Source organism: Streptomyces sp. RKAG337, assembly GCF_023701715.1.
Taxonomy (GTDB): domain Bacteria; phylum Actinomycetota; class Actinomycetes; order Streptomycetales; family Streptomycetaceae; genus Actinacidiphila.
Map to the genome: position 1 here is coordinate 2,062,325 of NZ_JAJOZA010000001.1, position 57,671 is coordinate 2,119,995.

Here is a 57,671-nt window from a genome sequence, read left to right on the forward strand (position 1 = left end):
CGCTCGCGGTCCATGCGCGGCATGGAGCCCAGCAGGCCCCAGGTGTACGGGTGCTGCGGTTCGGTGAAGACCTTCTCGGCCGTACCGCGCTCGACGCACCGGCCGGCGTACATCACCAGCAGGTCGTCGGCGAGCTCCGCCACCACGCCCAGGTCGTGCGTGATCATGATGACGGCGGAGCCGAACTCCTTCTGCAGATCCCGGATCAGGTCCAGGATCTGCGCCTGGACGGTGACGTCCAGGGCGGTCGTCGGCTCGTCGGCGATCAGCAGTTCCGGGTTGTTGACCAGCGCCATCGCGATCATCGCGCGCTGGCGCATACCGCCGGAGAACTGGTGCGGATAGTCGGCGATCCGCTGGTGCGGTTCGGGGATGCCGACCCGGTCCAGCATCTCGATCGCCCGTTTGCGGGCGACCTGCTTGCTGACGTCCTGGTGCACCCGGCAGGCCTCGACGATCTGCGCGCCCACCGTGTAGTAGGGGTGCATCGCCGACAGCGGGTCCTGGAAGATCATCGCCATCTTCATGCCGCGCAGCCGCCGGACCCGGTCGGGGTCGGCGCCGATCAGCTCCTCGCCGTCCAGCCACACCTCGCCGGAGATCCTGGCCTTGGCGGTGCGGTGCAGGCCCATGATGCCCAGCGAGGTCACGGACTTGCCGGAGCCGGACTCCCCGACGATGCCGAGCGTCCGGCCGCGCTGGAGATCGAAGCTGATCCCGTCGACCGACCGGACGAGACCGTCGTCGGTATCGAAGTGGATCTTCAGATCGCGTACCGCCAGGAAGGCCTCCGCCGTGTCCGGCCGGGCGGTGAGCACCGGCTCGCCGACCGTGGCCCCCGGGCCGGAGGCCGGCCCGTCCTCCTTGCGCAACGGGTCGCGGTCGCTGTCCTTCCGCAGCGGATCGCTGCCGGCGGTGCTCACGAGTACCTCACCCTGGGGTCGATAGCGGCGTACAGCAGGTCCACCAGGAGACTGCACATGATGATGAAGAAGGCCGCGACCATGGTCACGCCGAGCACGATGGGCAGGTCGTTGTCCCTGATCCCGTCGACGGCGTAGGCGCCGATCCCCTTGAAGGAGAAGACGTTCTCGGTGATGACGGCGCCGCCGATCAGCAGGCCGAAGTCCATGCCGAAGATCGTGACGATCGGGGTGAGCGCGGCCCGCAGCCCGTGTTTGGCGACGACCCTGCTCTCCCGCAGCCCCTTGGCCCGCGCGGTGCGGATGTAGTCCTCGCCCATCGTCTCCAGCATCCCGGCGCGGGTGAGCCGCGCGTAGAGGGCGGAGTAGAGGAAGGCCAGGCTGCACCAGGGCAGGACCAGGTTCCAGGCCCACTGGAACGGATCTTCGGAGATGGGCACGAACTGGACGTTGTCCCAGATGTGCCAGTTGTACTGGAAGAAGCCCAGCGCGAGCATTCCGGTGAAGAAGGTCGGCAGCGAGACGCCGGCCAGCGCGACACCCATCGACAACCGGTCGAAGACCGAGCCGCGCTTGAGCGCCGACAGCACACCGATCGCCACCCCGGAGACGACCCAGATCACGGCGGCACCGATGGCCAGCGACAGCGTGACCGGAATCCGGGACTTCAGCTCGGGCCACACCTCGATGTGGCTCTTGAAGGAGTAGCCGAAGCACGGCGCGTGGCAGACCGACGCGTCCGGGCCGAACTTGTAGTTCGCCCCGACGGCGATGGCCTTGATGAAGTGCCAGTACTGCTCGTACAGCGGCAGGTCGAAGCCGAGGTTTCGCTTGACCGCCGCGATGCTCTCGGGGTTGGCGTCCTTGCCGACGTACTGGGTGGCCAACTGGGTGGTGGTTTGCCCGCCGAGGCGCGGCAGAAGGAAGAAGATCGCGAATGTGACCGCGCTGACGACCAGCAGCAGCAGCAAAGCGGCGATCACGCGTCGAATGATGTACGCAGTCACAGCCGTGCGGCGCCGGGTCCGCCGGGCCGGGGGTCACCCGGCCCGGCGGACACCGATGCCTTCACCTGCCTTCCGATTACTTGGAGGAGCTGATCAGCAGGTAGTCGTACATGCCCAGATAGGCCTGCGTGACCGTGACGTTGGTCGCGGACGGCGGCCGGTAGAGCAGGTTCTTGCGGTACAGCAGCGGCACCACGGACGCGTTCTCCATGGTCAGCTTGTCGATGTCGCCCCATGCCTTGGTGCGGGCCGCGTTGTCCGTGTTCGCGATGGCGTCCGACAGGGCCTTGTTGATCGCCGGGTCGTTCAGCTCCATCAGGTTGTTGCCGCCCGAGGGCTTGATGGCGCTGCCGTCGATGATCTGGTCGAGGAAGCCGTAGCCGGTCGGCCAGTCGGCGCCCCAGGCCATCATCATCATGCCGAGGCCGTGCGAGTGGACGTAGTCCGGGACACCCGCGAAGTTGGAGAAGTACTTGCCGGCCGGGAAGCTCTTGATGTTGACCGTGATGCCGACGGCCTTCAGCGAGTTCTGGATCGCCGTCGCCGCCGCCATCTCGGAGGCCCGGTCGGAACGCGCCGACAGGTTGGTGGTGAAGCCGCCGGGCTGGCCGCAGGCGGTCAGCGCGGCCTTGGCCTTCGTGGCATCGCCCTTGTTGCCCGGGGTCGGGTACAGGTCGAACTTGCTGTAGCCGTTGACCGACGGCGGCAGCAGCGTCGTGGCGACGTCACCCTTCACATTGCCGCCCGCGGCGGTCTGCACCGAGGTCTTGTCGATCGCCCACTGGACCGCCTTGCGGCAGTCCGGGTTGTCGAACGGCTTCACGTTCACGTTGAGCGCCACGTAGGACGTGGCTCCCGCGTAGGAGTTGTCCGTGTTCTTCTTGTTCGCCGCGCTCAGTACCGACGGCTGGCTCGCGGGCTGCACGCCCGCGCCGGCCGCGTCGACCGTGATGGCGCCGGCCAGCAGGTCCTTGTCGATCGTGACGCCGTTCACCTTGAACTTCATCGTGATCTTGTCCGGGAGCGCGGGACGCAGCGGGTCGTTCTCCTTGGTCCACTGCGGGTTGCGCACCAGGACGGCGCTCTTGCCGTCGTCGTAGGACTCGAACTTGTACGGGCCCGTCGACATGATGTGCTTCACGTACTGGGCGCCGGTGTCCTTGGCCGCGGGCACGGGCGCGGTCTGCGAGAACGTCGCCAGGTAGTCGAAGTCCGCGAAGGGCTTGCTCAGGTGGAAGACGATCGTCGAGTCGTCCGGGGTCTCGATGGACGCGAGCCCGTTCGGGTTCTTGTCCTTGTACGGACCCTTGTACGCGTCGCCGCCGACCAGGTACGCCTTGAAGTACGTCGGGCCGTTGGACAGCGCCTCGGGCGCGAAGTTGCTGCGCTCGATCGCGTACTTGACGTCCTTGGAGGTGACCGCCGTGCCGTCCTCGTACTTCACGCCCTTGCGCAGCGTGTAGGTCCAGGTCTTGGCGTCGGGGCTGGCCTTGCCGAGACCGGTGGCGAGGTCGGGGACGATCTGCAGGCCCTCGGCGCCCGCGGCGGGCTTGAAGGTGACCAGCGTGCGGCCGTACAGCCGGGAGAAGTTCTGCACCCAGCCGTAGTACGTGTTCCCCGGGTCGAGCGAGTCGGGCACGTCGGAGTGCTCGTACGAGACCGTCCCACCGGCCTTGTCACTCTTGTTGACGACCTGGGTCAGAGCCGCGTCGGTACCCGCGCTCGTCCCCGTTCCCTTGTCGGTGGTCTTGTCGCTGCTGCTGCAAGCGGACGCTCCCAAGGCCAGAGCCGTGGCAAGCGCCAGCACCGCTGTCGCTTTTCTGCTGTTCATGCCGAGGAAAGCCCCCTCGTTCGGTGGAGATACACAGCCGCGCGCGGAAGGTCGCGCCGCGGGATCACTTGCTGCGGGGATCGAGGGCGTCGCGCAGCCCGTCGCCCAGCAGGTTGAATGCCAGGACCGTGACGAAGATCGCCAGGCCGGGCACGATCATGTATTGCGGATCGGCCTCGTAGAGATCGATCGCGCTGGTGAGCATGCCGCCCCAGGACGATTGCGGCGGGGCGATTCCGACCCCGAGGAAGCTCAGTGCGGCCTCGAAAATGATGTTGGTCGGAATCAGCAGCGTCGAATACACGAGGATCGGCGCCACAAGGTTGGGGAGCAGCTCACGGAAAAGAATGAACGGACCGCGGGCACCCAGGCTGCGGGCGGCTTCCACGAACTCACGTTCACGCAGGCTGAGGGTCTGCCCGCGCACAATTCGGCCCATGTAGGGCCAGTTGAAGAATCCGATGACGAAGATCAGTACGCAGATGCGGAGCGGAAGTCCGTCCAGTCCGAACGCGCCGTCCTGCAGCGAAGCCGAAATGGAGATCGCGAAGAGCAGCAGCGGAAAGGCCAGGAAGGTGTCCATCATCCGGCTGATCAGGCTGTCGACCCAGCCGCCGTAGTAGCCCGCGATGACGCCGAGCACCGTACCGATGACGTTGGACAGGATCGTCGCGCCGGTCGCCACGAGCAGCGACACCCATGATCCCTCGATCACCCGGGCCAGCAGATCGCGGCCGAACTGTGGATCGACCCCGAGCGGGTGTTCCCAACTCATGCCGCCCCAGGCGCCCTTGGGCGCGAGGAGCACCGGGTCCACGAGGTCCTGATGGAACGCGTTCGGGTCCAGGCCGAAGATCGACTCGATCGGCTTCGCCAGCACGGCCAGCAGCACCAGGAGGATCACGACGATGCCGCCGGCCACGGCCACCTTGTCGCGCCGGAAGCGCAGCCAGGCGATCTGGCCGAGGGAACGTCCCTCGATCTGACTCTTCTTGACCCCACTGAGAATGGCTTCGGGCTGCGCCCCGGCCTGTGAAGCAGTGGTCTCGATCGGTGCGGTCATGGTGAAACTGACCCCTCTCGCCGGCGGATAACCGGCGCGCGCCCGCCGCTGTAGCGGCTTTACTCTTCACTCATCAGTCGTGCTGCTGGTGCTGTGCCATGCTCAATTGCAGGGAAAACAGGCGGTGCAGGCGGTGCTGTTGGTGCAGGCGGAGCAGGTGTTCGCCGGGGCCGCGAGCCCCTTGCGGCGAGAGTCTTCATCCAGTCCGCGATCACCCGCCAGACTTCACAACGAATGGATGCGCAACTGTGATCTGGTGAATCATCGTCCGTTATGGGCCCGCGCCGGATGTAACGTCGGCACATGAATGATCGGCTGCATGCGGTGTGCGACCTGATGATCCCCACTGTCCGGGAAATGGCCGGTCTGCACGAGTACGACGGGCGGGTGCAGGATTTGTCACCCGCCGGCGTCCGGCGCGGACTGTCCGCCCTCGCGCACGCGCGGCGCGGGCGCCCGGCCCCGCACGGCGCGCGCGAGCGCCATGACGACGCGCACCTGTCCGTCTTCGAGGAGTCGCTGAAGGTCCAGTACGGCGAGCTGGAGCTGCACCGCCGCGACCCGTACCCGCATCTGTCCAACCTGGAACTGGCCTCCTACGACCGCGAGTACGCCCCGCGGCAGGAGCGGGCCGCCGCCCGGCTCAAGCACCTGGCGCAGTGGCCGGAGGCGGTGGACGCCGCGATCAGCTCGCTCGACCGGGTGAGCGCGCCGGTCGCGGGCGCGCTCCTCGGCGCCGTACGCGGCCTGGCCGCGGGACTCCACCCGGACCAGGGCCCCGAGGCCGCCGCGGCGCTCCCCGCGCACGAGCGGCTGGTGGCGCACGTGGCCCGGGCCGCGAAGACCGGCGATCCCGACCCGCGGCTCGGCGGCCCCGCGCTGGCCGCCCTGATGGGCAGTCAGGAGGGCCTGCCCGTCGACCTGACGGCGCTGGCGGACGAGGCGGCCCGCGAACGGGACCGGCTGACGGAGCTGCTGATCGAGTCCTGTCGCGCGCTCGACCCGAACCGCGACGTCGACGAGCTGATCGCCGAGCTCCTCGCCGACCACCCGGCCGCCGACGGTGTCATCCCGGAGGCCGCCCGGCTGACCGAGGAGGTCATCGAGTTCACCCGGGCCAAGCGGCTGGTGCCGCATCTGGACGGCGACTGCCTGGTCGGCCCCGCGCCGCCCTCCCGCCGCTGGGCGATGGCGATGATGTCCTGGGCCGCGCCCGGCGAGCCCGACGCCGCCTCCTGGTACCACGTCACCCCGCCGGAGCCGGACTGGCCCGAGGCCGAGCGCGAGGAGTGGCTGACCGTGTTCAGCCGCACCAGCCTCCCCTCGATCACCGTCCACGAGGTCTCCCCCGGCCACTTCGCGCACGGGCGCTCACTGCGCCGCGCGCCCACGCCGGTCCGGCGGGTCCTGCACTCGCTGTCCTTCTGCGAGGGCTGGGCGCACTACGTCGAGGAGGTCTGCCTCGAAGAGGGCTTCCGGGCCCGCGACCCGCGGTTCGCCATCGGGGTGGCCCTGGAGGCGCTGGTGCGGGTCACCCGGCTGTCCTGCGCGATCGGTCTGCACACCGGCGCGATGACGGTCGACGAGGCCACCGAGCTGTTCATGCGCGATGCCCATCTGGCCCGCGCCGGCGCCGCCTCCGAGGCCCGCCGCGGTACCTTCGACGCCGCCTACGGGCGCTACACCTGGGGCAAGCTGGAGATCATGCGGCTGCGCGAACGGGCCCGCCGCGACTGGGGGTCCGGCTTCTCGCTGGAACGCTTCCACGGCGCGCTGCTGGACCTCGGCAGCCCGCCGCTCGGCCTCATCGGCGCGGCGCTCACCGGCGCGTAGCGAACCCCGTCGACCGGCCCCGTCCCCGTCTCCCCCGGCCGGGCGCGCCCTAGCGGGGGGCCTGGCCCTGCGGCCAGCCCCAGGCAGCCGCGGGGGCCGGGCCCGAGGCGGCGTGCGCCTCACGGTCGAAGAAGGGCTGGCCGTTCATCCGCATCCACATCGCGACGGGGTCGTACTCGTCCGCCATGGCGACCGTGGAGACGGCCAGCCCGTCCGGCACTCCGCTGATCGACTGCTGCATCATCAGGCGTACCGCTTCCACCGCCTGGGGCGAGGAGTCGTACATGTCCAGGCCGATCGCGAGATACGGCTCGCCCAGCGCGGGCTGCACCCAGGCGCGGCGCAGCGACCGTACGGCCGGCGTCCGGTGGGCGTGCTGCGAGAGCAGGGCGTAGAACTGCGGGATCTGCAGGGCCGGCTCACCGATCTGCAGCGGTCCTGCGGGCAGCCGTTCGAGGCCGGTGGCGATCCGCCGCAGATCGAGCCAGGGGATGCCGACGCCGCCGCCGGGGGCGTGCGGATTCAGCCACAGTCCCCAGCGCTCGGGGAACAGCGCGGTGGCGATGTCGCGGCCCTGGACGAGCTCATGGGCCCGGTTCCAGCCGCTGGTGGCGAGCTCCTGGGGGGAGGTGACGGCCGGCGCGTAGCCGTAGCCGTCGATCTCCATGTTCCCGTACTGGGCGTCGGGCGATCCGGGTGCGCCGTGCCACAGCAGCATCCAGACCTGGCCGCCGGCCAGTGACACGAGCAGATCCTCGTAGGCGTCGAATCGTCCGGGCGCCACCTGCCGAAGCATCTGCTCGACGTGGCCGGCTGCCGCCGCACCGCCCTGCGCGCCCGCGATCACGTGGGTCCGCCCCTTCTCTCCGTCACCGGTGTCACCGGGTCCGGCGCACGCCTGTGCACCGCCCGCCATCAAACCAGGTTGTGCGCCCCCGCAGACAGCGCACGGGCTCAGTCCCGTCCGAAGAAGGGCAGGACCCGCTCCAGCATCCAGTCACCGACGGGGTCCTGGGCGATGTCCAGCAATACCAGCTGCACCGGCAGCGGCAGCGGTACGGCGCCGAGCGCACGGCCCAGCGCGTCCATCGCGGCGGCCCGGTCCTCCTCCTGCCAGCGGTCCAGCTCGACGCCGACGAACAGCTGCGGCGCCGCGCCCTCGACACTGGCCAGCGCGCGCCGTGCGGAGAGCACCACCGGGGTGATCGCGAACTCGCCCGCGGCGGCGGCGAGGAAGTCGACCGGCTCGTCGTCCGGCTCGGGCTCCCACAGCCGGACCCGGCCGCCGGACGCCGCCCGCGGATCGCGGTCGGACCGGCAGAGGTCCTGGACGGCGGGGGGCGGCAGCGGGATCCCGGCCGTCCCGCCTGGATTCACGGCGATGCCGACCTCAGGGGGCAGCCCGCGGGCGAACTCCCGGGCCGGTGCGACCGTGCAGGCCATCCCCTGGGCGGCCCGCAGGAACTGCTGCTCGGAACTGAACACCGGTATGTAGAGGGTGCCGTCGATCTCGAAGGACGGCAGGTCCAGATCCCGGCTGCCGGGCCCGCCGCCGTTGGGCAGCGGCACCCACAGCTGGGAGCGGCCGAGCACTTCGAGGAGCCGGGCGTTCGCACCCGGGGTGCCGACGCTCGCGGCGAGGACGGCTTCGAGTTCGTTGGCCGGCCATGCGCCGGCCGGGCCGTGGGCACCCCCAGCGGTGGCTGGGGGAGGCGGAAGCTGCGTGTTCACTGCGCTGTGCCTCGCGTTTTTAGAGCCTGCAATGTCTGCTGCGTGCGGCCGGCGACCGCCGTTCCCGACGCCTGCCGCCCTGCCGGAACCCTAGCGGTTACCGGGTTGGCAACTGCCCTGATCCGCGGTAACGGCCACCGGGGACGCCTCGGATCCGGCCCGGCCGCCGCCGAAGACTATCCGCCGCACATCGCCCGCCGCGGGCCGGTCCAGGAGCAGCGCGGAGACACAGCCGTCCGGCCGTCCGCCGGGCCCGGCCAGCGCCACCAGCCGCCGGGCGGCCCTGCGGTGCCGGGCCATGGCGTACCCGGACACCATCCGCCCGCGCGCGAGCTGGCCGGCGCGGGCCGCGTCCTCCGGAACGTCCAGCACCAGCAGGTGCAGCCCCCGGCCGCGGCGCCGGGCGTCCCTGGCCAGCCAGCGCCGTACCCAGGCCAGCGAGCCGCAGTCGTGCACGACGAGGCTGGCGCCGGTGCGCAGCGCCCGGCGCAGCCTCGCGTAGTGGTCGAGCCGCACCAGCGGGCGGTACGCCGCGTACGGCAGCAGGGCCGGCATCAGCGCCTCCCAGTGCACCCGTACGTCCTGCGAGTCGATCCGGCGGACCGCTCCGTCGGAGGTATCCCCCGCGCCGTCCCGCTCGTCGACCGCGCGCCGCATGAGCGTGCTCTTGCCGCTGCCCGGCAGTCCCGACACGACCAGCACGTCCCCCGCCGGGTAGCGCAGCGTCGTCCCGGCCCACCGCTCGTCCCCCTGCACAGCCCCCGCCTCCCCCAGGCCGGCCTGCCGGCCTCGGCCTCGACCGGACCCCGGTGGAACCCGGCCACTGTCAGTAAAGAGAGGGTAATGGCAAGCAAAGGGTTTCCCCAGAGGCCCGGTGGCTTCCGCCGCATGCAATGATGAGCGCCACAACTTGCATACTGGCCGTTCGAGGCCGCGCGGGAGAGTCCCTGCCATCATGAGCAGGGCGCCGAAGGAGCAAGTCCTCCCTTGAATCTCTCAGGCACAGTCACCGCGCGGGCGAGGCACATCTGAAAAGCGGTCGGGCCCGTTCACGGTCCGACCCACCCAAGGTGCAAGCCGGGGCCCTACCAGGCCGCGGTGAACCTCTCAGGTTCCGATGACAGATGGGGAGGCCCCTTCCTTCGGGGTTTCGTCATTCTTTGTCATTGCCATGAGAGTCTCGCCACGCCTGCACCGGGAGCCCGACTGATGAGCCAGCCGCCCACCGACGCCCCGCGCCGTACCGCGCTCGACGCCCTGCATCGTGCGCTCGGCGCGACGATGACCGACTTCGCCGGCTGGGACATGCCGCTGCGCTACGCCAGCGAGCGTGACGAGCACACCGCCGTCCGCACCCGCGCCGGCCTGTTCGACCTCTCGCACATGGGCGAGATCACCGTCACCGGCCCGCAGGCGGGCGAAGCGCTGGACCACGCGCTCGTCGGCCACATCTCGGCCCTCGCGGTCGGCCGGGCCCGCTACACGATGATCTGCGCCGCCGACGGCGGGATCGTGGACGACCTGATCGTCTACCGCCTCGGCGAGGACGAGTACATGGTCGTCGCGAACGCCGGCAACGCCCAGGTCGTCCTGGACGCCGTCACCGAGCGCGCCGCGGCGTTCGACGCCACGGTCCGCGACGACCGTGACGCGTACGCGCTGATCGCCGTCCAGGGCCCCGAGTCCCCCGGCATCATGAAGGGCCTCACCGACGCGGACCTGGACGGGCTCAAGTACTACGCGGGCCTGCCCGGCACCGTCGCGGGCGTCCCCGCGCTGATCGCCCGTACCGGCTACACCGGCGAGGACGGCTTCGAGCTGTTCGTGGCCCCGAGCACGCCGAGGCGCTGTGGAAGGCGATCACCGAGGCGGGCGCCGGCGTCGGCCTCATCCCGTGCGGCCTGTCCTGCCGCGACACGCTGCGCCTGGAGGCCGGCATGCCGCTCTACGGGCATGAGCTGACCACCGCCACCACGCCGTTCGACGCCGGTCTCGGCCGCGTCGTGAAGTTCGACAAGCCGGGCGACTTCGTCGGGCGCACCGCGCTCACCGCCGCCGCCGAGCGGGCCGCCGAGCAGCCGCCGCGCAAGCTGGTCGGGCTGGTCGCCGAGGGCCGCCGGGTCCCGCGCGCCGGGTACCCGGTCACCGCCGCCGACGGCACCGTGATCGGCGAGGTCACCTCCGGTGCGCCCTCCCCGACCCTCGGACAGCCGATCGCCATCGCCTACGTCGACGCGGCCCACGCCGCGCCCGGCACCGAGGGCGTGGCCGTCGACATCCGTGGCGCTCAAGAGCCGCACAAGGTGGTTGCGCTGCCCTTCTACAAGCGCCAGCGCTGACCGACCCGCCCACCCCTGCGCGAGCACCCCTTCACATCCGGGAGAATTCCGTTATGAGCAACCCCCAGCAGCTGCGCTACAGCAAGGAGCACGAGTGGCTCTCCGCCTCTGAGGCCGGAGTGTCCGCCGTGGGCATCACCTCACACGCCGCCGACGCGCTCGGCGACGTCGTCTTCGTCCAGCTCCCGGAGGTCGGAGCCGTCGTCACCGCCGGCGAGACCTGCGGCGAACTGGAGTCGACCAAGTCGGTCAGCGACCTGTACTCCCCGGTCACCGGCGAGGTCACGGACGTCAACCAGGACGTCGTGGACGACCCCTCCCTCGTCAACTCGGCCCCCTTCGAGGGCGGCTGGCTGTTCAAGGTGAAGACGACGGAGGAGCCCTCGGACCTGCTCTCCGCCGAGGAGTACTCCGCCTTCACCGGCGGCTGATCCCTCCGGACCTCGATCCGGGCCTCAGGTCCGGAGCTCGAAACCGACCTCGACCAGGAAGATCCCATGTCGCTCCTGAACAGCTCCCTTCATGAGTTCGACCCGGACGTCGCCGCCGCCGTCGACGCCGAGCTGCACCGTCAGCAGTCCACCCTCGAAATGATCGCGTCGGAGAACTTCGCGCCGGTCGCCGTCCTGGAGGCCCAGGGCTCGGTCCTCACCAACAAGTACGCCGAGGGCTACCCCGGCCGCCGCTACTACGGCGGCTGCGAGCACGTCGACGTCATCGAGACGCTCGCCATCGAGCGGGTCAAGGCGCTGTTCGGCGCCGAGGCCGCGAACGTGCAGCCGCACTCGGGTGCCCAGGCCAACGCCGCCGCGATGTTCGCCCTGATCAAGCCGGGCGACACCATCCTCGGCCTGGATCTGGCGCACGGTGGGCACCTCACCCACGGCATGAAGATCAACTTCTCCGGCAAGCTCTACAAGGTCGCGGCCTACCACGTCGACGAGAAGACCAGCCTCGTGGACATGGAGGAGGTCGAGCGCCTCGCCAAGGAGCACCGTCCGCAGCTGATCATCGCGGGCTGGTCGGCCTACCCCCGCCAGCTCGACTTCGCCGAGTTCCGCCGGATCGCGGACGAGGTCGGCGCCCTCCTGATGGTCGACATGGCCCACTTCGCGGGCCTCGTCGCGGCCGGGCTGCACCCCTCGCCCGTGCCGTACGCGGACGTGGTCACCACCACGACCCACAAGACCCTGGGCGGCCCGCGCGGTGGCGTGATCCTCTCCAAGGCCGAGTACGCCAAGAAGATCAACTCCGCGGTCTTCCCCGGCCAGCAGGGCGGCCCGCTGGAGCACGTGATCGCGGCCAAGGCGGTGGCCTTCAAGGCCGCGGCCACCGACGAGTTCAAGGACCGCCAGGTCCGCACCCTCGAAGGCGCCAAGATCCTCGCCGACCGGCTGGTCCAGCCGGACCTGACCGAGGTCGGCGTCTCGGTGCTGTCCGGCGGCACCGACGTGCACCTGGTCCTGGTCGACCTGCGCAGCAGCGAGCTCGACGGGCAGCAGGCCGAGGACCGGCTCCACCAGGTCGGCATCACGGTCAACCGCAACGCCATCCCGAACGACCCGCGTCCCCCGATGGTCACCTCGGGCCTGCGGATCGGCACCCCGGCGCTGGCCACCCGCGGCTTCGGCACCGAGGACTTCACCGAGGTCGCCGACATCATCGCCGAGGTCCTGAAGCCGGACTTCGACGAGGACCTGGCCAAGAGCCTGTCCGCCCGCGTCTCCGCACTGGCGGCGAAGCACCCGCTGTACCCCGGACTGTAATCGGACCGTCGTACGCGTCAGGTCGGGGCACCGCGCACACTGGAAGGTGAGCCGGTGCCCCGCACCATGTCTCCCGCACCACCTGTCCCGCGCACCACCCGGCAGACAACGGCGTCTGCGCAACCAAGGAGTTTCTCGTGGCCATCTCGGTCTTCGACCTGTTCTCGATCGGTATCGGCCCGTCCAGCTCGCACACCGTCGGCCCCATGCGGGCCGCCGGGATCTTCGCCCACCGGCTCAAGAACGAGGGCCTGCTCGCCCACACCGCCGCCGTCCGCGCCGAGCTCTTCGGCTCGCTGGGCGCCACCGGCCACGGCCACGGCACGCCGAAGGCGGTCCTGCTGGGCCTGGAGGGCCACTCGCCCCGCACGGTCGACGTCGAGACCGCCGACGCCGAGGTGGAGCGGATCCGCACCAGCGGCCGCCTCAACCTGCTCGGCGCCCACGAGATCCCCTTCGACGCCTCGTCCCAGCTGATCCTGCACCGCCGCCGCTCGCTGCCGTACCACGCCAACGGCATGACGCTCTTCGCCTACGACGCGGACGGCGCGCCCCTCCTGGAGAAGACGTACTACTCGGTCGGCGGCGGCTTCGTCGTCGACGAGGACGCGGTCGGCCAGGACCGGATCAAGCTCGACGACACCGTGCTGCGCCACCCGTTCCGCACCGGCGACGAGCTGCTGCGGCTGTCCCGCGACACCGGCCTGTCGATCGCCGCCCTGATGCTGGAGAACGAGAAGGCCTGGCGCAGCGAGACCGAGATCCGTACCGGGCTGCTGGAGATCTGGGGCGTCATGCAGGCATGCGTCTCGCGCGGCATGTCCCGCGAGGGCATACTCCCCGGCGGCCTCAAGGTCCGCCGCCGCGCGGCCAACTCGGCCCGCCAGCTGCGCGCCGAGGGCAACCCGGCCGCTCTGGCGATGGAGTGGGTCACCCTCTACGCCATGGCCGTGAACGAGGAGAACGCCGCGGGCGGCCGCGTCGTCACCGCGCCCACCAACGGCGCGGCCGGCATCATCCCGGCCGTTCTGCACTACTACATGAACTTCGTGCCCGGCGCCGACGAGGAGGGCGTCGTCCGCTTCCTGCTCGCCGCCGGCGCGATCGGCATGCTCTTCAAGGAGAACGCCTCCATCTCCGGCGCCGAGGTCGGCTGCCAGGGCGAGGTCGGCTCCGCCTGCTCGATGGCGGCCGGCGCCCTCGCCGAGGTGCTGGGCGGCTCCCCCGAGCAGGTCGAGAACGCGGCCGAGATCGGCATGGAGCACAACCTCGGCCTCACCTGCGACCCGGTCGGCGGCCTGGTCCAGATCCCGTGCATCGAGCGCAACGGCATGGCCGCGGTGAAGGCCATCACGGCCGCCAAGATGGCGATGCGCGGCGACGGCCGGCACCACGTGTCTCTCGACAAGGTCATCAAGACCATGAAGGAGACGGGCGCCGACATGAAGGTCAAGTACAAGGAGACGGCGCGCGGGGGCCTGGCGGTCAACGTCATCGAGTGCTGACCAAATAACAAGACTTTTGTTAATGTAGCGTCATGACCACCTCGCCGGCTCCCGGAGAAGGACCCGTCCGCCCGGTCTCCGTCTCGCTCCACGAGGGCACCATCGCGGCCCTCAAGGCGCGCACCGGCAACCGGGGCATGTCCGCGTACGTCGAGGCCCTCATCCAGCGCCAGCTGGAACGGGACCGGCTGCGCGAGCTCATCGAGGACGCGGAAGCCGAGCACGGCCCGGTCGACCAGGCCGCGGTCGAGGCCAAGCGCGCGCTGCTGCGCGGCGCCCCGGCCGGCTCGGCGGACGCCGCGTGAGCGGGACCCTCGTCCTGGACTGCGAGGGTCTGTCCAAGCTCGTACGACGCACACCGGAACTCACCGAATGGCTGGCCGCGGCCGAGGCCGAGGACATCCGCGTCGTCACCAGCTCCGTCACGCTCGTCGAAGCCCGCGATCCCAGGACCAACCAGGCCCGCTTCGACCACGCCGTGTCACGCGTGAACATCGTCCCGCCCACGGAAGCCATCGCCCGCCACGCGAGCAAACTGCTCGCCTCGGCGGGACTGCACGGCCACAAGTACGCGCTCGACGCCATCGTGGCCGCCACCGCACTCGCTTCGCCCGCCCCCGTGACCGTCCTGACGTCGGACCCCGAGGATCTCCTGATGTTGTGCGGCCCCGGCATCCGAGTGATCAAGATCTGACTCGCCGGGGCACTCGCCGGCGGCCCGCCCGGCTCCGCTCAGGCCGTCACCGGCGGCCGCGGGGTCAGCCGGAAGGCGGCGAGGGCGGACAGGCTCAGGCCGGCGATGACCAGGGCCATCGGGACCGAGGTGTCGGAGCCGCCGAGGCCGGCCATCGGGGCGGCGAGGCCGCCGAGGGCGAACTGGGCCAGCCCCATGAGGGCGGAGGCGGTGCCCGCCATCCGCGGCGGGCGGCCGGACAGCGCGAGGGCCATCGAGTTCGGCAGGATGAGCCCGATCGGCGCGACCACCAGGAACAGGCCGGGCAGCAGCGTCCAGAGCCCGGCGGCCAGAGAGCTCACCACCGTCAGACTGCCGACGGCGGCGATGGTCAGGCCGATGCCGAGCAGCCGGCGGGAGCCGTGCCGGTCCAGCAGCCGGGCGCCGACGCGGCCGGCGATGACGATGCCCGCGCCGTTCGCCGCGAAGATGCCGGCGAACGCCAGCTGCGGCAGGTCGTAGACGTCCTGGATCACGAACGGCGATCCGGAGATGTACGTGAACATCGCGGCGAAGGCCAGCCCGCCGGTGAGCATGTAGCCCGCGAAGGCCCGGTCGGCGGCCAGCTTGCCGAACGTCACGAGGACGGCCTTCGGCCCGTCGCCGCGCCGGTCCTCGGGGGCCAGCGTCTCGGGCATGCCGCGGTACACGACGACGACCAGCACCGCGCCGAGCCCGGTGATGACGGCGAACAGCCCGCGCCAGGGCATGACCTGGAGCAGCGCACCGCCGGCCAGCGGCGCCACGATCGGCGCGAGCGCGCTGACCTGGACGAGGCTGGCGAAGAAGCGGGCCGCCGCGGCCCCTTCGTTCCGGTCCCGGACCACGGCGCGGGCGATCACGATCGCGGTGCCGCCGGAGGCGCCCTGGAGCAGCCGGAACGCGATCAGGAACCAGACGTTCGGCGCGATGACGCACAGCAGCGACGCCACGGTGTAGCCGATGACGCCGCCGAGCAGCAGCCGGCGCCGTCCCAGCAGGTCGCTGGCCGGGCCGGCCACCGCCTGGCCGAGCGCGAGCCCGACCAGACAGGCGGTGAGGGTGAGCTGGATCAGTGAGGCGCCGCCGCCGAGGTCCTTGCCGAGCTCGGGCAGCGCCGGGAGGTACATGTCGATCGACAGCGGGCCGAGCGCGGACAGCCCGGCCAGAGTCGCCACAAGAGTGAACGGGGGTGTCTCGGCACGGACTTGTGCGGTCTTCGTCACGCTGTTCCCTTCCGGGGGACGGGGGGCGGGCGGTCCTGCCGGGGCCGTCGTGAGGACGGCCCCGGCCGGACCGCCCGGTCAACTCAGTGTCGTTCAGGCCCCGATGAGAGTGACCGGGTCACCGAACCTCATCAGATCGCGGTACAGCTCCGCCCGGGAATGCCGCATCGTGCGCAGCACGCCGACCGCGCTCTCGGCCGACGCCTCGCCCTGGACGATCGAGCGGTCGTCACCGACCAGGCCGGCCGTCACGCTGATGTGCCGCTCGATGTCCTGCAGATCGGCCTCGAGCAGCGCGTCACGGGCGAGCGCCAGTTCGGGGTCGGTCGCCGCCAGTTCGGCGAAGGGCTGCGGGGAGACCTTGACGAGGTTCCGCATCGCCTTCCGGAACGCCTTGTGCTCGGGCTGCGTCCGGCCGGTGAGTGCCACCGGCACGGCCGGCGGCTGCATGGTCGGCCGGACCTTCGCGTCGTAGCACGGAGCCGACATGTCCCCGGAGTGGATCATGGCTGCGGTGAACCCGCGGACATAGGCGATGGACTCCTGGAGGGCGTCGAAGGCCGCGTCGCGGTCCCCGTCGGCCAGCCCGGTGCTCGCCCGGGAGACGGCGTCGGCCGCCGCGAGGTTGAGCACGAAGTAGAAGTGGTGGGTGATGACCCACCGCGTCAGCTCGTCGTTGCCCGGAACGTACGGGCTCTGACCCCCGGCGGGGGTCCCGTCCGAGGGCGCCGCGGCGCCGTCGCGCGGCACCAGGCCTTCCAGGATCTTGGCCATGGCGTGGACCTCGTAGGCCTGATCGTTCAGATCCAGCCGCGCGACACGCAGATCGCGCAGCGTCCGCGCGATGATCGTCGTCACTTCCGAGACGAGCCGGGCGTCGTCGACCGGCGCCGTACGGACCCCGAAGTACTCATGGTTGGGAACGATCGGCTTCAGCGCCGCGGCGTCCATCGGGACGACCATGGCCTCGACGGCGAGCCGGTCGGTCTCCTCCACCGCCGCGTCCATCGCCTTGCGGACCGCGTCACCGGCTCCCGCCGGGTTGAGCAGTTCACCGTGCAGGCGCATCAGCGCGTCGGTCGCCGTGGTGAGGGCGGTACCGACCGGTGCGGCGGGGCGGGTGCGGCCGCGCACCGTGTTGTTCTCAGGAAGGACGACGATCGGGATGTCGGGACAGGCAGCAGACATGTCAATCACCTCAGTGTCTTCGGAATGACCAGGGAGCGGTCGGTCGGGGCACCGCTGGTTTCACGAGCCGGCGAAACCACGTGCCTCCTTGAGGAACTGCCCGATGTACCCGTCGTGCGGCAGATACGGATCCCGGTACCAGCCCGGGACCCTGCCGTGCAGGACCGTGCGGATGCCGGGGGTGTCCAGGGCCTCGTCGACGAGCGCGGCGTCGTCGGTGAGCAGGGTCAGGGCCAGCGAGTCGTCCAGCGGGCCGATGCCCTCCGACCGCTGCCAGGGCGCCACCCACACGCAGGGGAACGGCAGTTCCGTGCCCAGCCCCGGGTGGTCGGACCGGTCCACGCACATCACCGCGGGCCGCAGGGCCGCGGCGTCCTCGTCGACGACGGTCACCGGACCGCCGTCCGCCTCGTAGTACCGCTCCGTCAGATCGACGGCGCCCTGCGCGGCCCGGTCGAGAGCCGTCCGCAGGCCGGCCGCCTCCTTGCGGGGGCGGACGGGGAGGACCGCCCGGTCGTCGGTGACCGGAAGGGCCGGCAGCGAGGCCAGTCTTTCGGCCAGCGCTTCGGCCAGGGCGCGATGGTCGCCCGAGGTGAGGACGGCGGTGGTGTTGGTGCACCGCACTCCGCCGTCCCCGGAGATCTCGGCGACGAGATGGTCGAGCACCGCCTCGTCGACCGGGCCGTCCACGAGGATCTTGCTCCGGCCGGGACCGCGGACCAGCACCCGGTCGTTGCCGCGCAGCCGGGCCACCGTGGCCTCGCTGCCGTAGACCAGGGCCAGATCGGCCGCGTCCACGAGAGCGTCGGCGGCCGCGTGGGACCCGGGCAGCAGACTGATCCAGCCGGGATCGAGACCGGCCTCCAGCAGCGCCCGCACCAGACGCAGCGGGGTGACGGGGTCACGGGTGCCAGGACGCACCACGACCCGGTACCCCAGCGCCACGGCCTGGAGCCAGGCTCCATGGGTGGCCGGGTGGTTGCTGGGGGCCACGACGCCGAAGACGGAACCGCGGCGCACCCAGCGGGCGCTGCGGCCGGCGCCGACCGGGGACTGTTTCCCGACGACGTCGCCGAGCAGCCCGCAGTCGTTCCGCATCCGGCCGAGGGTCTGGCGGGCCACGCTGATGGGCACGCCGGAGACGAGTGCCTGGATGCGGCAGTACTCCTCCGGGGTCTGTCCGCCCAGGGTGGCGTCGGCGAACCGGCGGCCCGCGTCGGCGAGCACCGCGAGGCGCTCGTCCCGCGTCATCCGCGGCGCTTCGCGCATGCGCTTGACGGTGAGCCTGGTCACCAGGGCGGGTGCTTCATGGACGGTGGCGAGGGGAGCGCCGTTCACGCCGTGCAGCACACGCGTGTCACGGGAGCTCCGCTCCTCCCCGTCGCGGAGCACGGGTATGGACAACACGTCAGACCAACTCCTCGGGTGCCGGCCAGGAAAGGGGGCGGGAATCGTCCGAGAGCCGGGTCGGGACCCGGAACTGGGTGCGTTCCTGGTCCGTGACGTCATGGCCCATCGCATGGCGGATTCCGGCCGTCTGGATCGCCCGTGGCGGGCAGCCCTCCAGGTAGACGCCGGCTTCCCGGTGTTCGTAGAGGGCGTTGCCCACCAGGACCACCGCACCGCGCAGTTCGGGGAGGCGCTCCATCGGGCCGGAAACGATCGTCAGTTCCCCGGGGAAGGCCAGCAGTTCGTCCCGCAGCCGGTGCATGGCGGCCGCCAGCCACCGGCGGCAGTCCTCGCACGCCGTGTCGGCGTGGACGTGGATGCCCTCCCGTGGCGGGGTGAGGGTCACCGGCGCGCGGTCGATGGTGAACGCGACATCGTCGACCGCGACGCCCCTGACCTCGATGTCCGCGAGGTCGATCGGACCGAGTCCGCGCCGGGCGGCATCCTGCAGATAGGCCAGTTCCCACGCCCCGACGCCCGCGACCGCCGCCATGGTGACGTCCATCGCGACGGCGTTGCGGGAGGCCGCGATCAGGCCGACCTCCCGGGTGCTGCCCTCCATCGGGTAGTTGCCCTCGATGACGGTCATGGCGTCGCAGACCACGAGGTGCTGTGGCCGGAGCTGGTTCAGGTCGACTATGGATTCCTCGACACCGGCCATATGGACGATGCGGGTGGTGAATCCGGGCAGCAGACCGACCAGGTTTTTCATGGCGTTGGTGAAGACCACGCTGGAGTGCGTGCGCAGCTGCGGGGCACCGATGAAGAAATCACACTCGGTGACGATATCGGGAACGGCGATCGGTACCCGCAACGATCTTGCGCCGGGAACCTGCACAATGCGTAACGGCCGGTCGTCGAAACTGACCACCTGAGCGTACCGGTGAACCGGGTGCTCGAGGAGTATTTCCTTGAGTACCTGAGTGCGCTCGGCAATGAATACTTCGGCCCCGCGCGCGGACGCGCGCTTTGCCAGTGCCAGCAGCAGTTCCGGGCTTGTCCGGAAACCCGGTTTTCGCTGGAACATGTTTGGCTTGATGACGACACGGTCGCCCTTGCCGATGTCCTGTAATGGATCCCCGAGCAGATCCAGCGCCGCTTCGACCCCTTCGTCGACGGCGGCGGCCGTTTGGTTCCCGACTTCTTTCAGAGAAACGGCTGTCAGATTTCCAGCCATGTGGACCCCCTTGTGTGAGTTTTCGGCCGAGGGGGTCAGACCGGCCATCCGTCGAACACCACGGCGCGCGCCGGGGCGGCTTCCACACCGGAGATCTTGATGGGGAGCGCCATCAGCTGGGCGACCTGGTTCTCGATCTGGTCGAGGTTCTGGATGTTCTCCAGGATCGGGATGTTGGCGGCCAGCAGCCGCCGGTGCACCTGTCCGCTGCGGTCGTCCGGCCGCTCGGTGATGCAGTCCATGCCGACGAGCCGGACGTCGTTCTCGACCATCCAGTCCGCCGAGGACAGGGTGAGATAGGGCGGCTTGTCCCAGTAATCCTCCCGGCCGAGGTACCGGTTCGGGTGGTCGGTGCGGATCAGCAGGCGGTCGCCGGCCTGCCATACTTCGCGGACCGCCTTCTCCAGCTCGTCGCCGGTGACGGGGTCGAGGTCGCGGTGGCCGGAGAGGTCCGCGACGACCACCCGGCCGACGAAGGTCTCCAGCGGGACCTCGTCGATCTTCGCGCCGTCCTCGTAGAAGTGGAAACCGGATTCCACGTGGGTCCCGTTGTGCGGGAAAATCTGCAGATCGGAGAAGGTCCGGCCGCCGCCGGCCGGATCGGTCTCCGGAGTCATCGCCTTACGTATACCAAACTTCGGATACCACGAGGCGTTATAGGAAGGCATTCCCTCATACCAACCCTGGCTGATATCGACCATCTTCATGTCGTACCCCCGCTGTTCATGTCGTTCGGTTTTCGGCCAACGAAACGTCTTTCGGCCAACGGCAACCGCCCCGTCTGAGGACGGCACGGCGATGACAGCACAGGAAGAATGCGCTTGGCAATCCCCTCACTTCTGGGTTACTGTCCGGAAGAAGATCTTTCCGGGGGGACGAGTCTCAGTGAAAACCGATGCCATGACCACGACTGGGTGGCACTCCCCCTGAGCTCCATCGGAGCATCCCGACACCCCTTGGAAGGCACTCCCATGATTGTGGTAATGAGTCCGCAGGCTGCCCGGGAACAAGTTGAATCCGTAAATGAATTACTTCGGGGCAGTGGCCTGATTCCGATATCCAGCACTGTGGCGGGAGTCACAGTGCTCATCACAGAGGGAACCGACGGGCCGGACCTGGCAACGGTTCTGGAGAATGCGCCGGGCGTCGACCGGGTGGTCGTGGTGTCCGGATCGCAGCGGTTGACCAGTCGGGTGTTCCGTCCCGAGGACACCCAGGTGACGCTCGGCTCCGCCGGCGGAGCGGTGTTCGGCGGCACCGGATTCGCCGTCATCGCCGGTCCCTGCGCCGTCGAGAGCCCGGCGCAGATGAACGCCGTGGTGGACTCGGTCGTCGCGAGCGGCGCGGTCATGCTGCGCGGCGGTGCTTTCAAGCCCCGCACCTCCCCGTACAGCTTCCAGGGACTGGGACTCGCGGGGCTGACCCTCCTCGCCGAGCAGCGGAAGCGGACCGGCCTGCCGGTCGTCACCGAGGTCGTGACCCCGGGCGACGTGGAAAGCGTCGCCGAGGAGAGCGACATGCTCCAGATCGGCGCGCGCAACATGCAGAACTTCGAGCTGCTGCGGGAGGCGGGATCCTCCGGCCGGCCCGTCCTCCTCAAGCGCGGCATGTCCGCCACCATCGAGGAGTGGCTGCTCGCGGCCGAGTACGTGCTGCACATGGGGAACAGCGACGTCGTCCTGTGCGAGCGCGGTATCCGCAGCTTCGAGCGCGGCACCCGGTTCACCCTGGACCTCAGCGCGGTGGCCGAGGCCAAGCGGCTGACCCATCTGCCGGTGATCGTCGACCCGAGCCACAGCACGGGCAAGCCGCACCTCGTCGCGCCGATGTCGCTGGCGGCGGCCGCGTGCGGCGCCGACGGGCTGATCGTCGATGTCCACACGGACGCGTCGAACGCGATGTGCGACGGCGCCCAGGCCCTCAGCGGTGAGCAGTTCAGCACCCTCATGGGCCGGTTGAAGCCGGTCGTGGAGGCCGTGGGGCGCACCCTGTCGCCGGCCGTCACCCACTCCCTCGCCCGGGTCTGACCCCCACCTTCCTTGGAGAACCGCATGTCCGAGCACATCGTCGACCCGTTAACCGCCGATCTCGCGCCGGAGGAGTTCATCCACGCCGCGATGCAGTGGCACTTCTCCCCCGCCACCGGCTCGCCGTACTGGGTGAAGCGCGCGGCCGAGCTGGACTTCAACCCGCTCACCGACGTCCACACCTGGGACGACCTCGATCTCTTCCCGGACGTCAGCGACGAGTGGAAGGACGTCCCGGTCGACGCGCTGGTCCCCGCCGGGATCGGCAGGGAGGGCTGGGACTTCCAGGTCTTCGACAGCGGGGGCACCACGGGACGGCCCAAACGCATCGTGGAATCACGGTCGCGCCGCAACGGTGTCCACTGGGTGAGCCAGGTGCTCGCCGATCACAAGGTCCCGGGCGAGGGCGAGGGCCACTGGCTGCATCTCGGCCCCACGGGACCGCACATCGTCGGCCGTTCCGTCGGCCTGCTGGCGCAGCTGCGGGGCACGTTCTGCCACTACATCGACTTCGACCCGCGCTGGGTCAAGAACAGCGTGAAGCAGGGCAGGACCGATGAGGCGGCCCGCTATGTGAAGCACATCCTGGCGCAGGCCCACGACATCCTGTCCACCCAGCCCGTCTCCGTCCTCTTCGCCACCCCGCCGGTGCTCGAGGCGCTGGCCGCCGACGAGAAGCTGCTGGACCTGGTGCAGCGGAAGGTGCGCGGCATCATCTGGGCCGGCACCAGCGTGAGCCCCGAGACGCTGCGGGTCTTCGAGGACGAGCTCTTCCCCGACGCCGCCGTGGTCGGCCTGTACGGCAACACCATGATGGGCATCGCCCCGCAGCGCCCCCGGAACGGCGAACGGGACGACGAACGCTGTGTCTTCATCCCCTTCCACCCGTTCAGCCGGGTCAAGGTGGTGGACCCCGAGAACACCAGCACCTCCGTGGCGCACGGCGAGCGCGGGCAGGCGAAGATCAGCCTCGTCTCGCGGGACCTGCTGCTGCCCTGGACGCTGGAGCGCGACTCCGTACTGCGCATCGCGCCCACCGCCAAGTACCCCCAGGACGGGCTGGCCGACATCAGGCCCCTCACCGTGGCCGGCGGCCCGACCGCTGTCGAAGGGGTGTACTAGGCATGACCTCCACTGCCGCACCAGTGGTCACCTCTGAACGGCCCGTCACGGTGCTCGACCGCACCGACCGGGAGAGCCTCCTCGCCACCTGCCGGCGCGCCCTCGACCAGGCCCGCCGCAGCCAGCGGCTGGTCCTCGTCAGCTGGGCCAAGCCGCTCACCCTCGCCGACCCCGTCGCGATCTGGAGCCGGGCCCGGCGCGGTACGCCGCGCTCCTTCCTGTGGCAGTCGGCATGGGACCGCGGATCCGTCGTCGCGATCGGATCGGCCCGCGATCTGCGCGGACGGGGCGAGAACCGTGTCGCGTCCGTCCGCGACGGATGGCAGGCGCTGACCCGCGACCTCGTCACCGGCGGAACGGCGGTCACCGAACTGCCCGCGGGCGAGGGCCCGCTGGCCATCGGCGGTTTCGCCTTCAGCCCCGAGAACGCCCCGGAGAAGGGCCGCCTTCCGGACGCCCTGATGTGGGTGCCCGCGCTGCAGATCCGCGGCACGGTGCCCGACCAGGACGCCGCCGACCGTCCCGGCCCGGCCGAACTGCGCCTGAACGCGGTGCTGTTGCACGACAGCGACGCCGAGCAGGTGGTCAACGGCCTGATCCACCTCGCCGACCTCTGCCTTCCGCCGGAGGCCGCCGCCGAGGGGCGGAAACTGGCGTACGCCGACGAACGGACCCACACCAGCGCCGAGCTGCCGGACGCCGACCGCTGGAAGGGGCTGGTCCGCCGCGCGACCGGCCGGATCCGGGACGGCGACTTCGAGAAGGTGGTGCTGGCCCGTGAACTGCGGGTCACCGCCTCCAGCCCGTTCGACGTGCCGACCGCGGTGCACCGGCTGCGCAGCGCCTATCCCGGCACCACCGTCTTCGCGGTGGACCACGAGGAGTACACCTTCCTCGGCGCGACCCCCGAATACCTCGTACGGGTCGACCACCGGGCGGTGCACGCGCTGGGACTGGCCGGCACCGCGCCCCGCGGGCTCACCCCGGAACAGGACGCGGCTCTCGCCCTCGAACTGGCCGGCAGCGCCAAGATCCAGCACGAGCACGACGTCGTGGTGCAGATGCTCCGCGACGCCCTGCGGGACTCGTGCGTCAACGTCGACTCCGACGCGGAGCCGAGCGTGGTCAAGCTCGCCAACGTCCAGCATCTGTCCACGAAGGTCCGCGGCGAGCTGGCGGCCGACTCCACCGCGGGCATCCTGGACTTCGTCGACCGTCTCCACCCGACCCCGGCCCTCGGCGGCCACCCCCGCAAGGAGTCGCTGAGCTGGCTCTCCGACAACGAGGGGCTCGACCGGAGCTGGTACGCGGGAGTGGTCGGCTGGGCCGACCACTCCGGGCAGGGCCAGTTCGCGGTCACCATCCGGTCCGCCCTGGTCGACGGCCCCTCCGCCTCGCTCTACGCCGGCTGCGGCATCGTGGCCGACTCCGATCCCGAGGCGGAGTACGCGGAGTCCTGCGCGAAGCTGCGCCCGATGATGTCCGCGCTGGGAATCGAGTGACCGTCATGCCGTTCGCGCCCTCCCTCACCAGTGATCCACCCGGCACGGACGACGTTCTGACCCACCGGCTCGAAGCGCTCCGGCAGCAGCTGGCGGGCCTGGAATCGGTGGTGGTGGCCTTCTCCGGCGGCGCGGACTCCTCACTGCTGCTGGCGGCGGCGCTCCGCGCGCTCGGCCCCGGCCGGGTGCTGGCGGCCACCGGGGACTCGGCGAGCCTGTCGGGCCGGGAGCGGGCCGCCGGGCGGGACGTCGCGCGGGAGCTGGGGGCGCGGCACCTGTTCGTGGACACCCATGAGCTGGCGGCGGCCGGGTATGCGGAGAACTCCCCGTCGCGCTGCTGGTTCTGCAAGGACGAGCTGGTCAAGCGGCTGCTGAAGGTGGCGGACGCCGAGGGTCTGGCGCATGTCGCGACGGGCACCAACGCGGACGATCTCACCGACCGCTTCCGGCCGGGCATCCGGGCGGCCGCGCTGCACGGTGTCGTCACCCCGCTGGCCGACGCCGGTCTGACCAAGGACCAGGTCCGGGCGGCCAGCCGGGACTGGGCGCTGCCGACCTGGGACAAGCCGGCGTCGCCGTGTCTGTCCAGCCGGATCGCCTACGGCCTGACCATCACCCGGGAGCGGCTGGCCCGGGTCGAGGCCGCCGAGGACACGCTCCGCGACGGTCTGATCCGGGCCGGCATCACGTCGTACAACCAGCGGGTCCGCGACCTCGGCGACCGGGCACTGATCCAGGTCGAGAGCTCGGCCGTGGCGGAAGTCACCGCCCTTACCGAGGTGTTGGCGGCCGTGCGCCGGGCGGGGTTCGAGTCGGTGGAGGTCGACCCCCGCGGATTCCGGTCCGGCTCCCTCAACGAGGCCGCGGCCGGCGGCGCAGCGGAACGGAGCGGCTGAGCAGATGGATCGTGATGAAGTCCGGGACCTCCTGGAACGGGTGTCCTCGGGAAGCGAGACCGCGGAGGGGGCCCTCCGCATCTTGTCGCAGGGCCCCCTGTCCGGCGCCGGCGGTACCGGTGCCGGGACCGAGGACCTGGGGTTCGCCCGGCTGGACACCCATCGTGCCCTGCGCACCGGCGACCCCGAAGTGGTCTACGGGGCGGGCAAGACGCCCGAGCAGACCGTCGCCCTGCTGGAGGCCCTGCGCCGCCAGCCGGGGCGGCGGTCCGCCCTCGCGACCCGGCTGCCGGACGCGACGCTGGACGCCGTGGCGGAGACGTTCCCCGGCGCCCGGATCGACCCGGTGGCCCGCTGCGCCGCGGTGGGCGGGGAACCGGCCGCCCGGGGCAGCGTCCTGGTGGTGACCGCCGGGACGTCGGACGAACCGGTGGCGCGCGAGGCGGCGTTCGTCGCCTCCGAGTTCGGCTGCTCGACGCGCATCGTGCGGGACGTCGGCGTGGCCGGCATCCACCGGCTGCTCGCGGTGCGGGACGAACTGGACGCCGCGGACTGCCTGATCGTGGTCGCGGGGATGGACGGCGCGCTGCCGAGCGTGGTGGCCGGCCTGGTCGGCAACCCCGTGATCGCGGTCCCGACGAGTGTCGGGTACGGCAGTTCCTTCGGCGGGATCGCGCCGCTGCTCACCATGCTCAACTCCTGCGGTCCCGGCGTCATGGTGTGCAACATCGACAACGGGTTCGGGGCGGCCGTCGCGGCGGCCCGGATGACCCGGCGCATGGTCCGCGCCAACAGCGACACCGACGCCGACGCCGACTCATGCGCCTGCGCCTGCACCGGCACCCACGCACCGTTTCCGGTGAGCCGATGACGACCTCCGCATGGTTCGACTGCTCGTCCGGGGCGGCCGGGGACATGATCCTGGGCGCGCTGCTCGATGCCGGAGCCTCGGTGGCGGCGGTTCAGCGGGCCGTCGACGCCGTGGTCCCCGGCAGCGTCACCCTCCGCACCCAGACCGTCAGCCGCTGCGGTCTGTCGGCCACGAAGGTGCACGTCGACACGGATCCCAGCCCTCCGCACCGCACCTGGCACTCGATCCGCGCGATGCTCACCGAGGCCGCGCTCCCCGAACCGGTGCGGGAGCGGGCGCAGTCCGTGTTCTCTCGGCTGGCGCACGCCGAGGCCGCCGCCCATGGGACGGCCGTCGACGATGTGCACTTCCACGAGGTCGGCGCTCTCGACGCGATCGGCGATGTGGTGGGGGCGTGCATGGCCCACCACGAACTGGGCATCTCCACCGCGTCCTCGACGCCCCTGGCGCTGGGCAGCGGACGGGCGAACAGCGCCCACGGCGGGATTCCCGTCCCGACTCCGGCCGTGCTCCGGCTGCTCGCCGCCCACGGGGCGCCGGCGCGGTCCGGGGAGTTCCCGTTCGAGATGTGCACGCCGACCGGCGCGGCACTCATTCTGTCGATGTGTTCCTCGTGGGGCGGAATGCCGCCGCTGCGGATCCTCGGCAACGGAATGGGAGCCGGTACGCGGGATCTCCCGGAAACCCCGAATGTCGTCCGGGTCGTGCTGGGACATCCGGTCGCCGGGGAATTCGGCACCGGGGAATCCGGCACCGATGAGGCGGATACCCCGCCCGCGACGGACGCCGTGGTCGTCGACGCCAACATCGACGACCTCGACCCGCGGATCTGGCCGCATGTGCTGGCCCGGCTGATGGCGGTCGGGGCGTCCGACGCCTGGCTCACGCCCATTCTGATGAAGAAGGGCCGCCCCGCCCAGACGCTCTCGGTGCTCTGCCCGCCCCATCTCCTGCCGGCCGTGCGGGAGACGATCGTGACCGAGACCTCCACCATCGGGACCCGCGAGTACCACGTGGGCAAGCGGGAGCTGGCCCGGGAGTTCGCCACGGTCATGGTCGGCACCGCCGCCGTGCAGGTCAAGATCGCCCGCTATCGGCAGCGGATCGTCACCGCGCAACCGGAGTACCGGGACGTCGTCGCCGCGGCAGAACAGCTGGGCATTCCGGTCAAGACGGCGCTGGCGAGATCGATCGCCGCCGCCGAACGCATGAGTCCACAATAAATGGTGAGGTAAGAATGACCGTCAAGCCTGCCGCTCCCCGCGTGGTCGTCATCGTCGACGCGTATTCGAGCGCACGATCCCTTGCCCCGCTCTTCCAGGCGCGCGGCTATGCATGCATCCACGTCCAGAGCACCCCGGCGATTCCGGCGGTGTACGAGAAGAGCTTCCGGGCCTCGGACTTCACCGCCAACATCGTGCACACGGGGGATGTCGCGGCAACGGTCGCGGCCCTCACCGCGCACGCTCCGGTGTGTCTGCTGGCGGGCATCGAGAGCGGGGTCGAGGTCGCGGACGTGCTCAGCGAGGCGCTCGGCCTGCGGACGAACGGCACGGCGCTGAGCCCGTCCCGCCGGGACAAGTTCCGCATGATGGAGACGGTCAAGGAGGCCGGGGTGCCCGGCACCGGCCAGATCCTGGCCACCGACCTCGACACGCTGCTCGCCTGGCACCGGGGGGTTGAAGGCCGGGTGGTGCTGAAGCCGTTGAAGAGCGCGGGAAGCGACGGCATCTTCTTCTGTGACGACGCGGACCAGGTGCGCGCCGCGTTCGAGGCGCTGATCGGCTCCGAGAGCGCGCTGGAGCTGCACAACCACGCGGTGCTGGCGCAGGAGTACCTGGTCGGCAGCGAGTACATCGTGAACACCGTGAGCCTGGACGGGAAGCACCACGTAACGGACATCTGGAAGATGCACCACCTCGGCGCCAACGGGGTGCACGACATGGCGGCCGGCGCCCAGCTGATGCCCCGTCATGGTGTGGAGCAGGACGCGCTGGTCGAGTACAACTGCCTGGTCCTGGACGCCCTGGGGGTGCGCAACGGTCCCGCGCACACCGAGCTCAAGCTGACGCCGCAGGGCCCGCGGCTGGTCGAGAGCGCCGCCCGGATCTGCGGCGCGGACGTGCACGTGCCGGCCAAGGGCGCGATCGGCGAGAGCCAGCTGGACTGGACCGTGGACGCGTACGTCGACCCCGAGCGCTTCCTGGAGCGCTGGGAGGCCGGCTACGAACTGGCCCGGCACGCCGGCATCGTGAACATGGTCTCGCCGGCGGCCGGCAAGCTCGTCGGTTACCCGAAGATGGCCGAGCTCCGCGGTCTGGAGAGCTTCCACGACATCACGCTGAACGTGCACCCCGGCGACGAGATCCACCGCTCGATCGACGACTGGACCTACCCCATGCGCGTGTACCTCGTGCACGAGACCGAGAGCGTCGTCATGCACAACATCCTGTCGGCGCGGTACATGGACGGCGAAGGCTTCTACGACATCGTCTGAGCGACGACCGACCAGCGCGGCAGGAACGAGTGGGGCCCGGCACCGGTCATGGTGCCGGGCCCCACTCATGAGCGTCAGCCCTGCAGCTTGGCCCAGAACTCGTCCCACGAGAGCTGCCCGTCACCGTCGGTGTCGTCGGCGTTGATCACGGCCTGGGCGACCGACTCGGTGGTGTAGAAGTCCCCGAGCTCGGCCATGACCTTCTTGTACTCGGCCGCGGTGATCTGACCGTCCTTGTCAAGGTCATACCGGTCGAAAGCCCTCTTCGCTGCCTCGATGTCCGCCACGTGACCCGCCCCTTCTCTGTGCCTGATTGACGGGCTCAGATTATCGGGGTTTCCAGGCCGAACAATAAGTGCGACCGGTCGGTCTTCTTTCTGTTACGGTGAGGTCATGGCAGACGGCGAGCGACCCGACGGCAGACGCGTACGCGGAGAGCGGACGCGGCAAGCGGTGCTGGACACGGCCGTGGCGCTCGCGTCGGTGGACGGACTGGACGGGCTCTCGCTGGCGCGGCTGTCCGGAGCGCTCGGAGTGAGCAAGTCCGGACTGTTCACGCACTGGCGGGACAAGGAGCAGCTCCAGCTCGACGTGATCGACCGGGCCCGCAAGCAGTGGGGTGCGCTCGTCATGCGGCCGGCGCAGGACGCGCCGGCCGGCGTACGGCGGCTGCTCGCGCTGCACGAGGCACGGCTGGCCTTCTACGCCGGGGACGTGCTGCCCGGCGGCTGCTTCTTCGCCGCCGTGCAGACGGAGTTCGACGACCGGCCGGGCGCGGTGCACGACCGCGTCGCGCAGTCGATCGTCGACTGGGTGCGGCACATCCAGGACCTCGTCGAGGAGGCGATCACCCTCGGCGAGCTGCGGGCGGACGTGGACGCCGCGCAGCTGACGTTCGAGATCGACGCGCTCGGCGAGGCCGTCGTCACCCGCTCCCGGCTCATGGACCGGGCCACCGTCCTCGCCCAGGCGCACCGGGCCGTCCTGGAACGGCTCAGATCCTGCTGCACCGACCCTTCGATCCTCCCGGAGAGCTGAGACATGACGACCACCGCCCAGCCACCGGCCACCCCAGAGGCACCGGCCGCACAGATCTTCCCCGTCCAGATCCACTTCGACGATCTCGACGCCCTGGGAATGGTCCACAACGCCCGCTACGCGCTGTTCGTCGAGCGCGCGATCACCGCCTACTGGGTCGACCGGGGCTGGTCGTACACCGCCGACCGCACGGAGTACGACGACACCTTCCTCGCGGTGCGCGAGTTCCGCATCGAGTACCTGGCGCCGATCCTGGGCGCGGGCGACGGGGCCGTGCACATCTGGATCGAGCACCTGGGGCGCACCAGCATCGTCTACGGCTTCCGTGTGCTGTCCGCCGACCGGCGGGTGGTGCACGCGTCGGGACGCCGCGCCCAGGTCAAGCTCGACCCGGCCACCTTGCGCCCCAGCCCGCTGAGCGACGAGCTGCGCGCGGCGGCGGCTCCGCTGATGGACACGCGGTCCATACCCTCCACCGCATAGCGAATCGTTCGAATGCAAGATCGATACACTGCTTATCCACTGTTTACAAGGCAAGTGGCGCAGTTCACTCCCTTATACGCAAGGGATTGATGAAGAATATTGGCTAATGTCCCATATGCTGGTTTGCCTGCCCCGTGCCCCCTGTGTCAGAGTCGGTGCCAACGGCCCCCACTGACCCGGGCTGAGCCGTTCCCAAGGCGCCGCGGACCACACCCCCCCTTGCTCCGCGGCGATACGAAGTGGCCCTCCCTGTGTCGCACTGCGACACCGGAGGGCTTCTTCGCGTTCCAGGGGGTGCGAGCGCTCAGCGGTCCAGGACGCGCAGTTCGAACCACGTCGTCTTGCCGCGTGGCTGGAGGTCGACACCCCAGCGGTCGGAGAGCTTGTCGACGAGGAAGAGGCCGCGGCCGCTGACGTCGAGCTCGCGGACCGGCAGCAGACAGGGCAGCGCCCGCGAGGGATCGCGGACCTCGACGCGGATCCAGCCGCGGCGGCGCAGCATCCGGATCCCGAAGGTGCGGGCGCCGGTGTGCCGGACGGCGTTGCCGACGAGTTCCGAGACCAGTAACTCGACGGTTTCGGAGAGCTGCGGAAGCGACCACTGGCGCAACACCGAGACGGAGAGCCGGCGCGCGGTCGAGGCGGATTCGGGGCGCGAGGTCAGCCGGACCTCTTCCACCGACGGATCTCCGACCAGATCGAGGGCTTTGGCAGCGGCCTCGTCGGCCGCCGCCGACGGCCACGCCGCAGCGGCGATGGTCACCCGCTGCGGTTGCTCGGATGCTCCCCGGCCCGCCATGCGTTCATCATGGCCGCACGGAAGGCGGTTCGGGGTGGATCCGGCGGAATTGGCCGACCGGAATGAGGGGTTCCATAAGCGTGTTCAGGCATATGCCATGGGCATTGATCACCCCCAGGAAGCCGTGATGACCTGCAGTGATGAGTCGCTGACGATCAGCGACGGGCCGTTCGAGGCGGGGTTTCCTTAAGGTTCGCTTAAGGCTCTTTTAAGGTCGCCCCACCCGGTCGGCCCAACGTCAACAGGCCCTCGAAAGAGGGGTGATGGGCCGGCCGGGGGTCCACGGCGGACCCCCGGCCGGCCCCTCGGCGCGAGGACTAACGGAACTTCGCCTTGCCCGGGCCGTCCTCGACGAAGCTGCGCATGCCCGTCTCGCGGTCGGCCGTCGCGAACAGACCGGCGAACAGGGCGCGTTCGATGGTCAGCCCGGTCTCCAGGTCCGTCTCCAGACCGCCGTCGATCGCTTCCTTGGCCGCGCGCAGCGCGTACGCGGGGCCGCGGGCGAGGCGTTCCGCCCAGGCGCGCGCCTCGGCGTAGACCTGCTCCGCCGGCACGACTTTGTCGACCAGGCCGATGGCCAGCGCCTCCTCGGCCTTCACCATCCGGCCGGTGAAGATCAGGTCCTTGGCCCGGGAGGGACCCACCAGGCGCGTCAGCCGCTGGGTTCCGCCGGCGCCCGGGATCAGGCCGAGCAGGATCTCCGGCTGGCCCAGCTTCGCGTTCTCCGCCGCGATGCGGATGTCGGCGCAGAGCGCCAGTTCACAGCCGCCGCCCAGCGCGTAGCCGGTGACCGCGGCGACCACCGGCTTGGGGATGCGGGCGACCGCGGTGAAGGACTCCTGCAGCGCGCGCGAGCGGTCGACCATGCCCTCGTAGGACATGGCCTGCATCTCCTTGATGTCCGCGCCGGCGGCGAACACCTTCTCCCCGCCCCAGACGATCACGGCACGTACGTCGTCGCGCCGGCCCGCCTCCTCCGCGACCACCTTCAGCCGGTCCTGGGTGGCGATGTCCAGTGCGTTCATCGGCGGCCGGTCGATGCGGATCGTGCCGACGCCTTCGGCGACTTCGAGGCTCACAGTCATGGTCCGGAGACTACTTCGCCGGGCGGGCCCGAAGAACAGGCCCGCCCGGCGACGGAGGTCACATCGACTGGTCAGCGGGTCAGCTGGTCCACTCGCTCCAGGAGAGGTTCCAGCCGTTGAGGCCGTTGTACCACTGCACGGTCTTGTCCTTGGAGTTGATCACCTGGACGACGTCGCCCACGATCGACTGGTTGTAGAACCAGGCGGCCGGGGTGGACGGGTCACCGGCACCACGGGTGTCGGACAGCCCCACGCAGCCGTGGCTGGTGTTGGAGTTGCCGAAGATCGACTTGGCTGCCCAGTAGTTGCCGTGGATGAAGGTGCCCGAGTTGGTCAGGCGGATGGCGTGCGGTACGTCCTTGATGTCGTACTCGCCGCCGAAGCCGACCGTGTCACCGTTCATCCGGGTCACGTCGTACTTCTCGGTCATCACCATCTTGCCGTTGTACGTGGTGTGCGCCGGGGCGCCCGAGCTGATCGGGATGGTGCGGATCACCGCGCCGTTACGGCTGACCGTCATGGTGTGCTTCGCGGCGTCGACCACGCTGACCTGGCTGCGGCCGACGGTGAACTTCACGTCCTTGGACTGCTTGCCGTAGACGCCGGGGGCGCCTTCGACGCCGTCCAGCCGCAGGCTCAGCGTCACCTTGGTACCGGCCGCCCAGTACTGCTCGGGGCGCAGGTCCAGACGCTGGTTGCCGTACCAGTGGCCCTTGACGGGGACGGACGGCGAAGCGGTGACCTGGACGGCCGCCTCGACGGCCTTCTTGTTGGTGATCGCCCGGTTGAAGTTGAGCGAGACCTCCATGCCGACGCCGACGGTCTGGCCGTCCTCCGGCGTGTAGAAGCCGACGAAGGAATCCTTCGGCGTGATGGTGGTGAACACCGCGTGCTTGGCGGACTCGCGGCCGTCGGTGTCCTTGGCGATCGCGTCCACCGTGTACTTGGTGGAGGTGCCGAGGTGCTCGTCCGGCGCCCAGCTGGCGCCGTCGGCGGCTATGTCGCCCTTGACCGCCGTGCCCTTGTCGTCCTTGACGATGACGGAGCTGAGCTTGCCGCTCGCGGCCGTGACCTTCAACGCACCGCTCGTGGCCACGTTGTTCGCGCCGTCCTTCGGCGTGATGGTGACCACCGCCGCCGAGGCCTTGGTGTCGGCGCTCGTGCCGGCCTGCGCCCCGGCCGGCTTGTCACCACCGGCGCCGCCGGTGCTGCCGGTGTTCGTGCCGCCGCCACCGCCACCGCACGCGGTGGTCATCAACAGCAGCGCCCCCAGCGCCAGCGCCAGCAACGTCTGCCTGGCGCCCGGCGCCGCCTGTATCGGCTTCAACTTTCTGCTCCCCTCACACGGCCGCCCGCCCACGCGTCCGGAATGCCCAGCTACGGCACCCCTGGTAGCGATTCTGCCCGGCCGATCCGACCCTGACCCCCCTGTGCGTGGCCGCTGCAGAGCCGCTGGGGCTTCTGCGCGTAATACCGCTCACGCAAACGACAGATAATCACACGCAAGGTGGGCCCGGTGACACGGGAATGTCACCATTCCGTCCCAGTCGGCTGTGAGCCCGCCACGAGGCCGGATCCGGCTCCGGAATCGCTTCCGGAACGGACTCCGGGCCCGGTCCCCCACCGGTTCTGGACCAGTGGCGGACCGGGCCCGGAAGGGGCCGCGGAGAGCGCCGCGTCAGGGGTTGGAGCCGGACTCCGGGGACGCGGCGGAGTCCAGGGACGCGGCGGAACCCGCGCGCCACTCCTGCCAGCTGAGGTTCCAGCCGCCCATGCCGTTGTCCGCCGCGACCGTGCGGTCGTGGGAGTTGATCACCTCGACGGTGTCACCGACGAGCGAGTGCTCGAAGAGCCAGCCCGCCGGCGTCGTCGAGCGGCCGCCCTTCACATCGGCCAGGCCGACACAGCCATGGCTGGTGTTGGTGATGCCGAAGGTCCCGGGCGCGGCCCAGTAGTTGCCGTGCAGGAACGTTCCGGAGCGGGTGAGGCGCATGGCGTGCGGAACATCCGGAATGTCGTACTCCCCGCCGAAACCGACCGTCTGGCCGTTCATCCGGGTGAGGGCGAACTTCTCGGCGATCACCATCGTGCCCTGGTACGTGGGGTGCTCCGGGCTGCCGGCCGAGATCGGGAGCGTCTTGAACAGCTGCCCCTCGCGCCGCACGGTCATGGTGTGCGCGTCCGCGTCGACCGTGCTGGTCTGGTCGCGGCCGATGGTGAACCGGACGTTCTTGGACTGCGTGCCGTACATGCCGTCGGCGCCCTCGACGTCCTTCAGCCGCAGCGACATCGTCACCTCGGTGCCGGCCCGCCAGTGCTTCCTGGGCCGCAGGTCGAGGCGCCGGCTGCCGAACCAGTGCGGGACCACCTCCACCGCCGGCTTCGCGTGGACGGTGATCGCCCGCTCGACCGCCGCACGGTCGGTGACCGGCCGGTTGAAGTTGACGGTGATGATCATGCCGGTGCCGACGGTGGAACCGGCCTCGGGTGTGTAGAAGCCGATGAACTTGTGCTTGGGCACCAGCGTCGTGAACACCGCGTGCTTGGCGGCCCGGCGGCCCTGGCCGTCCACCGCGTAGGCGTCCACCGTGTACTGCGTGGAGAGCGCCAGTTTGCCCGTGGGCAGCCAGCCGCTGTGGTCCGCCGCGAGGGTGCCGGCGACCGGTGCGCCCTCGGCGTCGGCCACCTTGACCTGCGTCAACTCGCCCTTCTCCACTCCGACCCGCAGCTGCCCTTCGGGCAGCACATCGTGCGCCGCGTCGTCCGGCGTGATGCTGATGACCGCCTCCGACACCTTCGGGACGACTTCCCTGGGACGGGCGTCGTCACCACTGCTGGCGACGTCACCGCCGCCTCCCGCCGCGCATCCGGCGAGGAGCCCGCCGAGTACTACCGCTCCTACCAGTCCCGCCCCGGCGCTCAGGGCGCGCCTCACCACATTCGTCACGCAGGGTCAACGAGAGCGGCGCCCCTGGGGAAACGTGTCACCGCCCACGTGTACGGGAATGGGCGGCAACAGGGACGACACCGATCACACGGGTGACGGCACGCGTCCGGAGGGGAAGGAATGGTAGGAGGAGACGGCACCGACCCGGCACGGGACGCCGGGAAGGGCCGCGCCCGGCCAGGGCTTTAGTGGGACGCGTGGGGTTCCGCCGTACCGTGGCCGCGGACGCGCATGGCCGGATCCTGTCGAGCCGCGGGAGGCGAGCACGTGTCAGAGACACGCGAGCACGAGGCCATGGAGGCCGTTGAGGCGGTCCCCCGGCCGAACGGCCTGCGGACGAGCCCTCCGCCGGCCGTCCCCGGGCCCGCCCAGGAGCAGGCTCCGGGGACCTCCCCGGACCCCGGGGCGGCAGGCGGCCCCGAGCCCGGGAGCGCGCCCCGTACGGTCTGGCCCGGCAGTTCGGAACCGCTCGGCGCGCGCTTCCGCACCGGCCCCGACGGCCGGCCGGGCACCAACTTCGCGCTGTGGGCGGGCGGCGCCGAATCCGTCGAGCTGTGCCTCTTCGAGGCGGACGGCACCGAGACCCGGGCGCCGCTCACCGAGCTGACGCACGAGATCTGGCACGGTTTCGTGCCCGGTGTGCTCCCCGGCCAGCGCTACGGCTACCGGGTCAGCGGCCGCTGGGACCCGTGGACCGGCGCCCGCTGGAATCCCGCCAAGCTGCTGCTGGACCCGTACGCCCGTGCGGTGGACGGGGACTTCACGCTCCCCTCCGAGGTCTACGCGCACGTCCGCGACTGGCCGGAGCGGCAGATCGCCGACACCGTCCGCGACAACCGGGACTCGGCCCCGCTCGTGCCCAAGGGCGTCGTCGTCCACGATGACGACGACTGGTCCGACGACCACCGCCCCAAGACACCCTGGTCCGACTCCGTCATCTACGAACTGCACGTCAAGGGCTTCACCAAGCGCCATCCCGGCATACCCGAGGAGCTGCGCGGCACCTACGCGGGCCTGGCGCACCCGGCCGCGATCGAGCACCTCACCCGGCTGGGCGTCACCGCCGTCGAGCTGCTGCCCGTCCACCAGTTCGCCCACGAGGAGCACCTGGAGCGGGCCGGGCTGAAGAACTACTGGGGCTACAACTCCATCGGCTACTTCGCGCCGCACTCCGGCTACGCGGCCGGCGGCACCCGCGGTGAGCAGGTCGGGGAGTTCAAGCGGATGGTGCGCGCGCTGCACGCCGCCGGTATCGAGGTCATCCTGGACGTCGTCTACAACCACACCGCCGAGGGCGGTGAGCTGGGCCCGACGCTCTCGCTGCGCGGGATCGACAACCGCGGCTACTACCGGCTGCAGGACGACCCGCGCCGCTACGCCGACTACACCGGCTGCGGCAACACCCTGCACGTCGTGCAGCCGCACGTCCTGCGGCTCATCACCGACTCGCTGCGCTACTGGGTGACGGAGATGGGCGTCGACGGCTTCCGCTTCGACCTCGCCGCGGCGCTCGCCCGCTCGATGCACGACGTCGACATGCTCTCGCCGTTCCTCGCCGTCATCGCCCAGGACCCGGTCCTGCGGCGGGTGAAGCTGATCGCCGAGCCGTGGGACGTCGGGATGGGCGGCTACCAGGTCGGCGCCTTCCCCCCGCTGTGGACGGAGTGGAACGACCGATACCGGGACGCGGTGCGCGACTTCTGGCGCGGCGCCCAGCACGACGTACGCGACCTCGGCTACCGGCTCTCCGGCTCCAGCGACCTGTACGCCTGGGGCGGCCGGCGCCCGTACGCCTCGGTCAACTTCATCACCGCGCACGACGGCTTCACCCTGCGCGACCTGGTCTCCTACGAGTCCAAGCACAACGAGGCCAACGGCGAGAACAACAACGACGGCACCCACGACAACCGCTCCTGGAACTGCGGCGCCGAGGGCGCGACCACCGACCCCGGGATCAACACCCTGCGCCGCCGCCAGCTGCGCAACCTGCTCTCGACGCTGCTGCTGTCCACCGGCGTCCCGATGCTGGTGGCCGGTGACGAGATGGGCCGCACCCAGGGCGGCAACAACAACGCGTACTGCCAGGACAACGAGATCAGCTGGATCGACTGGTCACAGCTGGACGACCCCGACTGGCGGGGGCTGAGCACGCTGGCCGCCCGTCTCATCGCGCTGCGCCGCGCCCACCCGGTGCTGCGCCGCCGCGCCTTCTTCTCCGGCCGCTCCCAGACCCCCGGCGGGCTGCCGGACCTCACCTGGTTCACGGCCGCGGGCCACGAGATGACCGACGACGACTGGTTCGCCTCGTCGCACACCATCGGCATGTACCTCTCCGGCGACGACATCCCGCAGCGCGACGCCCGGGGCGTCCCCATCACCGACGACAGCTTCCTGATCATCGCCCACGCCTCGCACCGCCCCGCCCGCTTCGCCCTCCCCGGCCACCCCTGGGCCGCCTCCTACGAACTCCTCCTCGACACCACCGCCGAGGACCAGTCCCGGCCACCGGGCACCGGATACCCGGCGGGCGGTTCGGTGACGGTGCCGGGACGCTCCCTCCTGCTGCTGCGCGCCCTCCCGGCCACCACCCCTCCGGCCCCGCGGACGTCCAGCCACTGAAATCCCTGGACACGGCGAATTGGTCCAGTCCACACTCGGTCCCTGTGACCTCTTCCGTGCCACAGCCCTGCGAGAACCCCCTCCTCCTCGATCCACCGACCGGGCCGGTGGCCGGACCGACGACCGGGCCCGTCAAGGGTCCTGGGCTGTGGTCGGCCAACTTCCGGCTGTACTTCACCGCGCGCTCGATCGCCATGCTCGGCGACTCCATGCTGCCGGTGGCGATGGCCGCCGGGCTGCTGCAGTACGGGTACGGGGCCGGCGCCATCGGGCTGGTGATGGCGTCGTACATGGGGTGCTTCGCCGGACTGGTGATATTCGGCGGCGTGATCGCGGACCGGTTCAACGCCCGGCTGCTGATGATCGGCGCGGACCTCGTACGGCTCGGCATGATGGCGCTGCTGGCCGGCCTGTTCTTCGCCGACCACGTGGTGCTGTGGCAGGTGTGCGCGATCACCGCCGTCAACGGTGTCGCCGCGGCGATGTTCCAGCCCGGCGTGGCCAGTACGGTGCCCCGGGTCGCCACGGATGTGCAGGGTGCCAACGGGGTGGTGCGGACCGCCGAGTCGATGATGGCGCTGGCCGGTCCCGCGGTCGCCGGGCTGCTGGTGGCGTTCGCGTCGGCGGGCGGTGTGATCGCGGTGGACGCGGTCACCTTCGGGGTGAGCGCGGTCTGTGTGTTCCTGCTCCGGCTGCCGCCGGTCGCCCATGAGACCACCGGGCCGAAGACCAGTACCTTCCGGGCCGATCTCGTCGAGGGGTGGCGGGAGTTCCGGGGCCGCACCTGGATGTGGACGGTCATCGTGATCTGGATGGTCTTCATGGTGACGGTGATGGGCCCGGTGACCCCGCTCACGGCCGGCGAGATCCTGCCGGCGCACGGCCCGAAGGCGTACGGCCTGGTCAACTCCTGCCTGGGCGCGGGCACCGCGCTCGGGGCGCTGCTCGCGATGCGGTTCCGGTCGCACTTCCCGCTGCGGGCGGGGGCCACCGCGCTGTTCGGCAGCGCGCTGTACCCGGCGTCCGTCGGTCTGCACCTGCCGGTCCCGGCCATCTGCGGCTGCATCTTCGTCGCCGGCGCCGCGTGGGCGTACTGGGGCGTGAACTGGGCGACCAGCGTGCAGACCCAGGTGCCCGGCGAGATCCTGAACCGCATCCACGCCTACGAGGTCGCCGGATCGGTCGCGATGCTCCCGGTGGGCCAGGCCCTGTCCGGGCCGGCGTCGTCCGCCTTCGGCGCCCGGCATGTGCTGCTGGCGGGCAGCGTGGTGTCCCTGGTGGTCTGTGTGTCGCTGTTGTCGGTGCCGGCGATCCGCAATCTGCGCCGGGTGGCACAACCGGCCGGAAAAACCGGATGAGCGCTGTCGGTGGTCGCCCGTATCGTCGAATCGATGCCTGAAGCGACTTCTGACCCCGCGACCCCCGGACCCCGATCCGCCGTCCGCTCCCTGCTGCGGCTGTGGCCGTATGTACGCCCCATCCGCGGCCGGTTGGCCGGCTCCGCGGTGGCGGCCGTCCTCGCGTCGAGCATGGCGCTGCTGATCCCGCTCGTCCTGAAGTGGATGGTGGACGGCCCGGTCGCGGACCACGACCCGTCGGGGGTGTGGCTCGGCGGCGGTGTGCTGCTGGTCCTCGGCCTGCTGGAGGCCGGGCTGTTCGGGCTGCGGCGCTGGCTGGTGGCGCGGCCGCTGGCGAGCGTCGAGGCGTCGATGCGCTCCGCCCTGTACGGGCATCTGCAGCGGCTGCCCGTCGCCTTCCACGACCGCTGGGCCTCCGGGCAGCTGCTGTCGCGCGCCACGATGGACCTGCAGATCCTGCGGATGTTCCTGGCGTTCCCGCTGGTGTTCCTGGTGGTGAACGGCGCCGCGATCGTGCTGGGCTTCGCGATCCTGTTCTCGCAGGCCTGGACGCTCGGCCTGGTGCTGCTGCTGCCGATCGTCCCGCTGGTGATCCTCTGCTCGGTGTTCGAGGCCCGGTACTCGCTGGCCGCCCGGTCCGCGCAGGACCAGGCCGGCGATCTGGCCACGGTGGTCGAGGAGTCGGTGCTCGGCGTGCGGATCATCAAGGCCTTCGGCCGGCACCGCAGCCAGACCGAGGCGTTCCGCGCGAAGGCGCACGGGCTGCGCCGTACCGAACTGCACAAGGCGAGGCTGCTGGCGGACATCTGGGCGCTGATCATGACGCTGCCCGAGGTCGCCATCGGCGCGGCGCTGATCCTCGGGATCATGCAGGTGTCCGACGGCGAGCTGTCGGCCGGCACCCTCGTCGCGTTCCTGACCACCGCGCTCGCGCTGCGCTGGCCGGTGGAGTCGCTGGGCTTCCTGCTGGCGATCAGCAACGAGTCGGCGACGGCGGCCGACCGGTTCTTCGAGGCGATCGACGCCGTGGAGGCCGACGCGTCCGGCCTCGGCGCCCAGCCGGCCGGGGCCCTGGACGGGGTGCGGTTCGAGGACGTGCGCTTCCGCTACCCGGACGCGCCGGAGAACACCCCCGACCTGCTGCACGGCATCGATCTGCACATCCGCCCCGGCGAGACGATGGCGCTGGTCGGCGCCACCGGCTGCGGCAAGACCACGCTCACCGCGCTGATCCCCCGGCTGCACGACGCCACCGGTGGCCGGATCACGCTCGACGGCGCGGACATCTCGGCGCTGTCGCGGGAGCGGCTGCGCGAGCTGGTCGCGGTCGCCTTCGAGGAGCCGACGCTGTTCTCCGCGACCGTCCGGGAGAACGTGGCGATGGGCGCGGGACCGGGCGGCGCCGACGAGGCGGCCGTGCTGCGGGCGCTGGACACCGCCCAGTGCGACTTCGTCGCCCGGCTGCCGCACGGCCTGGACACCCAGGTCGGCGAGCAGGGCCTGAGCCTGTCCGGCGGGCAGCGGCAGCGGCTCGCGCTGGCCCGCGCCGTCGTCGGCAGTCCGGCCTTCCTGGTGCTGGACGACCCGCTGTCCGCGCTGGACGTGCACACCGAGGCGCTCGTCGAGGCCGCGCTGCGCGAGGTCCTGGCGGCGACCACCGCGCTCGTCGTGGCGCACCGGCCGTCCACGGTCATGCTCGCCGACCGCGTCGCCCTGATGTCCGAGGGCCGCATCACCGCCGTCGGCACCCATCACGAACTGCTCACCGAGAGCGCGGAGTACCGCCATCTGATGTCCGGCGACAGCGAGAGGAGCGTGGCCCGATGACCTCCGTGGCCGAACAGACCGGGCAGGCCGGTTCCGGGGAGGAGCCGGCCGGCGCGGTGGACGACCCGATCCGCCCGCCGGCCCCGGACGACCCGTTCACGAAGGACGTGCTCCCCTCCCCCAAGGGCGCGCAGCTCACCCTGCTGAAGTCGCTGCTGACGCCGCACACCCGCCGGGTCCGGACGGCGACGGTGCTGCTGCTGGTGCAGCAGGCCGCCGTACAGGCCGGGCCGCTGCTGGTGGCGTACGCCATCGACCGGGCGATCCCGGCGCTGCGCGACGGCCGGCACGGCCCGCTGATCCTGCTCGCCTGCGTCTATCTGGGCTGCGCGCTGGCCTCAGGTCTGCTGCAGCGGGCGTTCATCCGGGTCGCGGCCCGGGTGAGCCAGGACGTGCTGATCGATCTGCGCGGCCGGATCTTCCGGCACGCGCAGGCGCTCAGCCTGGACTTCCACGAGCGCTACACCTCGGGCCGGCTGATCGCCCGCGCCACCTCGGACGTCGAATCGCTGCGCGAGCTGCTGACCGAGGGCCTGGAGGAGCTGCTGGGCGTCATCCTGTCGTCCGTCTACATCTCGGTGATCCTGCTCTGGCTGGACTGGAAGCTGGGGCTGGCGGCGCTGTTCTCCTGCGGCCCGCTGTATCTGATGATCCGGTCCTTCCAGAAGCGCTCGATGGTCGTCTACCGCAAGCGGTCCACGGCCATCGCCGCGGTGATCGTGAAGTTCACCGAGACGATGAACGGCATCCGGCCGGTCCAGGCGTTCCGCCGCGAGAAGCCGAACGAGGCGGACTTCGCCGAGCTCAACGGCACCCATGAGCGGATCAACGGGGACGCGATCCTGGAGATGGCGCGCTATGTCGTCGGATCCCGGCTGATGGCCAACACGGCGATCGCCGGAATCGTGGTGTGGGGCGCGTACCGGGTGGCGGGCGGCGGTCTGGCGCTGGGCGTGCTGGCCGCGTTCGTGCTGTACCTGCGGCGGCTGTACGACCCCATCGACCGGCTCGGGATGTTCCTCAACTCGTACCAGTCGGCCGCCGCGTCGCTGGAGAAGATCGCCGGCCTGCTGGCGCAGCGCCCCTCGGTGCCCGAGCCCGCGGAGCCCCGGGAGCTGCCCGGCCGCGGCGGCGAACTGCCGGGCCGCGAGGTGCTCTTCGACGGCGTCCGCTTCGCCTACCGCACCGGCGGCGAGATCCTGCCGGTCTTCGATCTGCGGATTCCGGCCGGGCAGACGGTGGCGGTGGTCGGGGCGACCGGCGCCGGCAAGTCCACCCTCGCCAAGCTGCTGGCCCGCTTCTACGACCCGACGGACGGCCGGATCACGCTGGACGGCGTCCCGTTGCGGGAACTCGCGCTGCCGGAGCTGCGCCGCGGGGTCGTGATGGTGACCCAGGAGGCCTTCTTGTTCTCCGGGACGGTCGCTGAGAACATCGCGATCGGCAGACCCGATGCCGGACGCGAGGAGGTCGAGCGGGCCGCGAAAGCGATCGGAGCACATGACTTCATCTCCGCGCTGCCGGACGGCTACGACACGGACGTCCGCAAGCGCGGCGGCCGGATCTCGGCCGGCCAGCGGCAGTTGGTGGCGTTCGCGCGGGCGCTGCTCGCCGATCCCGCCGTCCTCATCCTGGACGAGGCGACGTCCTCGCTGGACGTTCCGGGTGAACGGGCGGTGCAGCAGGCGATGGACACGGTGCTGCGCGGCCGGACCGCGGTGATCATCGCGCACCGGCTCTCGACGGTGGAGATCGCCGACCGGGTGCTGGTCATGGAGGGTGGCCGGATCGTCGAGGACGGGGCCCCTTCGGAACTGATCGCCGACCATGGCCGGTTCGCGGATCTGCACGCGGCCTGGCGGGACAGCCTGGTCTGACCGGGGCGACCCGGTACGGGCCCGCTGACCTGGCCGCGGCCGGACCGGCTCCCGAATCGGGGCGGCGGCGTCCGTATAACGGGCGCCGCTCTTCGGTCAACGGACGGAAATCGGCCAAGTTTTCGCCATCCCAATGACATGTACCGGTAAACAGTGGCACTCTTCCCGCAGCCGCCGTACAGCACTCCCCCAACAGCACCACGGGTCTGTGCAGCAGCAGCGGTCACGCACGTCCCACCCGCACGTCGCTCTACCCGGGCAGCACACAACCCCACCTGCCCGTCTGTTCACGGCCCGACCCCGCGGCCGCCGCAGAAGGAGTTCCGTAGTGAGACGATCCCCCCGCAAGGCAGTCGCGGCAGGCGCACTCGCCGCCACCGCCGCACTGCTAGCCGTAGCGCTGCCCTCGGGCACCGCCGCAGCCGGCACCGACGCACAGAGCGCTTCCCACGTCCAGCCCCGTGCCGGCGGCCTGCCGGCCGCCCTCTCGGCCACCCAGCGCGCGACGCTGCTGGCCGACGCCAACGCCAACGTCGCCCGCACCGCGGGCGAACTGCGGCTCGGCGCCAAGGAACGGCTCATACCGAGCAGCGTTCTGCGCGACGCCGACGGCACCGTGCACACCCGGTACCAGCGCACCTACGACGGCCTGCCCGTCCTGGGCGGCGACCTGGTCATCGCGAGCACGCCGGCCGGCGCCACCACGAGCGTCAACCGGGCGACCAACGCCGAGATCACGGTGGCGAGCACCACGGCCACCGCGAGCGCCGACTCCGCGAAGTCCTTCGCGATCAGCCGGGCCAAGGCGGACGGCGCGAAGAGCCCGGCACTGGCCGGCTCCCCGCGCAAGGTCGTCTGGGCGGCCACCGGTGTGCCGACCCTGGCCTGGGAGTCCGTCGTCGGCGGACTGCAGGACGACGGCACCCCGAACCAGCTGCACGTCATCACCGACGCCAAGACCGGTTCCCGGCTCTTCGAGTTCCAGGGCATCGAGACCGGCGTCGGCAACAGCGAGTACAGCGGCCAGGTCACCATCGGCACCACGCTGTCCGGCTCGAACTACACGATGACCGACGGCGCCCGTGGCGGACACAAGACGTACAACCTCAACCACGGCACCTCGGGCACCGGCACGCTCTTCTCGAAGACCACGGACACGTGGGGCAACGGCACCACGTCCAACGCCGAGACCGCGGGCGTCGACGCGGCCTACGGCGCCCAGGAGACCTGGGACTTCTACAAGAACGTGATGGGCCGCAACGGCATCCGCAACGACGGTGTCGGCGCGTACTCCCGCACCCACTACGGCAACTCCTACGTCAACGCCTTCTGGGACGACGGCTGCTTCTGCATGACGTACGGCGACGGCAGCAACAACGCCGACCCGCTGACGGCACTCGACGTCGCGGGCCACGAGATGAGCCACGGCGTCACCGCCGCCACCGCGGGTCTGAACTACAGCGGTGAGTCCGGCGGCCTGAACGAGGCGACGTCCGACATCTTCGGCACCTCGGTCGAGTTCTACGCCAACAACAGCAGCGACGTCGGTGACTACCTCATCGGCGAGAAGATCAACATCAACGGCGACGGCACCCCGCTGCGCTACCAGGACAAGCCCTCGCGCGACGGGACGTCGCCCGACAACTGGTACTCCGGCATCGGCAACCTGGACGTGCACTACTCGTCCGGCCCGGCGAACCACTTCTTCTACCTGCTGTCCGAGGGCAGCGGCACGAAGGTGATCAACGGCGTCACGTACAACAGCCCGACCGCCGACAACCTGCCGGTCCCCGGTCTCGGCCGGGACATCGCCTCGAAGATCTGGTACAAGGCGCTGAGCGAGCGCTTCACCTCGACGACCAACTACGCGGCCGCCCGCACCCAGAGCCTGCAGGCCACCGCTGACCTGTACGGATCCGGCAGCGCGACGTGGAACACGGTCGCCAACACCTGGGCCGCCATCGGCGTCGGCGCCCGCGTCCCGACCAGTGGCGTCACCGTCACCAAGCCGGCCAACCAGAGCACCGTCGTGAACACCGCCGCCAGCCTGCAGATCCAGGCCAGCAGCACCAACGGCGGCGCGCTGACCTACTCGGCCACCGGCCTGCCGACCGGCCTGACGATCAACGCCTCCACCGGCCTGATCTCCGGCACGCCGACCGCTGCGGCCACCTACAACCCGACCGTCACGGCGAAGGACTCCACCAACGCCACCGGCTCGGCCACGTTCACCTGGACGGTCACCCCCACCGGTGGTGGCGGCAACGTCTTCGAGAACACCACCGACGTCTCGATCCCGGACCACGGCGCGGCGGTCTACTCGAACATCGCGGTGACCGGCCGTACCGGCAACGCCCCGAGCACCCTGCAGGTGGGCGTCAACATCGTCCACACCTACCGCGGTGACCTGGTCATCGACCTGGTCGCCCCCGACGGCACCGCCTACCGGCTGAAGAACTCCAGTGGGTCGGACTCCGCCGCGAACGTGATCGCCACCTACACCGTCAACGCCTCCAGCGAGGTCGCGAACGGCACGTGGCGGCTCAAGGTGCAGGACGTGTACAGCGCCGACAGCGGCTACATCAACAGCTGGAAGCTCACCTTCTGACCCGGAGCAGACCCGGAGCAGACCCGGAACGGACGCCCTGAGGATCCTCTGAGGGCACTCCGGACCGACTGATCGGCTCGAAAACGGCGGTCGCGCTGTGTGACGGAAGTCATGCGGCGCGACCGCTTTCGAGATGATCGTCCGCGACGTTTCTGGTACAGTTGGCTGCGTTGCAGTTGTGGTACCCATGAACTCCATGTGCGCCCGGTCCTTGCGGCCAGGCGCACATTTGTTTTACCGGCGTCATGTCCGGTGTGGGGAGATCATCGCGGCGACGCGGCATCCGTAAAGTGCGGGTGCTGTATTAACTGCACCCATTAGGGAGACAGACATGGCTACCGGAACCGTTAAGTGGTTCAACTCGGAAAAGGGCTTCGGCTTCATCGAGCAGGACGGCGGCGGCGCTGACGTCTTCGCCCACTACTCGAACATCGCCACCCAGGGCTTCCGTGAGCTCGTTGAGGGCCAGAAGGTCCAGTTCGACGTCACGCAGGGCCAGAAGGGCCCGCAGGCCGAGAACATCACGCCTCTTTAATCAAAGGCACCCCTGAGCGCTTAACGCGCACAGCAGCCGAGGGGCCCGCACCGCACGGTGCGGGCCCCTCGCGCGCAGCGGAAACAAAACAAGTGCGGCGCTCTTCGGAGCACCGCAGGACGCCGGTCCGCAGGCGTCGAAGAGGCAGTCCGCGATCCGCCGGACGGCCCCTGGCGCCGAGGGACCTCCCTCGTCTCCGTCACGAGGAAGGTTCCCCCTTGAAGTTGTTCTCCGAACTCTCGATCTCTCCCGCGCTGGTCACCGCGCTGAACGCCAACGGCGTCACCGAGCCGTTCCCGATCCAGGCCGCGACGATGCCCGACGCGCTCGCCGGCCGGGACGTGCTGGGCCGTGGCCGTACCGGCTCCGGCAAGACCCTCGCCTTCGGTCTCCCGATGCTGACCCGCACCGCCGGGCAGCGGGCCGAGGCCAAGCACCCGCTGGCGCTCGTCCTGGTGCCGACGCGTGAGCTCGCGACCCAGGTCACCGAGGCGCTCGCGCCCTACGCCCAGGTGCTCGGGCTGCGCCAGACGACCGTGGTCGGCGGCGCGTCCATCACCCGCCAGATCGCCGCGCTGCGCAACGGCGCCGAGATCCTCGTCGCCACTCCGGGCCGGCTCGCCGACCTCATCGACCGCCGGGCCTGCATGCTCGACCGGGTCGAGATCACGGTCCTGGACGAGGCCGACCAGATGGCCGACATGGGCTTCCTGCCGCAGGTCACCAAGCTGCTCGACCAGGTGAAGCCGAACGGCCAGCGGATGCTCTTCTCCGCCACCCTGGACAAGAACGTCGACCGGCTGGTCAAGCGCTTCCTGCACAGCCCGGTCACGCACTCGGTCGACCCGTCGGCCGCGACCGTGACGACCATGGAGCACCACGTGCTGCACGTGGACGACGACACCAAGCGCGCCGTGACCGCCGAGATCGCCGCCCGCGAGGGTGGCGTGATCATGTTCGTCGACACCAAGCGCGGTGCCGACCGGCTCACCAAGCACCTGCTGGCCGCCGGCGTCACCGCCGTCGCCCTGCACGGCGGGAAGTCCCAGCCGCAGCGCAACCGTGCCCTGGACCAGTTCCGTACCGGCAAGGCCACCGCGCTGGTCGCCACCAACGTCGCCGCCCGCGGTATCCACATCGACGGGCTCGACATGGTCGTGAACGTGGACCCGCCCGGCGACCACAAGGACTACCTGCACCGCGGCGGCCGTACCGCCCGTGCCGGTGAGTCCGGCACCGTCATCACCCTGGTGCTGCCCGCGCAGCGCCGGGAGAACGCCCGCCTGATGGCGCTGGCCGGTATCAAGCCGCACACCGCGCGGGTCCGCCCCGGCGACCCCGAGCTGGTACGCGTCACCGGTGCCCGCAAGCCGTCCGGTAGCGCCGTCACCATCCACGACCCGGTGCACGCCGCCGCCCAGGAAGCCGCCAAGCCGAAGACGAACAAGGTCTCCGGGACGCGTGGCCGCGGCCGGCGCCCCGCCGGCGCGGCCGCTGCCGGCGCGGGCACCACCGCCGCTCCGACGGGCACGCCGCGCAGCGCCGGCAGTACCCGTGGCGGCCGTGGCGGACGCCCCCGTACCGACGCCGAGGGCGCGGCGGCCGGCTCCGGCCGCGCCGGGGTCAACGGCCGTGGCGGCACCCCCGGGCGCCCCGCCGCCGGCAGCCGCACATCCGCGGGCCGCGGTGGCGCCGTGGGTCGTCGGGCCCGTCGTGAGGACGGCGCGGGCGGCGGCCGCCGCGCGGCCTGACCGCACAGCAGCAGCATTGAAGAACGCGACGGCCGGTACCAGGGAGTCCCTGGTACCGGCCGTCGCGTTGTCATGCGTGCCGGGTCAGCGGAGTATGCCCGTCGTCATACCCTCGGATTCAGCGGGGGTGGCGATGAGGCCGAGCTCCGCGGGGGCGGCGAGCAGCGGGTGGGTGGGCAGGACACGGACGGTGTAGCCGAAGGGCCCGGCCCGGTCGAGGGTGAGCGGGCCCTCGTACAGCCGGCGCCCCTCGATGTCGGGCTGGGAGGACGGTTTGAGGGAGACGATCGCCGGGTCGGAGATCCGGTCGGCGTCGTCCACCCGCCCGGACAGCACCTGGACGTCGACGTCGCCGGTGTCGAGGTCCCCGAGGGTCACCTGGACCCGCAGGGTCAGGGTGGAGCCCAGCTCGGGGGATCCGCCCACCGAGCCGGTCTCCACATGGTCGACGGTGACCCGGTGCCAGTCGCCGCGGACCCGCGCCTTCCAGGCCGCGAGTTCCCGGGCGGCGTCACCCGCGATGGCTCGGTGCGCGAGGGCGGCCGGGGCGTAGAGCTGCCCGACGTAGTCGCGCACCATGCGTCCCGCGAGCACCTTGGGCCCCAGGGTCACCAGGGTGTGCCGGACCATCTCGATCCAGCGGGCGGGCAGGCCGTTCGCGTCATGGTCGTAGAAGCGCGGGGCGACCTGGTTCTCGACGAGGTCGTAGAGCGCCGCCGCCTCGACGTCGTCCCGGCGGTCGGGATCGTCGTCCGCGAAACCATCGGCCGTGGGAATGGCCCAGCCGTTGTTGCCGTCGAACCACTCGTCCCACCACCCGTCGAGCACGGACAGGTTGAGACAGCCGTTGAGGGCCGCCTTCATGCCCGAGGTGCCGCACGCCTCCAGCGGGCGCAGCGGGTTGTTGAGCCAGACGTCGCAGCCGGGGTAGAGGTGCTGGGCCATGCCCATGTCGTAGTCGGGCAGGAAGACGATGCGGTGGCGGACCCGCGGGTCGTCGGCGAAGCGGACCAGTTCCTGGACGAGCCGCTTGCCGCCGTCGTCCGCCGGGTGCGCCTTGCCCGCGACGACGATCTGGACCGGCCGCTCGGGGTGCAGCAGCAGGTCCATCAGCCGGTCCTGGTCGCGGAGCATCAGGGTGAGCCGCTTGTAGGACGGGACCCGGCGGGCGAAGCCGATGGTCAGGACGTCGGGGTCCAGGACGCCGTCGACCCAGCCCAGCTCGGCCTGGCCGGCGCCGCGCTGCCGCCAGGAGGCGCGCACCCGGCGCCGTACGTCCTCCACCAGCTGCTCGCGCAGCACCCGGCGCAGTTCCCATACGGCCGGGTCCGGGATCTCGGCGACGGGTTCCCAGCGCTGGGTCTCGCCGATCATCAGGGCGTCCTCGGCGCGCTGCGCGCCGATCTGGCGGGCGCCGAGCCGGAAGACCTCGGGGGCCACCCAGGTGGGGGCGTGCACCCCGTTGGTGATGGAGGCGATCGGCACCTCGTCGGCGTCGAACCCGGGCCACAGCCCGGCGAACATCTGCCGGCTGACGGCGCCGTGCAGGGTGGAGACGCCGTTGGCGCGCTGGGCCAGCCGCAGCCCCATCACCGCCATGTTGAAGACGTTCGGGTCGCCGCCGGAGTACGTCTCCATGCCCAGCTCCAGCACCCGCTGGATGTCGACACCGGGCAGTTCGCCGCCGTCGCCGAGGTGCTGCCCGACCAGCTCGCGGTCGAAGCGGTCGATCCCGGCCGGGACGGGCGTGTGGGTGGTGAAGACGGTGCCGGCCCGTACCGCCTCCACGGCCGCGTCGAAGCCGAGCCCTTCGCCGCCGAGTTCGCGGATGCGCTCGAGGCCGAGGAATCCGGCGTGGCCCTCGTTGGTGTGGAAGACCTCGGGGGCCGGGTGCGCGGTGAGCCGGCAGTACGCGCGGACGGCGCGCACCCCGCCGATGCCCAGCAGCATCTCCTGCAGCAGCCGGTGCTCGCTGCCGCCGCCGTACAGGCGGTCGGTGACATCGCGTTCCGTGCGGTGGTTCTCCTCGACGTCGGAGTCGAGGAGCAGCAGCGGGACGCGGCCCACCTGGGCCTTCCAGATGTGGGCGGTCAGCGACCGGCCGCCGGGCAGGGCGAGGACGACGTGGGCGGGGGTGCCGTCCCGCTCGCGCAGCAGGCTCAGCGGCAGCTCGTTGGGGTCGAGGACCGGGTAGTGCTCCTGCTGCCAGCCCTCGCGGGACAGGCTCTGGCGGAAGTAGCCGTGCCGGTAGAGCAGTCCGACGCCGATCAGCGGCACGCCGAGGTCGCTGGCGGCCTTGAGGTGGTCCCCAGCCAGGATGCCGAGGCCGCCCGAGTACTGGGGCAGCGCCGCGGTGATCCCGAACTCGGGCGAGAAATAGGCGATGGCGGCGGGGAGTTCGGAGGACTGCCCCTGGTACCAGCGCGGATTGGTGAGGTAGTCGGTCAGGTCCTCGGCGGCGGAGGAGAGACGGCGCAGGAATCTGCGGTCCTGGGCGAGGGCCTCGAGCCGTTCCCTGGAGACGGCGCCGAGCAGCCGTACCGGGTCTCCGGCAGCGGCCCGCCAGCCCTCCTCGTCGACGGTCTGGAACAGCTCCCGGGACTCCGGGTGCCAGGACCAGCGCAGATTCTGTGCCAGTTCGCCGAGCGGACGCAGCGGTTCCGGCAGGACAGTTCGCACGGTGAAACGACGGATTGCCTTCACGCTACGACGGTAGCCGGGTACCGCCCCGCGATCCGTCCGCTATCCACGATCCTGTCGTTCAAACGCCCGAACGGACGTGCGCCGGGGCATTCGGGCGGCGCGTCACCGCGCGGGGCGGCGCGGGGTGGGCAGCGGGCGGCGCAAGGCCCGGTGGGCCGGCCGCCGCCGCGACCGATCCCGCCCGTCCCGCCGGTGGCCCGCTCAGCGCACCGCCCGGACGGCTCGGCCGGCTCCGACGTCGTACGGGGAGCCCTGGTTCACCGTGGCCGGGTCGAACGCGCCGGCCACGGCGTAGCTCCTGGCGATCGTCTCCAGTTCGGACCGCGGGATCACGTCGTGGATGTCCGTGAAGCCGTCGGGGGCCCGCTCGTGGGCCATGTTGATGACCACCTCCGGGCCCAGCCGGCGGTTGGAGCGCTGCAGTTCGGTCATGGGCGGCCGGCGCTCGGCCTCGTACGCCAGCAGGGCCCGCGCGGGGTCCTCGTGGGCGGCCATCGCGTGGGCCAGGGCGCGGCCGTCGATGATCGACTGGGTGGCGCCGTTCGAGCCGATCGGGTACATCGCGTGGGCGGCGTCGCCGATCAGCGTCGCTCCGCCGAAGGTCCAGCGCACCAGCGGCTCGCGGTCCACCATCGGGTACTCGAAGGCGGCCTCGGCGGCGTCGATGACCTCGCCGACGTCGACCCCGTCGAAGATCCAGCCCTCGTAGTGGTGGCGGAACTTGGCGGTGGGCACCGGGCGGTTCCAGTCGCTGCGGTCGGGGGCGGCCTCCTGCTCGGCCGGCATCGCCAGCGCCCAGTTGACGAGCATCCGCTCGCCGGGCGCGGCGGGAATCGTCATGGGGTACACGACGGCCTTCTGCCGGTTGTTCCCCGCGATGAACATGAAGGTGCCGACGCGGTCGGCCGGCATCCAGGACACCCCGCGCCAGACCAGCATGCCGTTCCACGGCGGTTCGCCCTCGCCGGGGTACATGGCGGAGCGGACCGCCGAGCGGATGCCGTCCGCGCCGATCAGGATCTCCGCGCCGATGTCGGTGGTGGCGCCGCTGGCCCGGTCCCTGATGGCGACGCGCAGCTGGGCGCCGGGCAGCTCGGTGAAGTCGTCCACCCGGGCGCCGGAGACGACCGCCGCTCGGCCGAGCCGTTCCCGGACCGCGCGGGACAGCACGTTCTGCAGCTGACCGCGGTGGATCGACAGCTGCGGCCAGCGGTATCCGGCGCCGGTGCCGCGCGGCTCCTGCCAGACGAGGCTGCCGCTGCTGTGGTAGTAGCGCAGCTCGCTGGTGGGCACCGAAACGGCGGCCAGTTCCTCGTACAGCCCCAGGGCCGCCAGTTCACGGACCGCGTTGGGCATGATGTTGAGTCCCGCGCCGACCGGCTGGATCTCCGGGGCGGCCTCGACGACCATCACGTCGGTGCGGCCGACGGCGTGCAGGCTGAGTGCCGCGGTGAGGCCGGCGATGCCGCCTCCCGCGATGACGATGCGGTTCATCGTTCCCCTTCGGTGGAGCGCCGGACCAGCGTCTCGTTCTCGCGGGTCAGGTCGAGTACGGAGCGCAGCAGTTCGACCGGTGCGCCGCCGCTCCCGTAGTCGTACAGCCGCACCTCGTCGCTGTACGCCTCACGGGCGATCCGGATGTGCCGGGCCCGGAACGTCTTCAGGATGCGCAGCACCCGGGCCAGCGCGACGGCGCTGGCCCGCAGGGTGGGGGGCAGCCGGTCCGCCTCCTCCCAGCTGATCGCGAAGGAGAGCTTGCCCACCGCGGAAGGGCGGCCCCGGTACCGCGCGTGGAAGGTGCGCCAGGCCGGGAGGCTGTAGGGCACCGACTCGGTGAGGAAGGACTCGTACCGCCCGGTGCTGCGGTCGGACTGCCAGAGGGTCAGATCGACCAGCCAGAGCGGCACCTGGGCCGCCGCCGGGCCGAGGTACTCGCGGCCGTCGAGGGTGATCTCCTCGAAGTAGGGGCGCAGGACCCGGGCGAAGAACACCGGTGAGACGTTGGCGATGGTGAAGTCGATCGAGTCGACCATGGCCTGGACGAGTCCGGCGAGCCGGTCGAGGCAGGACGAGAACCGGCTGTCGTGCGGTTCGAGGGTGGCCAGTTCCGAGCAGGCGTCCAGCGAGGCGCACAGGCTGGGGAAGACCATCCGGACGGCGTCCTGGAGGCAGGCCTCCATGGGGTCCCCGGTGTACATGCGCTGGCGGGCGCCGACCGGGTTCCAGGCCGTGTAGTGGTGGACGGTGTCCCGTGGCACCATGCCGGTCCGGCGGCCCAGCGCGCGCAGCACCGGCAGCGCCTCCGGTACGGCGTCGAGCGGCTCGGTGCCGTGCCGCTTGATGGAGCCGAGGAAGATGCCCAGGTCCCGCATGGCCGCGAGGTTCTCGACGGTGGAGAAGTCGTCCAGGACGTCGGTGGCCGGGAGGAGTTCGCGCAGCGCGGTGACCATGCCGGACACATCGCCGTCCGCGTTCATGACGCGGAGCTTCTCGCAGGCCTCGTCCGCTCCCAGCGGGTCGACACCGCGTATCTCCTCGATCCGGTAATAGGGCTCTTGCCCTTGGAGCACGTGGAGCACAGACATGTGGGGCACCGTCATTCCGAGGGTCACAGGGATGTGTGTGTGCTGGGCGTGGGGGGGTCGGCCTTCTCCCGCGACGGGCTGCGCAGCAGCAGCGTCAGGAGGGTGGCGGCCGCGGCGAAGGCGGCGCCGGCGAGCAGTGCGGTGCGGAAGCCCGCGGCTTCGGCGGCCGCGCCGGGTCCCGCGGTCCGGGTGTGCGCCGCGGCCACCGCGACGAGTACCGCGAGGCCGAGGACGGAGCCGAACTGCTGGCTGGTGTTGATCAGTCCGGACACCAGTCCGGTCTCGCCGGGTCCCGCCTGCGCGGTCGCGGCGACATTGGTGGTCACCATGACCAGCGGCAGCCCGACCCCGATCAGCAGGCTGGGGGCGAGGACCGTGGTGGCGAAGGATCCGTCCGGCGACAGGGACAGCGCGAGCCACACCATGGCGGCGGCCACCAGCGCGAAGCCCGCGGTCATCACCGGGCGCAGTCCGAAGCGGGAGACCAGCCGTCCGGTCTGCGGCGCGGTCAGCACGACGACGATCGACAGCGGCAGCAGTCCGAGTCCACCGGTGACCGGTGCGTAGTCCAGGACGTTCTGCAGATACAGGCTCACCAGGAAGAACATCGGGAACAGCGCCATCTGCGCCAGCGCGCTGAGGATGTTGGCCAGCCGCAGCGCCGGCCGGCCGAGCACACCGGGCGGAACCAGCGGACGGGCGGCGCGGGTCTCGATGACGGCGAACGCCGTCAGCAGGAGCAGTCCGACCGCTCCGGCGAGGAGGGTGCCGCTGTCGGTCCACCCCGCGCTACCCGCGTCGACCAGCGCGTACGCGATCAGGCTGAGGCCGCCGGTGGCGGTGAGGGCGCCGCCGAGGTCGAAGTCCCGGAGGGCGCCGGGAGCCGCCGCGGTCCGCTCACGACGGGCCAGGACGGGGGCCAGCGCGGCCGGCGTCAGGGCGATGAGCGCCGCACCCACCAGAACGTTCAGGGCGAACGTGGAGCGCCAGCCGAGGCCGGAGGTGAGGACGCCGCCCAGCACCGTGCCCAGCGCGCCGCCCAGCCCCCCGAGCGCCGCGAACACCCCTAGCGCGCGGTGCCGTTCCGGCCCCTCGGCGAAGAGCAGCAGGACCAGCGCGAACGCCGCGGCGGCCGCGCAGGCCGCGCCGACCCCCTGCAGGGCGCGGGCGGCGACGAGCAGCCGGCTGTCGCCGGCGAAGGCGCCGCCGAGGGAGGCGGCGGACAGCAGCGCCAGTCCGGCCGTGAAGAGCCGGCGGTGGCCGACGAGGTCGGCGACCCGGCCGGCCAGCAGCAGGAAGCCGCCGAAGGTGATCAGGTACGCGTTGGCGACCCAGGACAGGCCGGCGGCGTCGGTGCCGAGGTCCGCGCCGATGGACGGCAGCGCCACGTTGATGATCGCGGTGTCGAGGATCAGCAGCAGTTGGGTCGAGGCCAGCAGGGCGAGCGCGAGGCCGCGTCTGTGCACCATCGCCTCAGGCCCGGGGCAGCGGCTGCAGTTCGTACCCGTCGAGGCAGGTCCTGGCCAGGCTCTCGCAGGCACCGGTGTCGCCCTCCCACGCCTGCTGCAGCAGATAGACGTGCGGGGCACCGTGGTAGAAGCGCTCGTACTGCTCGTGCCGTCCGGCGAACTCCGTGCCGAGCGCGTCCCAGGCGAGCTTGAGCAGCTTGACGCGGTCCTGCGCCGGGTGTCCCGGCGAGCGGATGTACTTCGCGATGACGGGGCCGATCTCCGGGTGCAGCAGGTCCTGCGCCGAGGCGGGGAGCTGGATGACGCCGCCGCCGGCCAGCAGCTTGATCTCGCTGATCGCCCTGGGGTAGAGGTCACCGGCCATGATCCGGTGGGCGTAGGAGATCTCCTTGTCGGGCATCACGCCGCCGCGTCCGCCGTCGACCTGCTGGTATCCGGCCTCGGCCGCCAGCACCATCGACTTGGCCTGCGCCACCCAGCCCATCAGCCGGCCGATCTGGGTCTGCACCGGCGGCAGCTGGTAGGTGTTGTTGGCCTTGGCGAGCAGGATCGCGACGCCGGTGAGGAACTCCAGCTTGGTCCAGAAGCGGGTGGCGGCCTGGTGGACGAAGTTCACGTACGCGGGGGTCTGCCACCACTGGCCGAAGCAGACGTCGACATTGCGGTACGCGAGCACGTTCTCCCACGGGACGAAGACGTCCTCACAGACCAGCAGGGCGTCGTTCTCGTCGAAGCGCGAGGAGAGCGGGTTGTCGAAGACGCTGCGCGCCTGGGCCTCGTAGGAGGTGCGGGAGATGAACTTCAGGCCCGGGGTGTCGACCGGTATCGAGAAGCACAGCGCGTGCTCGACGTCCTGCGGGGCCAGCGGCTCGATGGTGCCGACGAGGACCTCGTTGCCGAAGACCGCCGCGGTGCCGATCATCTTGGCGCCGCGGACGACGATGCCGCCGTCGCGCTCCGCCACCACCCGGACGACGAGGTCGTCGCGCTCCTGCTCGGCCGCGGACTTCGTCCGGTCGATCTGCGGATTGGTGATGGTGAACGTCGGGTACAGATCGCCCTCCGACATCCGCCGGTGGTAGGCCGCGACGTTCGGGGCGCCGTCGAAGGTGTCCGTGGTGAACAGCCCGGGCGCCGCCGCGAAGCCCGCGATCCCGGCCGCCATGTAGTCGGGGGTGCGGCCCAGATAGCCGAAACTCGCCTCCGCCCACACCTTGTGCGCCGTGCGGCGGGCGACCAGGTCCTCGTACGAACGGGGTATCAGGAAGGCGCGGTGGACGCCGCCTTCGGTGAGTACGGCGGAGTGCGCGGAGTCGTGGGAGAGGTCGTACAGTCCCGCGATGGAGTCGACGGTGTTGCGGAAGGCCGGGTGGCGGGTGATGTCCTTGACCCGCTCCCCGTCGATCCATATCTCGCGTCCGTCGCGCAGCGAATCCTTGTACTCCTGGCCGGACCTGGTCACCGTGTCTCCTCAACGATCTTCGACGCGCCGTTGAAGAGACTGCCTCATACACGTGTGCTAATCAATGAACGTCCTGCCGGTCCCGTTTATGAACCGGCCAGTTGCCGCGGTATTCACCGGGCGTTGTCCCGAACCACTTGCGGAACGCCAGATGGAACCCGACCGCGCTCTGATAGCCGACGCGGGGCGGCACGGCCGCCTGCGGAACCGCCGTCTCGGTCAGCAGCCGGGCGGCCTCCTGCATCCGACGCCCGGTCAGATGCCGGGCCGGCGCCTCGCCCACCAGCTCGCGGAAGGTGGCGGTGAAGGCGGACCGCGACATGCCGACCTCACGGGCCAGCGCCTCGATCGTCCACGGTTCGGAGAAGCGGGTGGAGACGATGATGAGCGCCCTGCTGATGCCCGGGTGGCGCAGCGCGGGCAGCACGGCCGGGTTGTCGGAGAGCTCGCGCAGCAGCGGGCGCAGCGCCAGCACGAAGGCCATCTCGAACGCCCGCAGGGTGACCAGTTGCGATCCCGGCTCGCCGCGCCGCTCGGCGGCGGCGAGCGAGGCCAGGGTGTCGCGCAGCAGCGGTTCCTTGTCGACCTGCGTGCGGTCCAGCACCAGCGACCACGGCAGCGCCCGGTACAGCGAGGTCGCGGCCGTCGCGTCGTAGTGCAGTCCGGCGCACAGGATGCGGCTCCGCTCCCCGGTGCCCTCCACGACGAGCACCCCTGACGTGCCGGGTTCGCGCTCCGGGAGCACCGCCCTGAGCGGGACGCCCTGCCGGCCGGGCAGATCGGAGAGGCGGTGCGCGGTCCCGGTGGGGAAGACCGCCAAGTCACCCTGGTGGAGCTGGATCGGCGGGCAGTCGCCCGTGCTGATCCAGCAGTCGCCCTCGACCATGTAGTGCAGGATCGCGCAGCTCTGCTCGGAGTCCCCTTCGATCGCCCAGGGCGCCCGCACCGTCCAGAGGCTGTCGAACACGCCGGTCAGGCGCAGTGGCCTGAGCAGTTCGCTGAGGAGGTCGTTCCCGCCAGATTCCATGGACGAACCCTTAATCCCCGTCCCGGTTTGCTTATTGCCGCCCCTGTGCGCCCCGACCAGCCTGAGGTGAGGCGGAATCGCTGATTCATTCTAGCGAAGGGCGACACACCGATGTCGGAGGAGATTCACCAGCGTTGCTTGGTCGTGGGAGCGACCGGCTTCCAGGGGGGCGCCGTGGCCCGGCTGCTCGCCGGACGCGGGCACCGGGTCCGCAGCCTGACACGGCGGCCGGCCGTAGCGCGCCCGGACATCGCGGGGGTCTCGTTCGTGGCCGGTGACCTCGGTAGCCGGGACGACGTGATGTGGGCGTTCAAGGGCGCCACACACGCAGTAGTGACCATGCCGTTGGAGTACGACCCACTACGTATTGAGACGTATGCGATCCACATCGCGGAGGCCGCGCTCGAATCCGGGGTGACCCGGATCGTGTACAACGCGAACACCCGCGTGCCGTCGGACACCGCCGGAGTGGCCGCGTTCGAGACCCGCCGGATCGCCGAGGCGGTGCTCGCCGACTGCGGTGTGCCGCTGATCGTGCTGCGGCCCCCGGTGTACCTGGACAACCTGTTCAGTCCCTGGAACGGGCCGGCCCTGGTCGACGAGGGCGTGCTCGCGTACCCGCTGCCGGCCGACCGGCGGGTCGCGTGGATCTCGCACGACGACCTGGCGGTCGCGGTGGCCGCCGCGCTCTTCAACGACGGCCTCGACGGCCGGGTCCTGGACATCGGCGGCGGACAGGCCGTCGACGGGAACGAACTCGCCGCCGCGTTCGCCGAGGGCCTCGGCCGGCCCGTCGCGTACCAGGCCCTGCCGCCCGCCGCCTTCGAGGCCGC

Annotated in this window: 46 protein-coding genes, 1 pseudogene and 2 riboswitches (2 of these 49 running past the window's edge); of the genes and pseudogenes, 24 read left to right on the top strand and 23 right to left on the bottom strand. The window is 70.9% G+C overall.

The features are described 5' to 3' along the window. The 4 genes from LNW73_RS09050 to LNW73_RS09065 all read right to left on the bottom strand — a co-directional run. On the bottom strand, positions 1–818 hold the 5' portion of the coding sequence (locus LNW73_RS09050; protein ID WP_250980340.1) for an ABC transporter ATP-binding protein. Its footprint begins 226 nt before the window's first position; only the first 818 of its 1,044 coding nucleotides appear in the window; the start codon lies at positions 816–818; its stop codon lies beyond the left edge, outside the window. Positions 819–919: 101 nt separating this feature from the next. Next, complete coding sequence (locus LNW73_RS09055; protein ID WP_250989576.1) at positions 920–1,930, bottom strand: ABC transporter permease; 1,011 nt, start codon at positions 1,928–1,930, stop codon at positions 920–922. A gap of 76 nt (positions 1,931–2,006) precedes the next feature. After that, a complete protein-coding gene (locus LNW73_RS09060; protein ID WP_250989577.1) occupies positions 2,007–3,761 on the bottom strand; it encodes an ABC transporter substrate-binding protein in 1,755 nt (584 codons plus the stop codon). A 64-nt stretch (positions 3,762–3,825) separates the two neighbouring features. Next, entirely contained in the window at positions 3,826–4,824 is a 999-nt protein-coding gene (locus LNW73_RS09065; RefSeq protein WP_250977855.1) for an ABC transporter permease, read from the bottom strand. Between the two features lie 79 nt (positions 4,825–4,903). Here LNW73_RS09065 and LNW73_RS09070 point away from each other — a divergent pair, with 79 nt between their 5' ends. Together LNW73_RS09070 and LNW73_RS09075 are read left to right on the top strand one after the other, a co-directional pair. Continuing rightward, on the top strand, positions 4,904–5,131 hold the full coding sequence (locus LNW73_RS09070) for a hypothetical protein (protein ID WP_250977854.1): 228 nt from the start codon (positions 4,904–4,906) through the stop codon (positions 5,129–5,131). Continuing rightward, a complete protein-coding gene (locus tag LNW73_RS09075; RefSeq protein WP_250989578.1) occupies positions 5,128–6,657 on the top strand; it encodes a DUF885 family protein in 1,530 nt (509 codons plus the stop codon). Before LNW73_RS09070 ends, LNW73_RS09075 begins: the two co-directional genes overlap by 4 nt. Positions 6,658–6,706: 49 nt before the next feature. Here the strand turns inward: LNW73_RS09075 and LNW73_RS09080 are convergent, their stop codons facing one another. The 3 genes from LNW73_RS09080 to LNW73_RS09090 form a co-directional block, all read right to left on the bottom strand. Then, positions 6,707–7,453 carry an enhanced serine sensitivity protein SseB C-terminal domain-containing protein gene (locus tag LNW73_RS09080; protein ID WP_250992855.1) on the bottom strand — a complete coding sequence of 249 codons (747 nt, stop codon included), beginning with the start codon at positions 7,451–7,453 and terminating at the stop codon, positions 6,707–6,709. A 158-nt stretch (positions 7,454–7,611) separates the two neighbouring features. Continuing rightward, on the bottom strand, positions 7,612–8,388 hold the full coding sequence (locus LNW73_RS09085; protein WP_250989579.1) for an enhanced serine sensitivity protein SseB: 777 nt from the start codon (positions 8,386–8,388) through the stop codon (positions 7,612–7,614). 90 nt (positions 8,389–8,478) lie between these two features. Beyond that, positions 8,479–9,144 (bottom strand): ATP-binding protein, encoded by a 666-nt coding sequence (locus LNW73_RS09090; protein WP_250977851.1) that lies wholly within the window; start codon positions 9,142–9,144, stop codon positions 8,479–8,481. A gap of 170 nt (positions 9,145–9,314) precedes the next feature. Then, a riboswitch (glycine riboswitch) is annotated at positions 9,315–9,410 on the top strand. After that, positions 9,411–9,522, top strand: a riboswitch (glycine riboswitch). A 75-nt stretch (positions 9,523–9,597) separates the two neighbouring features. Here LNW73_RS09090 and gcvT point away from each other — a divergent pair. The 6 genes and pseudogenes from gcvT to LNW73_RS09120 all read left to right on the top strand — a co-directional run bounded on the left by gcvT (position 9,598) and on the right by LNW73_RS09120 (position 14,692). Further along, positions 9,598–10,727 (top strand): annotated as a pseudogene (gene gcvT / locus LNW73_RS09095) (glycine cleavage system aminomethyltransferase GcvT). Between the two features lie 53 nt (positions 10,728–10,780). Continuing rightward, entirely contained in the window at positions 10,781–11,158 is a 378-nt protein-coding gene (gcvH, locus tag LNW73_RS09100) for a glycine cleavage system protein GcvH (protein ID WP_138354913.1), read from the top strand. Positions 11,159–11,224: 66 nt separating this feature from the next. Beyond that, positions 11,225–12,493, top strand: a complete 1,269-nt coding sequence (gene glyA / locus LNW73_RS09105; RefSeq protein WP_250989580.1) for a serine hydroxymethyltransferase — start codon at positions 11,225–11,227, stop codon at positions 12,491–12,493. A 137-nt stretch (positions 12,494–12,630) separates the two neighbouring features. Continuing rightward, complete coding sequence (locus LNW73_RS09110) at positions 12,631–13,998, top strand: L-serine ammonia-lyase (protein WP_250977849.1); 1,368 nt, start codon at positions 12,631–12,633, stop codon at positions 13,996–13,998. Between the two features lie 32 nt (positions 13,999–14,030). Then, positions 14,031–14,303 carry a hypothetical protein gene (locus tag LNW73_RS09115; RefSeq protein ID WP_250989581.1) on the top strand — a complete coding sequence of 91 codons (273 nt, stop codon included), beginning with the start codon at positions 14,031–14,033 and terminating at the stop codon, positions 14,301–14,303. Then, complete coding sequence (locus LNW73_RS09120; RefSeq protein WP_250989582.1) at positions 14,300–14,692, top strand: type II toxin-antitoxin system VapC family toxin; 393 nt, start codon at positions 14,300–14,302, stop codon at positions 14,690–14,692. The genes LNW73_RS09115 and LNW73_RS09120 overlap by 4 nt, the downstream gene beginning before the upstream one ends. Before the next feature lie 38 nt (positions 14,693–14,730). Here the strand turns inward: LNW73_RS09120 and LNW73_RS09125 are convergent, their stop codons facing one another. The 5 genes from LNW73_RS09125 to LNW73_RS09145 all read right to left on the bottom strand — a co-directional run bounded on the left by LNW73_RS09125 (position 14,731) and on the right by LNW73_RS09145 (position 20,457). Then, positions 14,731–15,936: a multidrug effflux MFS transporter gene (locus LNW73_RS09125; RefSeq protein ID WP_250989583.1), complete on the bottom strand. Its 1,206-nt coding sequence runs from the start codon at positions 15,934–15,936 to the stop codon at positions 14,731–14,733. 93 nt (positions 15,937–16,029) lie between these two features. Continuing rightward, on the bottom strand, positions 16,030–17,124 hold the full coding sequence (locus LNW73_RS09130; protein ID WP_250989584.1) for a hypothetical protein: 1,095 nt from the start codon (positions 17,122–17,124) through the stop codon (positions 16,030–16,032). Positions 17,125–17,184: 60 nt separating this feature from the next. Then, positions 17,185–18,531 (bottom strand): aldehyde dehydrogenase family protein, encoded by a 1,347-nt coding sequence (locus LNW73_RS09135; protein WP_250989585.1) that lies wholly within the window; start codon positions 18,529–18,531, stop codon positions 17,185–17,187. A 1-nt stretch (position 18,532) separates the two neighbouring features. Then, complete coding sequence (locus LNW73_RS09140; RefSeq protein WP_250989586.1) at positions 18,533–19,750, bottom strand: DUF362 domain-containing protein; 1,218 nt, start codon at positions 19,748–19,750, stop codon at positions 18,533–18,535. 35 nt (positions 19,751–19,785) lie between these two features. Then, complete coding sequence (locus tag LNW73_RS09145; RefSeq protein ID WP_250992856.1) at positions 19,786–20,457, bottom strand: cyclase family protein; 672 nt, start codon at positions 20,455–20,457, stop codon at positions 19,786–19,788. A gap of 276 nt (positions 20,458–20,733) precedes the next feature. Here LNW73_RS09145 and aroF point away from each other — a divergent pair, with 276 nt between their 5' ends. From aroF to LNW73_RS09180, 7 genes are read left to right on the top strand one after another with little or no spacing between them, the layout of a single operon-like run. Beyond that, on the top strand, positions 20,734–21,777 hold the full coding sequence (gene aroF, locus LNW73_RS09150) for a 3-deoxy-7-phosphoheptulonate synthase (protein WP_250989587.1): 1,044 nt from the start codon (positions 20,734–20,736) through the stop codon (positions 21,775–21,777). Positions 21,778–21,801: 24 nt separating this feature from the next. Continuing rightward, positions 21,802–22,899: a long-chain fatty acid--CoA ligase gene (locus tag LNW73_RS09155; RefSeq protein ID WP_250977838.1), complete on the top strand. Its 1,098-nt coding sequence runs from the start codon at positions 21,802–21,804 to the stop codon at positions 22,897–22,899. Between the two features lie 2 nt (positions 22,900–22,901). Then, complete coding sequence (locus LNW73_RS09160) at positions 22,902–24,401, top strand: isochorismate synthase (RefSeq protein ID WP_250989588.1); 1,500 nt, start codon at positions 22,902–22,904, stop codon at positions 24,399–24,401. Positions 24,402–24,406: 5 nt separating this feature from the next. Further along, positions 24,407–25,297, top strand: coding sequence for an ATP-dependent sacrificial sulfur transferase LarE (gene larE / locus LNW73_RS09165; RefSeq protein ID WP_250989589.1), 891 nt, complete (start codon positions 24,407–24,409; stop codon positions 25,295–25,297). A gap of 4 nt (positions 25,298–25,301) precedes the next feature. Then, positions 25,302–26,168 (top strand): nickel pincer cofactor biosynthesis protein LarB, encoded by an 867-nt coding sequence (gene larB / locus LNW73_RS09170; RefSeq protein ID WP_250989590.1) that lies wholly within the window; start codon positions 25,302–25,304, stop codon positions 26,166–26,168. Then, a complete protein-coding gene (gene larC, locus LNW73_RS09175; RefSeq protein WP_250989591.1) occupies positions 26,165–27,391 on the top strand; it encodes a nickel pincer cofactor biosynthesis protein LarC in 1,227 nt (408 codons plus the stop codon). The genes larB and larC overlap by 4 nt, the downstream gene beginning before the upstream one ends. Positions 27,392–27,405: 14 nt before the next feature. Beyond that, complete coding sequence (locus LNW73_RS09180) at positions 27,406–28,665, top strand: ATP-grasp domain-containing protein (protein ID WP_250989592.1); 1,260 nt, start codon at positions 27,406–27,408, stop codon at positions 28,663–28,665. A gap of 74 nt (positions 28,666–28,739) precedes the next feature. Here the strand turns inward: LNW73_RS09180 and LNW73_RS09185 are convergent, their stop codons facing one another. Continuing rightward, positions 28,740–28,952, bottom strand: a complete 213-nt coding sequence (locus LNW73_RS09185; RefSeq protein ID WP_250977832.1) for an EF-hand domain-containing protein — start codon at positions 28,950–28,952, stop codon at positions 28,740–28,742. A 106-nt stretch (positions 28,953–29,058) separates the two neighbouring features. Between LNW73_RS09185 and LNW73_RS09190 the strand changes: the two genes are divergently transcribed. Further along, positions 29,059–29,703, top strand: coding sequence for a TetR/AcrR family transcriptional regulator (locus tag LNW73_RS09190; RefSeq protein WP_250989593.1), 645 nt, complete (start codon positions 29,059–29,061; stop codon positions 29,701–29,703). Positions 29,704–29,706: 3 nt separating this feature from the next. After that, positions 29,707–30,186 carry an acyl-CoA thioesterase gene (locus LNW73_RS09195; protein ID WP_250989594.1) on the top strand — a complete coding sequence of 160 codons (480 nt, stop codon included), beginning with the start codon at positions 29,707–29,709 and terminating at the stop codon, positions 30,184–30,186. Between the two features lie 304 nt (positions 30,187–30,490). On the opposite strand, the gene LNW73_RS09200 is transcribed toward LNW73_RS09195, so the two are convergent. The 4 genes from LNW73_RS09200 to LNW73_RS09215 form a co-directional block, all read right to left on the bottom strand. Then, positions 30,491–30,985: an ATP-binding protein gene (locus LNW73_RS09200; RefSeq protein WP_250977829.1), complete on the bottom strand. Its 495-nt coding sequence runs from the start codon at positions 30,983–30,985 to the stop codon at positions 30,491–30,493. 317 nt (positions 30,986–31,302) lie between these two features. Beyond that, entirely contained in the window at positions 31,303–32,070 is a 768-nt protein-coding gene (locus tag LNW73_RS09205; RefSeq protein WP_250989595.1) for an enoyl-CoA hydratase/isomerase family protein, read from the bottom strand. 79 nt (positions 32,071–32,149) lie between these two features. After that, positions 32,150–33,430, bottom strand: a complete 1,281-nt coding sequence (locus LNW73_RS09210; RefSeq protein WP_374118058.1) for a L,D-transpeptidase — start codon at positions 33,428–33,430, stop codon at positions 32,150–32,152. A gap of 318 nt (positions 33,431–33,748) precedes the next feature. Then, positions 33,749–35,017 (bottom strand): L,D-transpeptidase, encoded by a 1,269-nt coding sequence (locus LNW73_RS09215; protein WP_250989596.1) that lies wholly within the window; start codon positions 35,015–35,017, stop codon positions 33,749–33,751. Between the two features lie 231 nt (positions 35,018–35,248). On the opposite strand from LNW73_RS09215, the gene glgX reads away from it, so the two are divergent. From glgX to LNW73_RS09250, 6 genes are all read left to right on the top strand, one after another. Then, positions 35,249–37,636 (top strand): glycogen debranching protein GlgX, encoded by a 2,388-nt coding sequence (glgX, locus tag LNW73_RS09220; protein ID WP_285390857.1) that lies wholly within the window; start codon positions 35,249–35,251, stop codon positions 37,634–37,636. Positions 37,637–37,680: 44 nt separating this feature from the next. Continuing rightward, positions 37,681–38,994, top strand: coding sequence for an MFS transporter (locus LNW73_RS09225; RefSeq protein ID WP_374118059.1), 1,314 nt, complete (start codon positions 37,681–37,683; stop codon positions 38,992–38,994). 101 nt (positions 38,995–39,095) lie between these two features. Continuing rightward, positions 39,096–42,698 carry an ABC transporter transmembrane domain-containing protein gene (locus LNW73_RS36650; protein WP_374118259.1) on the top strand — a complete coding sequence of 1,201 codons (3,603 nt, stop codon included), beginning with the start codon at positions 39,096–39,098 and terminating at the stop codon, positions 42,696–42,698. 328 nt (positions 42,699–43,026) lie between these two features. After that, a complete protein-coding gene (locus LNW73_RS09240) occupies positions 43,027–45,306 on the top strand; it encodes a M4 family metallopeptidase (RefSeq protein ID WP_250989600.1) in 2,280 nt (759 codons plus the stop codon). A gap of 331 nt (positions 45,307–45,637) precedes the next feature. Continuing rightward, positions 45,638–45,841, top strand: a complete 204-nt coding sequence (locus LNW73_RS09245) for a cold-shock protein (protein ID WP_250977822.1) — start codon at positions 45,638–45,640, stop codon at positions 45,839–45,841. Beyond that, entirely contained in the window at positions 45,841–47,592 is a 1,752-nt protein-coding gene (locus tag LNW73_RS09250; protein WP_374118261.1) for a DEAD/DEAH box helicase, read from the top strand. Before LNW73_RS09245 ends, LNW73_RS09250 begins: the two co-directional genes overlap by 1 nt. Before the next feature lie 84 nt (positions 47,593–47,676). Here LNW73_RS09250 and glgP read toward each other — a convergent pair whose 3' ends face one another. From glgP to LNW73_RS09280, 6 genes are all read right to left on the bottom strand, one after another. After that, the gene (glgP, locus tag LNW73_RS09255; protein WP_250989602.1) at positions 47,677–50,295 is read right to left on the bottom strand and encodes an alpha-glucan family phosphorylase; all 2,619 of its coding nucleotides are present in this window, start codon (positions 50,293–50,295) and stop codon (positions 47,677–47,679) included. Positions 50,296–50,496: 201 nt separating this feature from the next. Further along, a complete protein-coding gene (locus LNW73_RS09260) occupies positions 50,497–51,789 on the bottom strand; it encodes a flavin-dependent oxidoreductase (protein ID WP_250989603.1) in 1,293 nt (430 codons plus the stop codon). Next, positions 51,786–52,880, bottom strand: a complete 1,095-nt coding sequence (locus LNW73_RS09265; RefSeq protein WP_250977818.1) for a monodechloroaminopyrrolnitrin synthase PrnB family protein — start codon at positions 52,878–52,880, stop codon at positions 51,786–51,788. Before LNW73_RS09265 ends, LNW73_RS09260 begins: the two co-directional genes overlap by 4 nt. Before the next feature lie 23 nt (positions 52,881–52,903). After that, the gene (locus LNW73_RS09270) at positions 52,904–54,349 is read right to left on the bottom strand and encodes an MFS transporter (RefSeq protein ID WP_250989604.1); all 1,446 of its coding nucleotides are present in this window, start codon (positions 54,347–54,349) and stop codon (positions 52,904–52,906) included. A 4-nt stretch (positions 54,350–54,353) separates the two neighbouring features. Then, complete coding sequence (locus tag LNW73_RS09275) at positions 54,354–55,811, bottom strand: 4-hydroxyphenylacetate 3-hydroxylase family protein (RefSeq protein WP_250989605.1); 1,458 nt, start codon at positions 55,809–55,811, stop codon at positions 54,354–54,356. Positions 55,812–55,872: 61 nt separating this feature from the next. After that, positions 55,873–56,838, bottom strand: a complete 966-nt coding sequence (locus LNW73_RS09280; RefSeq protein ID WP_250977815.1) for an AraC family transcriptional regulator — start codon at positions 56,836–56,838, stop codon at positions 55,873–55,875. 111 nt (positions 56,839–56,949) lie between these two features. Between LNW73_RS09280 and LNW73_RS09285 the strand changes: the two genes are divergently transcribed. Then, positions 56,950–57,671, top strand: partial view of an NmrA family NAD(P)-binding protein gene (locus tag LNW73_RS09285; protein WP_250989606.1) — the 5' portion only. Its footprint extends 196 nt past the window's final position; 722 of the gene's 918 nt are visible here — the first part of the coding sequence; it begins with the start codon at positions 56,950–56,952; its stop codon lies beyond the right edge, outside the window.

What these genes read in the sequence shown, in the direction of transcription:
- LNW73_RS09060 (WP_250989577.1), bottom strand. Translation starts at nt 3,761, where the DNA reads ATGAACAGCAGAAAAGCGACAGCGGTGCTGGCGCTTGCCACGGCTCTG.
- LNW73_RS09065 (WP_250977855.1), bottom strand. Translation starts at nt 4,824, where the DNA reads ATGACCGCACCGATCGAGACCACTGCTTCACAGGCCGGGGCGCAGCCC.
- LNW73_RS09075 (WP_250989578.1), top strand. Translation starts at nt 5,128, where the DNA reads ATGAATGATCGGCTGCATGCGGTGTGCGACCTGATGATCCCCACTGTC.
- LNW73_RS09080 (WP_250992855.1), bottom strand. Translation starts at nt 7,453, where the DNA reads ATGCTTCGGCAGGTGGCGCCCGGACGATTCGACGCCTACGAGGATCTG.
- gcvH (WP_138354913.1), top strand. Translation starts at nt 10,781, where the DNA reads ATGAGCAACCCCCAGCAGCTGCGCTACAGCAAGGAGCACGAGTGGCTC.
- glyA (WP_250989580.1), top strand. Translation starts at nt 11,225, where the DNA reads ATGTCGCTCCTGAACAGCTCCCTTCATGAGTTCGACCCGGACGTCGCC.
- LNW73_RS09115 (WP_250989581.1), top strand. Translation starts at nt 14,031, where the DNA reads ATGACCACCTCGCCGGCTCCCGGAGAAGGACCCGTCCGCCCGGTCTCC.
- LNW73_RS09130 (WP_250989584.1), bottom strand. Translation starts at nt 17,124, where the DNA reads ATGTCTGCTGCCTGTCCCGACATCCCGATCGTCGTCCTTCCTGAGAAC.
- LNW73_RS09140 (WP_250989586.1), bottom strand. Translation starts at nt 19,750, where the DNA reads ATGGCTGGAAATCTGACAGCCGTTTCTCTGAAAGAAGTCGGGAACCAA.
- LNW73_RS09145 (WP_250992856.1), bottom strand. Translation starts at nt 20,457, where the DNA reads ATGAAGATGGTCGATATCAGCCAGGGTTGGTATGAGGGAATGCCTTCC.
- aroF (WP_250989587.1), top strand. Translation starts at nt 20,734, where the DNA reads ATGAGTCCGCAGGCTGCCCGGGAACAAGTTGAATCCGTAAATGAATTA.
- LNW73_RS09155 (WP_250977838.1), top strand. Translation starts at nt 21,802, where the DNA reads ATGTCCGAGCACATCGTCGACCCGTTAACCGCCGATCTCGCGCCGGAG.
- LNW73_RS09160 (WP_250989588.1), top strand. Translation starts at nt 22,902, where the DNA reads ATGACCTCCACTGCCGCACCAGTGGTCACCTCTGAACGGCCCGTCACG.
- larE (WP_250989589.1), top strand. Translation starts at nt 24,407, where the DNA reads ATGCCGTTCGCGCCCTCCCTCACCAGTGATCCACCCGGCACGGACGAC.
- larB (WP_250989590.1), top strand. Translation starts at nt 25,302, where the DNA reads ATGGATCGTGATGAAGTCCGGGACCTCCTGGAACGGGTGTCCTCGGGA.
- larC (WP_250989591.1), top strand. Translation starts at nt 26,165, where the DNA reads ATGACGACCTCCGCATGGTTCGACTGCTCGTCCGGGGCGGCCGGGGAC.
- LNW73_RS09180 (WP_250989592.1), top strand. Translation starts at nt 27,406, where the DNA reads ATGACCGTCAAGCCTGCCGCTCCCCGCGTGGTCGTCATCGTCGACGCG.
- LNW73_RS09190 (WP_250989593.1), top strand. Translation starts at nt 29,059, where the DNA reads ATGGCAGACGGCGAGCGACCCGACGGCAGACGCGTACGCGGAGAGCGG.
- LNW73_RS09195 (WP_250989594.1), top strand. Translation starts at nt 29,707, where the DNA reads ATGACGACCACCGCCCAGCCACCGGCCACCCCAGAGGCACCGGCCGCA.
- LNW73_RS09200 (WP_250977829.1), bottom strand. Translation starts at nt 30,985, where the DNA reads ATGGCGGGCCGGGGAGCATCCGAGCAACCGCAGCGGGTGACCATCGCC.
- LNW73_RS09205 (WP_250989595.1), bottom strand. Translation starts at nt 32,070, where the DNA reads ATGACTGTGAGCCTCGAAGTCGCCGAAGGCGTCGGCACGATCCGCATC.
- glgX (WP_285390857.1), top strand. Translation starts at nt 35,249, where the DNA reads ATGGCCGGATCCTGTCGAGCCGCGGGAGGCGAGCACGTGTCAGAGACA.
- LNW73_RS09245 (WP_250977822.1), top strand. Translation starts at nt 45,638, where the DNA reads ATGGCTACCGGAACCGTTAAGTGGTTCAACTCGGAAAAGGGCTTCGGC.
- LNW73_RS09260 (WP_250989603.1), bottom strand. Translation starts at nt 51,789, where the DNA reads ATGAACCGCATCGTCATCGCGGGAGGCGGCATCGCCGGCCTCACCGCG.
- LNW73_RS09265 (WP_250977818.1), bottom strand. Translation starts at nt 52,880, where the DNA reads ATGTCTGTGCTCCACGTGCTCCAAGGGCAAGAGCCCTATTACCGGATC.
- LNW73_RS09270 (WP_250989604.1), bottom strand. Translation starts at nt 54,349, where the DNA reads ATGGTGCACAGACGCGGCCTCGCGCTCGCCCTGCTGGCCTCGACCCAA.
- LNW73_RS09280 (WP_250977815.1), bottom strand. Translation starts at nt 56,838, where the DNA reads ATGGAATCTGGCGGGAACGACCTCCTCAGCGAACTGCTCAGGCCACTG.